At 35.4% G+C, this 57,671-nt stretch carries 42 protein-coding genes, 1 riboswitch and 1 other annotated feature (2 of these 44 running past the window's edge); of the genes, 5 read left to right on the forward strand and 37 right to left on the reverse strand.

Features of this window, described 5'->3' with window-relative positions:
* From H8S00_RS10385 to H8S00_RS10415, 7 genes are all read right to left on the reverse strand, one after another.
* A protein-coding gene (locus tag H8S00_RS10385) for a DUF5696 domain-containing protein (RefSeq protein WP_118590002.1) crosses the window boundary here: on the reverse strand, nucleotides 1-1,460 show its 5' portion. It extends 1,057 nt beyond the left edge of the window; the window shows 1,460 of its 2,517 coding nt (coding positions 1-1,460); the start codon lies at nucleotides 1,458-1,460; its stop codon lies beyond the left edge, outside the window.
* Nucleotides 1,444-3,510 (reverse strand): YIP1 family protein, encoded by a 2,067-nt coding sequence (locus H8S00_RS10390; protein WP_118590000.1) that lies wholly within the window; start codon nucleotides 3,508-3,510, stop codon nucleotides 1,444-1,446. The genes H8S00_RS10385 and H8S00_RS10390 overlap by 17 nt, the downstream gene beginning before the upstream one ends.
* Nucleotides 3,511-3,522: 12 nt before the next feature.
* Nucleotides 3,523-4,392, reverse strand: a complete 870-nt coding sequence (locus H8S00_RS10395; protein ID WP_021952096.1) for a carbohydrate ABC transporter permease — start codon at nucleotides 4,390-4,392, stop codon at nucleotides 3,523-3,525.
* A gap of 16 nt (nucleotides 4,393-4,408) precedes the next feature.
* Nucleotides 4,409-5,356 carry a carbohydrate ABC transporter permease gene (locus tag H8S00_RS10400; protein WP_118589998.1) on the reverse strand — a complete coding sequence of 316 codons (948 nt, stop codon included), beginning with the start codon at nucleotides 5,354-5,356 and terminating at the stop codon, nucleotides 4,409-4,411.
* Nucleotides 5,349-8,474 (reverse strand): extracellular solute-binding protein, encoded by a 3,126-nt coding sequence (locus H8S00_RS10405; protein WP_118589996.1) that lies wholly within the window; start codon nucleotides 8,472-8,474, stop codon nucleotides 5,349-5,351. Before H8S00_RS10405 ends, H8S00_RS10400 begins: the two co-directional genes overlap by 8 nt.
* An 80-nt stretch (nucleotides 8,475-8,554) precedes the next feature.
* Nucleotides 8,555-10,231 (reverse strand): type 2 periplasmic-binding domain-containing protein, encoded by a 1,677-nt coding sequence (locus H8S00_RS10410; RefSeq protein ID WP_118589994.1) that lies wholly within the window; start codon nucleotides 10,229-10,231, stop codon nucleotides 8,555-8,557.
* 388 nt (nucleotides 10,232-10,619) lie between these two features.
* On the reverse strand, nucleotides 10,620-11,381 hold the full coding sequence (locus H8S00_RS10415) for a hypothetical protein (RefSeq protein ID WP_118589992.1): 762 nt from the start codon (nucleotides 11,379-11,381) through the stop codon (nucleotides 10,620-10,622).
* A gap of 302 nt (nucleotides 11,382-11,683) precedes the next feature.
* Between H8S00_RS10415 and H8S00_RS10420 the strand changes: the two genes are divergently transcribed.
* On the forward strand, nucleotides 11,684-12,400 hold the full coding sequence (locus H8S00_RS10420) for a lysophospholipid acyltransferase family protein (RefSeq protein ID WP_021952092.1): 717 nt from the start codon (nucleotides 11,684-11,686) through the stop codon (nucleotides 12,398-12,400).
* 166 nt (nucleotides 12,401-12,566) lie between these two features.
* Nucleotides 12,567-13,040, forward strand: coding sequence for a hypothetical protein (locus H8S00_RS10425; protein ID WP_021952091.1), 474 nt, complete (start codon nucleotides 12,567-12,569; stop codon nucleotides 13,038-13,040).
* Between the two features lie 58 nt (nucleotides 13,041-13,098).
* Here H8S00_RS10425 and H8S00_RS10430 read toward each other — a convergent pair whose 3' ends face one another.
* The 3 genes from H8S00_RS10430 to murI all read right to left on the reverse strand — a co-directional run bounded on the left by H8S00_RS10430 (nucleotide 13,099) and on the right by murI (nucleotide 14,859).
* Nucleotides 13,099-13,365, reverse strand: coding sequence for a hypothetical protein (locus H8S00_RS10430; RefSeq protein WP_118594996.1), 267 nt, complete (start codon nucleotides 13,363-13,365; stop codon nucleotides 13,099-13,101).
* A gap of 251 nt (nucleotides 13,366-13,616) precedes the next feature.
* Nucleotides 13,617-14,039 carry a YwiB family protein gene (locus H8S00_RS10435; RefSeq protein ID WP_118589988.1) on the reverse strand — a complete coding sequence of 141 codons (423 nt, stop codon included), beginning with the start codon at nucleotides 14,037-14,039 and terminating at the stop codon, nucleotides 13,617-13,619.
* A 1-nt stretch (nucleotide 14,040) separates the two neighbouring features.
* Nucleotides 14,041-14,859 carry a glutamate racemase gene (murI, locus tag H8S00_RS10440; RefSeq protein ID WP_021951818.1) on the reverse strand — a complete coding sequence of 273 codons (819 nt, stop codon included), beginning with the start codon at nucleotides 14,857-14,859 and terminating at the stop codon, nucleotides 14,041-14,043.
* 220 nt (nucleotides 14,860-15,079) lie between these two features.
* Here murI and spoIIR point away from each other — a divergent pair, with 220 nt between their 5' ends.
* A complete protein-coding gene (spoIIR, locus tag H8S00_RS10445; RefSeq protein WP_186840517.1) occupies nucleotides 15,080-15,688 on the forward strand; it encodes a stage II sporulation protein R in 609 nt (202 codons plus the stop codon).
* Here the strand turns inward: spoIIR and ispE are convergent.
* The 7 genes from ispE to pdxR form a co-directional block, all read right to left on the reverse strand.
* A complete protein-coding gene (gene ispE / locus H8S00_RS10450; protein ID WP_021951816.1) occupies nucleotides 15,681-16,550 on the reverse strand; it encodes a 4-(cytidine 5'-diphospho)-2-C-methyl-D-erythritol kinase in 870 nt (289 codons plus the stop codon). The genes spoIIR and ispE overlap by 8 nt on opposite strands.
* Before the next feature lie 51 nt (nucleotides 16,551-16,601).
* The gene (locus tag H8S00_RS10455; protein ID WP_118589983.1) at nucleotides 16,602-18,155 is read right to left on the reverse strand and encodes a DUF3794 and LysM peptidoglycan-binding domain-containing protein; all 1,554 of its coding nucleotides are present in this window, start codon (nucleotides 18,153-18,155) and stop codon (nucleotides 16,602-16,604) included.
* Between the two features lie 75 nt (nucleotides 18,156-18,230).
* Nucleotides 18,231-18,647, reverse strand: a complete 417-nt coding sequence (locus tag H8S00_RS10460) for a protease complex subunit PrcB family protein (protein ID WP_118589981.1) — start codon at nucleotides 18,645-18,647, stop codon at nucleotides 18,231-18,233.
* Nucleotides 18,648-18,719: 72 nt separating this feature from the next.
* Entirely contained in the window at nucleotides 18,720-20,453 is a 1,734-nt protein-coding gene (locus H8S00_RS10465) for a phospho-sugar mutase (protein ID WP_118589979.1), read from the reverse strand.
* A gap of 76 nt (nucleotides 20,454-20,529) precedes the next feature.
* Nucleotides 20,530-21,513: a protein kinase family protein gene (locus tag H8S00_RS10470; RefSeq protein ID WP_118589977.1), complete on the reverse strand. Its 984-nt coding sequence runs from the start codon at nucleotides 21,511-21,513 to the stop codon at nucleotides 20,530-20,532.
* Nucleotides 21,514-21,595: 82 nt separating this feature from the next.
* Nucleotides 21,596-22,966 (reverse strand): CCA tRNA nucleotidyltransferase, encoded by a 1,371-nt coding sequence (locus H8S00_RS10475; RefSeq protein ID WP_118589975.1) that lies wholly within the window; start codon nucleotides 22,964-22,966, stop codon nucleotides 21,596-21,598.
* Between the two features lie 56 nt (nucleotides 22,967-23,022).
* Nucleotides 23,023-24,411: a MocR-like pyridoxine biosynthesis transcription factor PdxR gene (gene pdxR, locus H8S00_RS10480; RefSeq protein ID WP_118589973.1), complete on the reverse strand. Its 1,389-nt coding sequence runs from the start codon at nucleotides 24,409-24,411 to the stop codon at nucleotides 23,023-23,025.
* Nucleotides 24,412-24,632: 221 nt separating this feature from the next.
* Here pdxR and H8S00_RS10485 point away from each other — a divergent pair, with 221 nt between their 5' ends.
* Complete coding sequence (locus tag H8S00_RS10485) at nucleotides 24,633-25,469, forward strand: pyridoxamine kinase (RefSeq protein ID WP_118589971.1); 837 nt, start codon at nucleotides 24,633-24,635, stop codon at nucleotides 25,467-25,469.
* A gap of 126 nt (nucleotides 25,470-25,595) precedes the next feature.
* Here the strand turns inward: H8S00_RS10485 and H8S00_RS10490 are convergent, their stop codons facing one another.
* From H8S00_RS10490 to H8S00_RS10555, 14 genes are all read right to left on the reverse strand, one after another.
* Nucleotides 25,596-26,390, reverse strand: a complete 795-nt coding sequence (locus H8S00_RS10490; RefSeq protein WP_118589969.1) for a beta-barrel domain-containing protein — start codon at nucleotides 26,388-26,390, stop codon at nucleotides 25,596-25,598.
* Complete coding sequence (locus tag H8S00_RS10495) at nucleotides 26,383-28,509, reverse strand: peptidase domain-containing ABC transporter (RefSeq protein WP_279220125.1); 2,127 nt, start codon at nucleotides 28,507-28,509, stop codon at nucleotides 26,383-26,385. Before H8S00_RS10495 ends, H8S00_RS10490 begins: the two co-directional genes overlap by 8 nt.
* 39 nt (nucleotides 28,510-28,548) lie before the next feature.
* Nucleotides 28,549-37,335, reverse strand: a complete 8,787-nt coding sequence (locus H8S00_RS10500; protein WP_186840518.1) for a calcium-binding protein — start codon at nucleotides 37,333-37,335, stop codon at nucleotides 28,549-28,551.
* A 97-nt stretch (nucleotides 37,336-37,432) separates the two neighbouring features.
* Entirely contained in the window at nucleotides 37,433-37,849 is a 417-nt protein-coding gene (locus tag H8S00_RS10505) for a hypothetical protein (protein WP_147365673.1), read from the reverse strand.
* Nucleotides 37,850-38,293: 444 nt separating this feature from the next.
* Nucleotides 38,294-38,707 (reverse strand): hypothetical protein, encoded by a 414-nt coding sequence (locus H8S00_RS10510; RefSeq protein ID WP_118589911.1) that lies wholly within the window; start codon nucleotides 38,705-38,707, stop codon nucleotides 38,294-38,296.
* Between the two features lie 68 nt (nucleotides 38,708-38,775).
* Entirely contained in the window at nucleotides 38,776-39,189 is a 414-nt protein-coding gene (locus H8S00_RS10515; RefSeq protein ID WP_118589913.1) for a hypothetical protein, read from the reverse strand.
* A gap of 67 nt (nucleotides 39,190-39,256) precedes the next feature.
* Nucleotides 39,257-39,670 carry a hypothetical protein gene (locus tag H8S00_RS10520; protein ID WP_118595002.1) on the reverse strand — a complete coding sequence of 138 codons (414 nt, stop codon included), beginning with the start codon at nucleotides 39,668-39,670 and terminating at the stop codon, nucleotides 39,257-39,259.
* 640 nt (nucleotides 39,671-40,310) lie between these two features.
* Nucleotides 40,311-41,498, reverse strand: coding sequence for a methionine adenosyltransferase (metK, locus tag H8S00_RS10525; protein WP_021951808.1), 1,188 nt, complete (start codon nucleotides 41,496-41,498; stop codon nucleotides 40,311-40,313).
* Between the two features lie 151 nt (nucleotides 41,499-41,649).
* Nucleotides 41,650-41,755, reverse strand: a riboswitch (SAM riboswitch).
* 70 nt (nucleotides 41,756-41,825) lie between these two features.
* Nucleotides 41,826-43,817 carry a 2-isopropylmalate synthase gene (locus tag H8S00_RS10530; RefSeq protein ID WP_118589919.1) on the reverse strand — a complete coding sequence of 664 codons (1,992 nt, stop codon included), beginning with the start codon at nucleotides 43,815-43,817 and terminating at the stop codon, nucleotides 41,826-41,828.
* Between the two features lie 97 nt (nucleotides 43,818-43,914).
* Nucleotides 43,915-44,150 (reverse strand) — a binding site (T-box leader).
* 84 nt (nucleotides 44,151-44,234) lie between these two features.
* On the reverse strand, nucleotides 44,235-45,527 hold the full coding sequence (gene murA / locus H8S00_RS10535) for a UDP-N-acetylglucosamine 1-carboxyvinyltransferase (RefSeq protein ID WP_021951806.1): 1,293 nt from the start codon (nucleotides 45,525-45,527) through the stop codon (nucleotides 44,235-44,237).
* Nucleotides 45,528-45,723: 196 nt separating this feature from the next.
* Nucleotides 45,724-46,278: a M23 family metallopeptidase gene (locus H8S00_RS10540; RefSeq protein WP_118589921.1), complete on the reverse strand. Its 555-nt coding sequence runs from the start codon at nucleotides 46,276-46,278 to the stop codon at nucleotides 45,724-45,726.
* A gap of 64 nt (nucleotides 46,279-46,342) precedes the next feature.
* Entirely contained in the window at nucleotides 46,343-46,861 is a 519-nt protein-coding gene (locus H8S00_RS10545; protein ID WP_118589923.1) for a shikimate kinase, read from the reverse strand.
* 20 nt (nucleotides 46,862-46,881) lie between these two features.
* Nucleotides 46,882-47,457, reverse strand: a complete 576-nt coding sequence (locus H8S00_RS10550; protein WP_118589925.1) for a flavin reductase family protein — start codon at nucleotides 47,455-47,457, stop codon at nucleotides 46,882-46,884.
* 13 nt (nucleotides 47,458-47,470) lie between these two features.
* Nucleotides 47,471-48,607, reverse strand: a complete 1,137-nt coding sequence (locus tag H8S00_RS10555) for a hypothetical protein (protein ID WP_021951802.1) — start codon at nucleotides 48,605-48,607, stop codon at nucleotides 47,471-47,473.
* Between the two features lie 151 nt (nucleotides 48,608-48,758).
* Between H8S00_RS10555 and H8S00_RS10560 the strand changes: the two genes are divergently transcribed.
* Nucleotides 48,759-49,664: a sigma-70 domain-containing protein gene (locus tag H8S00_RS10560; RefSeq protein WP_158577291.1), complete on the forward strand. Its 906-nt coding sequence runs from the start codon at nucleotides 48,759-48,761 to the stop codon at nucleotides 49,662-49,664.
* 148 nt (nucleotides 49,665-49,812) lie between these two features.
* Here H8S00_RS10560 and H8S00_RS10565 read toward each other — a convergent pair whose 3' ends face one another.
* From H8S00_RS10565 to H8S00_RS10590, 6 genes are all read right to left on the reverse strand, one after another.
* Nucleotides 49,813-51,552, reverse strand: a complete 1,740-nt coding sequence (locus H8S00_RS10565; RefSeq protein ID WP_021951800.1) for an ammonium transporter — start codon at nucleotides 51,550-51,552, stop codon at nucleotides 49,813-49,815.
* A 344-nt stretch (nucleotides 51,553-51,896) separates the two neighbouring features.
* Nucleotides 51,897-52,838 (reverse strand): transketolase family protein, encoded by a 942-nt coding sequence (locus H8S00_RS10570; protein WP_021951799.1) that lies wholly within the window; start codon nucleotides 52,836-52,838, stop codon nucleotides 51,897-51,899.
* Nucleotides 52,826-53,662 (reverse strand): transketolase, encoded by an 837-nt coding sequence (locus H8S00_RS10575; RefSeq protein WP_118589931.1) that lies wholly within the window; start codon nucleotides 53,660-53,662, stop codon nucleotides 52,826-52,828. The genes H8S00_RS10570 and H8S00_RS10575 overlap by 13 nt, the downstream gene beginning before the upstream one ends.
* Before the next feature lie 14 nt (nucleotides 53,663-53,676).
* On the reverse strand, nucleotides 53,677-56,664 hold the full coding sequence (locus H8S00_RS10580) for a hypothetical protein (RefSeq protein WP_118589933.1): 2,988 nt from the start codon (nucleotides 56,662-56,664) through the stop codon (nucleotides 53,677-53,679).
* A 42-nt stretch (nucleotides 56,665-56,706) separates the two neighbouring features.
* Nucleotides 56,707-57,303 (reverse strand): recombination mediator RecR, encoded by a 597-nt coding sequence (gene recR / locus H8S00_RS10585; RefSeq protein WP_021951796.1) that lies wholly within the window; start codon nucleotides 57,301-57,303, stop codon nucleotides 56,707-56,709.
* 30 nt (nucleotides 57,304-57,333) lie between these two features.
* On the reverse strand, nucleotides 57,334-57,671 hold the 3' portion of the coding sequence (locus H8S00_RS10590) for a YbaB/EbfC family nucleoid-associated protein (RefSeq protein WP_021951795.1). The gene runs 1 nt beyond the window's last position; only the last 338 of its 339 coding nucleotides appear in the window; the start codon is cut by the window's right edge — 2 of its three bases fall inside, at nucleotides 57,670-57,671; it ends in the stop codon at nucleotides 57,334-57,336.

The raw sequence follows: 57,671 nt of genomic DNA on the forward strand, positions 1-57,671 counted from the left end.
ACATCATCAACTGTTGTAACATCAACTTCCTGTGTTGAGAATACACCCTTCTTAGAATCTGACATAAGGAAGTCAATTCTAATTGGAATATTTCCATCTGCTGTTTTTTCAGTTAATGTTCCATTGTCAATTAAATGCTGTCTGTATGCCTTAGCCATTCCTGTATAGTCTGCTGCCGGCTTTCCGTCGCTGCCGTCACCACTTAAAAACTGATATGTCATTGATATATCAAACTTGTTTGGCTCATCCTGAGTCTTTCTGTATGACTCACCTGCCTGATTTATAACCTGATAAAATTCAGAGTTGAATTTGAAGCTAGGGTATGCATATGTATATCTTACTTCACCTTCTCCTGATGATGAAGGTGTTGCATTAATTGACATATATTCATCACCACTGTCCGCATAAGCTACAAATGCTGCCTGGGTTCCGTCACCATGGGAAATACCAAATACCGGCATTGTAGGATTCTTTACAGGAACTGTATCTCCTAATGAATCATAATATGTAAGCTGTGTTGCAGGGTCTTCCCCATAAACCTTACCTTTATAATCACTGAATTTTGTCTTGTTGTCTTCAAATCTTACCAATGCACCGCTTCCATCAGGAATTAATGCATAACCCGGTGTAATTTCTTTTCCCTTAAGAGTTACCCAGTCCTGCTCATCTTTGTCATATGCTAATGTTGCGCCACCACTTGTTCCTAAGAACGGTGTAATAACAATGTTGCATATTTTATCAATGGCTTTTCCTGTAATTTCTTTATAAGGAATGTTGTATGTTATGTTTCCGTCATCTCCAAAAGTAATATATACATTAATGCCTAAATCTTCTTTCTCAATTTTAAATAAGCATTTTAATACATATTCACCTTTTTCCTTGTCTACTGCTTCAAGTCCTGAATTGCCTTCATCTTCATCATATGATGCTGATGAAACTCTTGAAGTCTTCATAGCCTTACCTGAGCCTGTGTAGTACTCAACAGTAAGAAGCGAGTTTGCATATGCACCATAACGGTCATTAGTAAAGGATGAATCCTTTGGTGTATTGGCAATTGTCTTTACGTCTGCCACACTAATTCCCAAATCATCTGCATAATCTTTAATTTCTGACGGGTCATTATCTTCCTTGGCACTGTTTACCACATCAAAAGCTTCTTCTATCTCTGATGGAAGTGCTATGTCAACACCTGTTTTCCAGATATAACCTGTGTTCTTGTTTTCAATTAAGATAATATCCCTGTCATCTCTGAAATAATATCTGTAATCTCCTTTTTCACAAAGAAGTTCATAAGCATTTGTTTTTTCAAGTCCCGATTCAACCTTTTCAGGAGCCGGTCTTGTATCTCTGTTTGTGTTAAGGAACGCAGCTGCTACCGCAACTCCAAGAGAAAGGACACATAAGAGACATACAACAAGTGCTGTTATTTTTAACTTTTTATATTTAGCGGCCTGTAACATTTCTTATAATCTCCTTTCCTACTGTTAATAAGAAGTCATACAACTGTTCCCACATGATAATAACTACCAGAACTACTATAGCTGCAATTAACATAAACACTGCTGTTATCAGTAAACTTACCACTGTATTTTTGAAATCATAATCATGTACAGTTGAAAGTCCCTCAAATATAACTGCTATGCTCCATACAAGTCCGATAATCATTATTACTGTAAGAATAAATGACTCATTATATGTCAATACATATGACATTCCGATAGTTGCCAACATGCATATCATAACCGGCATTAATCCGTAAGCCGGAATCATGTATACCTGTTTTAAGGTTCCGTCACCATCTGTAATTGATGTTACAAGATAGTTACATACAATAAAGAGAATCAATATTGCAAAGAAACCAACTACCACTGCTCCCATATCCATATCTTCAACCTTTGTATACTGGTAAATAAATCCTTTTGATGTCTGATACAGCATATATACACCGAAAAATACAATGTAAATAATTGTTGCTGCTATCATTGAGCCGTTTTTATGTACCCTTATATCATAGTATCTGTCAATAGGATGCTTTGCACATTTGAAAGCGTATCCGATTTCACCAATAACCGGTGTATTCTTTAATACCTTTCCTAATGCACGTTTCTTTTTCTTAATAATTTTATTCTTATCAATAAATCCAATAATAACCTTAAGTGCAATTAATATAATAAGAATAACAAGAACTGTGCCAAGCCATTTCTGAATTGACTTATTTCTTACTTCCCAGAATGCATCTGAATATCCGTCTCTGTTTCCGGCTATTTCAAAATGTTCCATTGCCTTATCATATTTTTCTGCATTGAAGTATGCCTTTGCTACACCATTGTGTGCTAAAACCGACATCTGGTTAAGCTGTAATACATAATTCCAATCTTTAAGTGCATCATCGTAATCACCGTTTTCGTATTCGTCTAATGCCTTAAATATTGTTGTTGCATATTCTGTAGGTGTGAAGGACTGTAAGAATCCTTTCTTTCCGTCAGCTGTCCAGATATTTCCGTCCCTATCTACTGCTATTGTAGTAAGGGATGAGAACAAACCTGAAATATCAGTATCCTCTGCCTGTTCACCTAATGAGAATATTACTTCTCCTGAGCTTGTGTATACCCAGATAAATCCTTTAGAATCACTTGCGTAAATAATTCCATTATCATCAGCAGTTACATCGGTAAAAGCATCTGAAGATATTATTGCACCATTAAACATATTTTTTCCGTTTGTACTATGTTTCTTTAAAAGGTCACCACCCTTTCCCATACAAACTGAGTAAGCTGTTCCCTTCTTATCAACATATACATTAGAGAATGTTGATGGCAAAGTGTTTAACGCTGCGGATTTTTTCTGCTGTTCTTTTGTATAAATAATTTTTAAGAACACCTGCTGTGGTGTTAATGTAGCTTTGTTTGAGGTAAAGTAACCTAAGAATTCCCCTGTATTAGCCAACTGAATAATTCCGGCATATACACCTTCTGATACGATGTATAAGTTATTTCCGCTATCTACTGTCACTTTACTAGGTTCGTAGTTTGTATCTGCAAAAATCGGTGCCGTTGGTCTGTCATATCTTCTTACATATTCAAAGTCTTTTGTGAATCTGAATACTGTTTTGGCTCCGGTATCTGCAACATATATTTCTCCTTCGTTTGTTCTAAAAATTCCCTTTGGAGTATCAAATCCCGTAAAATCTTTAGATTCAACTGTCTGTTTATTTATGACCTTTACAACTTTTTCTGTGTTTAAGTCAAAAATTACAATTCTTCTGTTTCCGGTGTCAACGATGTATGCCTGATTGTTATCATCAATAATCATGTCCTCCGGATCTGAAAGACCTAAGTCTGTTATGGTTCTGTCCGGCAGGTAAGCATCCTGTGTTCTTACCATCTCACTTTGGTCATCCATTGTATATGTATAACTGGTTGCCTGAGAAGCTGCCACAGGTAAAACTGCCATAACCGTAAATATCAATGCCAGAAACAGAGCCGATGATTTTTTCCATAATTTTCTCATTTATCTGCCTCCTTACTTGATACCTGAACTTGCCATTGTGTTCATAACCTTTGACTGCATGCATATGAAAATTATAAGGTTTGGTAAGAACAGGAATAAACTTGATGCTGCTACCATACCTGCTGCCGCCACCGCATTATTTACACCAATGGAGTTACAATAATATGTTAATGTTCTTAACGCTTCGTTTGTAATGTAGTTGTTTGATGTTTCAACGTTATTCCATACCTGCTGGAATGTAAGCACTACTGATGTTGCAAGAGCCGGCTTTGTAAGTGGAACAATTACCTTTCTTAAAATGGTAACATCTCCTGCACCGTCTACTACAGCTGCCTCAATAAGTGCATTCGGAATACCGTCAACAAACTGTTTTACAAGGAACAAACTTACAGGCATTGCAATAAGTGGAAGAACATGTGCAAACCATGTGTTGTATGCTCCGATTCTTACTATAATTAAGTATCTTGGAATAGCAACCGCTGTGGCTACAAACATAAGTGCCATCTGGTTGACTTCCCATAAAGCTCCCTTTAATTTGAACTTCTTTTTAGAGAAAACATACGCAGCCATAATTGTAATGATTATTCCAAGTACAACTGTTAAAAATGCTACTATAAATGAGTTCAAAAAATATCTTGACATTGGAATACCTGTTGCACCTGATAAGCTAAACAGGTTTTTAAAGTTATCCAATGTAGGATTTTGTACAAAAAGTGTAGGTGGGAATCTAAACAATTCTCCTAAAGGTTTAAATGCATTATTTATCATAAATATTACCGGAAGGATCATAAATATTGATAATGGTAATGCAACTACATGGAACTTAATCTGTCCACGGGAAAATCTTGTAGGATTAATTCTGTTACCTTGAAAATTTGCCATTTATGTATCCTCCTTTCTAATATTCTTCTTTTTCAGTAAATAATGTATTGGCTACCTTACTACATACCCATACGAGACATAACAGTGCAACAGATACTGCCGCCGCATAACCCATCTCGTATCTTACAAATGCGTAATCATCAATGTGGTTGGCTATCAGCTGTCCGGAATATCCCGGTGTCGGGTTTGCTCCTGCTAACTGTACACCAATCCAACCCATGTTAAATGCATTTACAATAGACATAACCGCACCGAATAACATCTGTGGTTTCATTGAAGGTATCGTAATGTATATAATTTCCTGGGCTCTGTTTTTGATACCGTCCACATAAGCCGCCTCGTATAGTTCCTGATCTATGTTCATAATACCTGATATCATAGATAAGAATCCGATACCCATTGAAGACCACAGGGATATAAATATCATAATTCCCATAAAGTAATCTGACGAAATCAACCACTGTATAGGCTGATTAATAAATCCAAGTTTCTGCAGCCATGCATTAGCAAGACCGTTTTGGTCACCTGAGAAGATTGTCTTCCAGATGTACTGAATCATAATCTGACCTGCCATGGAAGGTGTGTACATTGCCAGGGCATATAATGTTCTTGCCCTTGGTGTAACCTGTGCTAATATCCATGCCATTATAAATGACATAACGTATCCGCCTACACCTACTACTATGGCATATAACACTGTATTTGGAAGAACGTATTTCATAAATACTTCATCACCTGTGAGAAGTGTTACATAGTTAGTCATTCCTGCAAACTTTGGTGTATTAATAACGTCAAAGTAAGTGAATGATAAGCCTATGGCAATTATGATTGGTAATAAAATAAATGTAAAAAACAATAATCCGTACGGAAGTAAAAGTAAAAACGAATGAAAGCCTTCTGTCTGGTAAAACTTTTTACTGCTTCTTACTTTTACCTTTTTTGTAGCTACGGCTGTATTACTCATTCGAACTTACCTCCTCTCCCGGATCTGCTTTTGCCTTATCCTGATTTTCTTTTATCCAGTCATATCCCTGGAGTTTGAATTTCTTAACCATTTTTCCGTTTTCATCGTAATAGCCAAGTTCCTTCATTTTACGAACAATTTCTTTATTAACATCATTCTTTGCTTCATCTACTGCGACCTGACCTGCAGTACCGTCAAATACCATTGTTGTCCAAATATTAGAAATAGTTCTTTCCAGTAAATACTGTCCCGGTGTTCTTGTAACGTCTGTTACATAATTAATCTGTTCTGTAATAATCTTCTTGTCAGCTTCATCCATAGGGTTATTTTCCAATGCTGCCCTGTTAGCTGATAACCAGAAGAATGTCTTTCCATATGATGAGCGAAGTGTGTATGTATATTCTGTCTGAACGCTCTTACTTGTCCACCACTTAAGGAATTCCCATGCTTCCTGCTTCTTATCAGATGTGTTAAAGATTGCTCCACCTGTACCGTTTGCAACAAAAGTTCTGTTGACTGTTCCATCTTCCTGTTTTGTACCAAGATACTGTGAAATAGCCCATTTACCGTCTAATTCTTTTGCTCCGTTTTTAATAAGTGTGTAATCTTCCATTCCTACGATACCAATAGGTAATACTGAATATCTGAATGAGTTAAAGAATGTCTGCACTGATGTATCAAGAGAATACTTAGTAAACAAATCACCAAGTAACTGTAATCCCTTAACTGATTTCTTAGAATCAATACCTGTTGTAATCAGTCCGTTATCATCCTGAGTGTATAACTCTCCACCATTCTGTAATATCATTGGCGCTGTCTGATAGAACCACTTATAACCTGTTGTTCCTAAAGAAATGTTGTGATAGAAGTTCATTCCATATCTCTGTAATGTAGGAAGAATTTCAATTAAATCATCCCATGTATTAGGAACCTTTAACCCAAGGTTTTTAAATATATCCGTTCTGTAAACGATTGCATTAAAGTCTGTTGTTTCAGGTATAGCATACATTCCTTCATTATATACATATGATACAAATGAACCTGTAGGGAATCTTCTTGCTACAGTCCAGAAATCATCAAACTTAGTCAAGTCATATAAAGCACCACGGCTTGATAAATCAAATGGTACATATGACATAAGTCCCAATGCCACATCAGGTGTCTGGTCAGCTGCAATAGCCAGTGTCAGTTTGCTGACATCAGGCATTGTTGAAACCTTAACCTTAATATCTTTTCCGGTCTGTTCCTTATAATATGGAACAAACTCTGTATCTACCATCTTCTGAAGTAAGTCAACGTGAGTAATTGCTCTGTTTACCCAGATAGTAAGAGTTTTGCTGTCCTCTTTTGCTCCTGTTGCATATTTATCAGAAGTAAAAGTATTTACCAGTGATCTTACACCTGTCCACATTGAACTTGCCAATGATGGATTTGCACTTTTAATCTGATTCTTTTCTCCATAGATATAGATTCTGTCTAATGTAAATTCATTAGATGTTACCTCTGTTGTAAAGTTACTAAGTGAAACTAATATAGAGTTTTCAGCACCTGTTAAATCTTTAGTATGAAGTGCAATTTCATCAGGATATTTTTTCATTGTCTTAATAAATTGCTGTGCTTCATCAAGATATGCCAATATGGCACTTGAATTTCCATTTGGTGAATAATCCTGAAGCAAATATCTTATATGTTTAATAATTGTTTCGTAAGCATTAAGGTAATCAGAGATTTCCGGAATGTACTTTGTCATTTTCCAGTTTCTCTCTGTATCAACATCACTACCCGTAATTTTTGTAATTTCCAGCTGGAAATCTGTAAGATGCTGCTGTAAAAGAAGAGCATATCTGTATGCTTCCATTACTGGCTCATTTTCCTGCTTAATTGCGATAGTGTGTTTGCCTTCTGTTAAATAGAAATTGTAATTGTTTCCATCTTTGTCTGCCAATGTCACATTTTCATAGCCTGATGATACAGGTTCAAATGCGTAATTGTACATTTCCTCAAATGGAACTTCCCCATCTATTTTTATTGTTTCAAATGACTGGAATTCTTTCTTTCCATTGTCATAGTGGAATGCAATATTGTAATTTCCTGTTTTCTTTACATTAAATGTATATACAATTTCGTTACCTGCTGAATTCCACTGTAATGTATTTAACTTTTCGTGATCTATGTTGAATCTTGTAAGTGATGTATTTGTATCGGTTCCATACACAGCGTCTGTTGAATTTTTCTGTGTATAATAAACTGCATCAATTTCTAGCTGATCATCTTCCGCTGTTACTAACTCTGCATCCTGATGCTGTGCCGCATAGTCTTTATATGATGCAACATTTGTTTTTGCTTCCTGCGCCATTAACTTGCCAAGAGCTAATCCACCTGATGAAACATTTTCGATATTGATTTCATTTTCTCCCTTTTCTAAATAGAAACATAATGGTGTGCTTGATACATATGTATTGTTGTATAAGTATGTATTGGTCCATTTCTGTATTCTGTTCTGACTAGGTGCCATTTCATCACCATAGCTGTCTAAAGGAAAATCTTTCTTTTCGTCGCTTCCTACATATTTGTCAGTATCTACGTCTGTCCATAAAATAGGAAGTGCAATGGTATTCATTTCTGAATACTGCTGTTTTCCATTAATGGTAGCACTGACGGTGTAATCTGATAAGGACTCACCTACTGACATATAATCTATGTTTAAATAATATAATCCGGATTTTTCTACGGATACTTTATATTTGGCAACATCTGTATAGTCTAATTCCACCATGTCTGAATCATATTCTTTAACAGCTTCAGGCGTGGTGTCATCTGTGTTTTTCTTTTTCTCAGCGTAATATACCTTAGCATCTTTGCCGTTTTCTAAAACCGCCTGATGATTTCCCTCACCGATTTCTTTATTTGTCTTAATAAAGTCTGTATAGTAAACCTCTGTTTTTTCACCATCATCAAGGTACGCATTAGCCAATAAGTCATAAGCCTTTTGGACTTTATGATTATCTGCATCCTTTATGTAAGTTACTTTTGTACTAAATACAAACTGATTAAGGCATACAGCTGCAACAATGACACACACTATACCAATTATAATAGCAATAACTTTTCTTTTCATTGTTGTCCTTTCCTTTTTATAAAAGCGGAACTACGTTTTTGTAGTTCCGCAATTACTTATGTATTAATTATTAGTTACGATTATTTTAAGTCTGCGTCCTCAAATCCGTAATATTCTTTTAATGCATCTTTTAACTGTTTCTGTGCTGTCTGAATACGCTTGTTGCATGAATCATTCCAATCTGATAATCTTGACTTAACATTATCTGCCCAATCCTTATCAGTAAACCATGCTCCGGCAACATTTTCCTGTCCGCAGTTAATCCATTCGTAAAGTGTCTTTGTTGTGTCACCGTTTTCTGAAATTGTGCTAGTCCAGCATTTGTCAATGTAATCCCATGTCTTTCCTTCTTTCCAGATTTCAAGAACTTTCTGGAATCCTTCTTTATCAGCATATGCTTTATGAGCGTCAAGCTTGTTCCAGATTTCCATCTGTGCATCGTAATCATCACCTGAAACTACAGGGAATGTATCACCTGCTGCTGACTTAAGCTGACCATTGTCTGACCACTTCTGATCAAATATTGCCTGTCTTGCTGCTGTACTTGCTGTCCAGAATGAAGCAAATGTATATGTAACATCAAGTTTCTGTTTTTCTTCATCACTCCATTCAGATTTCTTGTCATCTAATGAATAGTTGTGAAGACAAATAGGATCCATAATTACCTTAATTGTATTTTCACAGTAGTCTGTTGATGGGTATGGGTAAATGTCCCAGTCAGCTGACTTAATATAAGCGTCGCTATCCTTTGCTGATTCATCAGCACCTGCTGTAAGGAACCAAGGATCTTCAAAGTTTACAAGAGATCTGTTGTTTGTGAAGTAGTACCAGCTATATGCTGAACATTCTTTTACAATATCCTTTGTAATCTTTCCAGCACCTGCTGCAACGTCAATAGACTTTTCAGCCCATTTAGGGAAATACTTAAGAAGTGATTTTACTTCATCACTATTTAAGTCAATTTTGTTTTCTTCCTTAATCATCTTATTAATAGTTGTTGTTCCAAGGTTTACAATATCAACAGGTGTTCCCTTTGAACCCCAGAATGTTTTTCCATCCGCCTTTGAAACAAAACGTGTATATTCATCAATGCTCCAGTCAGGCTTTGGAACGTTAATATTGTTATCTTCTGCTAATGCCTTGTTAACCCAGATTCCACCAGGAATTGTGTATGATGGAAGTCCTGCCTGGAATCCATAATAGTTAAGATTGCTCATAAGTGTTTCGTTATACTTCTTATATGTTGCGTCATCCTTGTATGCTGACAAATCAGCAACTAAACCTTTTTTAATGTCGTTTATTACGTTTGTTGATCCCCAAATATCAGGATACTTTTTGTACTTCGCCTGGAAGTTTTCCATTTCCTGTTCCCATGATGCTGTGTTGTACTGATCAGGGTCACCAACTTTTGACCATAAATTAATCTTAATGTTAGGGTATACAGTGTGGAACTTCTGAGCCACTGCGTATACCTGTGCTACGTTCTGAGCCACAATCTTGCTAGGATCTGATAATTTCTTTCCTGCTGCGCTATCAGGATTTCCGATATCCTCATAGTATTCTCCATCACCGGACCATACCATAATAGATACTTCTCCCTTAGTGTCCTTTGCCAAACCTGTTGTAATGCCGAGATTGTCGCTGCCATCTCCGCCCTTCTTGCTCTCCTTAGAGCTTCCACAACCTGTTAATGCCATTGAAGCACCAAGTGTCAATGTTAATGTTAAAGCTAATGCTTTACGGCCTAATTTTTTCATTTTAATATCCTCCTTCATTTTGAAAAAATTTAATCACCTACATTAGAAACCACATAGTGATTTTCTTTAAAACGATTTTATCACAAGAATATGTACAAATCAACAGTAAAAAACGATTTTACAATATTTTTTATTGTAATATTTTAACAACGGATTGAAAACGCTTTTCATAATTTTTTACTATATTTTCCAATATAATTTTGTATACTTATCAATAATCCCAATATTTAGTGAAACGTTTTCACTAAAACGCCCTATTTGGTGGCTAAAGATTTATTTTTTTTATGAAGTGTCTTATTCATTAATTTCTATTTTTCCGACAAATAAAAAAAGCAGCCACCAACTAAAAGTCAATGACCGCTCTTTTCAGATAAATATTTTATTTTAATTAAGCTTCTTTTCTTTTTCTTGAAAAGACAACGATAACTGCTGCTGCTGCGATAGCTGCTACTGCACAAGCGTAAGGTCCGAAATCTCCGGTTGCTACTGTTGTTGTATTTGTAGCAGGCTGTGTTGTATTGCCACCATTGTTGTTCTGCTGATTGTCACTTGCTGCTGCAGGTGCTGCTAATGAATAATCTGTACATGTGATTACTGTAGCCTTTGCAGCCATATCTCCATCACCGTCTGAAATAGCTGACTTTCCGCCTTCAGCCCATGTGTACAAATCTTTTTCATCATCTCTGTCACCAAAATCTCCACCTAATCCAAAGTAAATTGAATTAGCATCACATTTAGCTGTAAATGTTTCATCAACTGTTACTGCCTGATTTTTTGGTAACTTAACCCATTTAGCAAATGCAATATTTTCCTTAGTTGCAATCTTAATTACAACCCATTTGTCCATCTTAGTTGATTTCAATGTACACTTTAATGTATACTGCTCACCTTTTTTAATATCAACTTTTCCTTTGCCTTCCTGGAATACCTGGTATCCCCAAACACCACCCCAACCGATAGTGTCCATGTTAGCTGTCCAGCCTGTAGCTGAATTTTCCTTAAATGAACCTTCTGATGCTTCGTACCATACATTACCTTCTGAGAAACCTATGTAATGTCCCCAGGTACCTGCTGCGAAACAACTTGCGCTCATGCCTGCAGTTAATGCAACTGTAGCTACTACTGCCGCAATTCTTTTTAATACTTTCATTTTATTTCCTCCTTTATTCAGATAAATATACCCGATATATTGTGAGTATAGCACGAAGAATACCGTAGTTCAATAAATAAAATCATTTTTATTATCCTTTCTAACAATTTTTACAATCTTTTATGTCTTATTCTGTACATTGTCAACAAAGTTGTTGTTTCTGCAATTTTAAACTTTTTTCCTTTGCATATTCATTTTTACCTATAAATATGTTACTATGTTTAAGGCTGTTTTTTAATAGTTTTATCATAATATGAAATCAGTTATTTTTATCTGATTTACATTAAATATAGGAGGTTATTATGATTCGTCTTATAGGAGTTTTTTTATTCCTTGTAGTTTACTTTATTATATCATTACCAATACAGTTAGCTGAACTTATTATTCAAAAATTTAATATGGATATAAGAAATAAAAGCAGTCTTTCTTTTGTACAATGGGGATTGAAATGTGTAATGTTTATTTCAGGAGTAAAACTTGAAGTTACGGGATATGAGAATATTCCTAAGGATACTCCTGTTTTGTTTGTAGGAAATCACAACAGTTTTTACGATATTATTGTTACTTATCCGTTGATGGAACGACCAACAGGATTTGTTGCAAAAAAGGAAATAAAAAAAGTACCATTTCTTAGCTGGTGGATGTATTTTGTAAATTGCATCTTTTTAGACAGAAGTGATCCAAGAGCCGGGCTTAAATCTGTTTTAGATGCGGCAGGTCTTATTAAAAAGGGCATTTCTGTATTTTTGTTTCCTGAGGGAACCCGTTCAAAAGACGGAAATATGCTGGAATTTAAGGACGGTGGTTTTAAAATTGCTACTAAATCAAAGTGTCCCATTGTTCCTGTAGGAATAACAGGTTCTGCAGATGTTTTTGAGAATCATTTTCCTCTTATTAAATCAACTAAAGTAACTGTAACCTTTGCCGAGCCTATTTATACCGCTGATTTATCCAGGGAAGAAACCAAAGGACTTTCCGCAAGGGTTAAAGGAGAAATTCAAAATATTATTTCTAAATAATAACTTTTTGTTTTTTGATGTTTAAAAAATTTTATGCCAATGGGGGTAAGCCATGGGTTTTGACCAATGAAAATTTTACTTTTAACCCTCTCATCTTAATATTTTATTGTAAATTTTTCTGTTAAATGATAGAATAACACAAGAGACAAAAAAGTGGAGGTACATAATGAATATTTTAAACAATATTTCACCAATTATGGCACTTAGCGGACTGACAATCGGACTTATTGTGGTGGTTGCAGTTTTGTTAGTAGCTGTTATTGTTCTTTATTTTATAGGTCGTAAAGCCGAAAAGAAACAGGCAGAGCAGGAAAAGACCATGAAAGAAAATGCTCAGACAGTCAGCCTGTTTGTTATTGATAAGAAGAAGTTAAAACTTAAGGATTCAGGACTTCCGAGTATCGTTCTTGAGCAGACACCTAAGTATGCCAGACGTGCAAAGGTTCCTATTGTAAAAGTTAAGGCAGGTCCAAGAGTTATGAATCTGATTGCAGATGCAAAGATTTACGATCAGATTTTACCAAAGCAGGAAATTAAAGCTACTGTCAGTGGTATTTATATCACTTCATTTAAAAGAATACGTGGTCCTATCTACGAACCGCCAAAAAAGAAGAAACATTTTTGGCAAAAAAGTAAATAAGACAGCACATAAAAAAAGTCCCGATACACCGGGACTTTTTTTATGCATTTTTTAGTTTCTAAGCTGTCTGCCTCTCGGCAAGCTGCCTCTTTAATTCCTCTATTTCTTTTTCATATCTTCTACGTTCTTTTTCTATTTGACTTTGCTTTTCGTCCAGCTTCTCCTGCATCCTTTTGCGTTCAGCTTCTCCTCTTGCTTCTCCTAATGCTTCCCCACTCATTCTTGCATCCCTCATCATGTCATCAATTGCCTTACACATATCCTGCTTTTCCTCCTTCTCTTCAATCTTTATGTTAATGTTTGCACATTCCCTGATTACCACCATGGCACCCCCTTCTTTTAATATTTCGAGATATATACTATTAGTTCTTTTAATTTCTTTATAGTATACACCGGATATAAAAAAAATACAATAGTGAGGATTAGAATCCACTTGCAATCCTCACATCACAGTATCTTTATTACATCTTATATTTATTATAGTATATATTATTTGTTGTGTTGTCAAGTCGTTTTTTAAATTATACATATTTTTTGTGTTTTCTTTGAATAGTTACCGGAAAATGTAAATTTCACCTACACCCGGCTTAAATCAATTTCAATTTCACTGTCCGATATTTTACTGTTGTTGGCATATAATTCATATGCAATTTTCAAATTAATTTTGTCTTTTTCTTCAACCACATTAATATCCTTAGTCAAAACCTCCATAAGTAAGTCACCATATGGCGTGCTGTGCAATGCCTGATTGTTCTTCCCTTTTTCAAAAATCATTTTTCCACTCATGAATCCTGACCTTTTAACCTCTGCAAAGGAATCGTTAAACTTAATTATATTCTTTGTTTTCACTCCGGTTTCATCATCAATGTCCTCATAAGTTACATAATGCTTGCTATTTCTTGTATAATATTTTCCCGGAGTTACGGTTTCAACGCTGTCTCCTGTTTCTTCCACTATCTGAAGTCCCTTTACTTTTACTATTACCTTGCTATTTACCATCCTAGTATTCCTCTATATTTATCTGATTTGCCTCGTCCACATCAAAAGGCATAATTGAATCTGCAAAACTTTCAAACCTGTCAGCAGCATCGCTTACATAAAAGTCACATGTAGGGTTAGCATTAATATCTGCTCTTATTCCATGCTGGGTTAAAAGCTCCCCTAAGCTAATGGCTGTCTCATAGGCAGGATTTACCAAATTAACATCCGGGCCCATTATTTTTCCTATGGTACTTCTTAAAAGAGGATAATGGGTACAGCCTAAAATAAGACTGTCTATGTTTTGTTCCTTAAGTTCGTCTAAATATCTTCTTGCAATCTCATCCGTCACTTCGTCATGAAGCATTCCCTCTTCTACCAAAGGGCAAAACAAAGGACACGCCTTTCCTATAACAATTATTTCAGGGTCAATGCTTCTTATATATTCAGTATATAATTTACTTTTAATGGTTCCTTCCGTTCCAATAATACCAATACGCTTGTTTTTGGTAGTTTCTATGGCAGCAATTGCTCCCGGTTTTACCACACCTATAACAGGTATATCTAATTCCTTCTCTATGGTATCAAGGGCAAATGCACTTGCAGTATTACATGCAACAACAATTGCCTTTACATCCTTTGTTCTCAGAAAATGTACTATCTGCCTTGAATATCTGATAATTGTATTTTTGGATTTACTTCCATAAGGAACTCTGGCGGTATCTCCAAAATATACAATGCTTTCATTAGGAAGCTGTCTTGTAATTTCCCTTGCTACCGTAAGTCCGCCCACACCTGAATCAAAAACTCCTATAGGTGCGTTATTATTTATTAATTCCATAATACATTTCCTCCTATACTTTGATATATTTTACCTTTTATCCCCCGTTATTTCAATAGAATTAAAAGCATTTGTATAAAAAGATTATAAGAGGCAATACTCTAAATACAACCACTAAAGTAAGAGACAAAAATTAACTATGTTTATTAAAAAAACGTTTCCGACACTTAGCCCTCCACCAAAGGGTGGGGCAATACATATTCTATAAGGAGATTGAACAATGAGAAATAAAAGAATATTTTTAAGTTTTATAATTTTTATTGCAGGTATTGTAATGTTTAACTTTTACAAAAGTTCTGAAACTACTGCTACGGTAAAAGCCCTGTCTGAAAGTGCCATACGCTTCCATGTCCGTGCCAACAGTGATTCCCAAGATGACCAGGCCCTAAAAATGGAGGTAAAAGAAAAAGTAGTTGACTACATATATAAAAATACAAAAACCTTAAATACCCTTTCCGAAACAAAGGATTTTATACTAAAAAACGATAATAAAATAAAAAAGCTGGCAACTGAGACTATCCGAAATTCAGGATATGATTACTCAGTATCTTCCAGCTTTGGAATGCAGGATTTTCCTGTTAAAACCTATGGTGATGTTACCTTTCCTAAAGGCCGCTACACATCATATACCATTTATATAGGAGAAGGCATAGGGCATAACTGGTGGTGCGTGTTGTATCCCCCATTATGCTTCGTAGATGCCTCCACCGGGGTAGTTCCTAACTCATCTAAAGAAATGCTTAAGGAATCCCTTACGGAAAAAGAGTATGACACCGTAGTTCAGTATCGTTTTAAATATCTTACCTTTTTAAACAACTTTATCAATTAATAAATTCCGTTAAGTAAAGCTGTTCCGTAAGATTGTTCTGCGTTAAATTTTCCATAACCTTTTCTGCCTTTTCAATATTATCAAAAAGTCCAAATACTGTAGGACCGCTTCCACTCATTATGGAATTTAAGGCACCTCCATTAATCATTATATCTTTTATTTGAGATATAACAGGATATTCAGGCACTGTCACGTCCTCCATTACATTATATAAAAGCTTTGACAGTGCGTACAAATCCTTGTTTCTAATGGCATCTGCCATTTTTTCAATATCCGGGCGTTTCTCAATTGAATCCGGCTTTATGTGTCCATAAACATATGCTGTAGATACGGAAACCGGAGGTTTTGCTATTATAACATGACACTTCGGTGGTGCCGGCAGTGGTGTTAATATTTCTCCAATACCTCTGGCAATAGCCGTTCCACCCATTATGCAGTAAGGGACATCTGCCCCGAGCTTTACTCCTCTTTCCATTAGTGCCTTTTCATCTAAATTGAGCTTAAACATCTCATTAATTCCCTTAAGGGTAGCTGCACAGTCTGCGCTCCCTCCTGCCATTCCTCCGGCAATAGGAATTCTTTTGTTAATTCTGATTTCAATTCCATCATTGATTCCAAATTCGTCAAATAACATCCTTGCTGCCATATAAGCCAGATTTCCCTTTTCATTTGACAAAACTTCTTTATCTGTAGTTACCTTTATTTCACCATTTTTTTCTGTTTTAGTTATAATAATATCGTCGTAAACATTTACCGTCTGCATAATCATGTCAAGGTCATGATATCCGTCAGGTCTTTTTCTTATAACATCTAATCCTAAATTAATCTTTCCATAGGCTTTTAATTCTATCTTATCTGACAACTTCCGTTCCTCCAAAAACTATATTCTCTTAAAGTATACTTTTTTTAACTGTTATTGACAAGATTTAATCAACAGCAGTCTGTCACCCTTTTTGATATGGTCAGTCTTTAATTCATTTACCTCCATAATTTTATCAATGGTAGTGAAATTCTCCTTTGCCAGCTTCCACAATGTATCCCCTGACTGAACCACATACCCTCTCATAAGTGGTGCTGCATTTACCTTTTCCAAATCTATGGATTCTTCTTTTATTTCAGTTATAAGAGCTTTTCGCTCCTCCCTAAAGGCCATTACCTCCATAGCCACTGTGAGCTTTATTTCCACCTCATCTGTGCCTGTCATGTTGCCACTTATCTGCTCCGTCCACCAGTTTACATAATATTTATCACCATTAGTTATTCCCTCTGCATCTATTCTGTGTTCAAAATCCATTTCTGCTGACTTGCAGCATATTGGATTACTGTCTTCAGAGGATATATACATAACCCATGCCTTTATTTTCCCAATAGCCTTTAAGCCATTGTCACTAACTACAATATTTTCAATTTTAATGTCTGCACTATTTCCACATATTTGTAAAATATGTCCCTTGTCGCTGTCTACCTTTATTTTCACTACATTTTTCGTTCTTGAAGCATTTTTTACAAGAAGTCTTTCACATACCTGTTCTGTTTTTATTGGAACGAGATTAATTTCCGGTGCGTACACATCCTCTAACACATCTACCGGCTTTTCCTCATAAATCTTAATGTTCATTTTCAGCAATGCATTAATGTTAATTTCCCGCATTTCATTATCCTGATTCATTTCTGCATCTACCGTAATATTATGAAGCTTTGATGTTATGTAGGAAATTAAATCTTCTCCCGCTTCATTTATTTCCAAAGTTCCACCAAAGTTAACGGTGGTATCTATCCACTGGATTGGAGCACTTTCTTCCTCCGGACTATATAGCAAAAATACCCCCAGTTCTCCGGTAACAAGTACGGCACTATCCGTCATTTTTTCATTAATGTTTTTTATCCTTACATCCTTCCACAGTATTCTTTCAATAGGTGGTTTAGATGAAGGAACCGACAGCTGTTCGTGGATTCTTAAATTATCTGATTTGTCTGCCACAATGGATATTCCGTCAATATGACCGTATTTAGTCATCATGTTTTCCCTGTCTGCTCCTGTCACTGCCTCCACATCTTCTAATTTTTCCACTGTAACATATGCCATTATCTGTATTTTATATATGTAACTTCTATTATCAATCATTTTGACAGAAGATGACATAACCATTAGTTTTACATTTGCATTTCCATCTTCATCTATATCCTGGGCTTTTACAATTTCCTCAAAAGGAATTTCCCCTTCTAACCCATTTACCCTGCCATCATCAGCTCCATAGTAAAGCATCTGATAATTTATTGTTCCATTAATAACAATCTGATTATTTCTCACGGAAACATTATCAACTGTGGCTGTCTCACTTTGATTAATAATGGTTCCTACTTCCGGATATGCCTCTGTAACCCTCTCTTCGTGGTTTACATAAAAAGTTTTTACCTCGTTTTTTAATATTTTACTCATATGAATATTGCTTTTTATTAATTCCATAACTGCCCCCTGACTTTACTATATTCTGTATACCTTCTATAACATATGAACAACCTGATATATTTATTCTACTTTTTAATTGTCGGTAAATATCACGTTTTTGTCATTGTATTTTATTTTAATTACAATAACCGGGTATGTTTTTGTTTCGTTATTGGTGTATTTCTTTGGTCCCAAAAACTCCGTTCTAACAAAAATTGCATTTGAGCTTTCAAATAGTTTCTTTACGGTAATGCTGTACCCTTCATACTTTTGTTTTCCATAACCAATTATAATGTAAGTGTACTTATCATCTGAATATGTTACCTTAAACTCCTTTTCCTTACGTTCCTCTATTATTTGTTTTACCTCCTGTGGCACCTCTGCTTCCGTCACTACAGTAAAATCTATATCCTTTATTTTTTTTCTGTTTATTTTCTGAATACCGCATGAAGACGTTACTACTATGCATATAATAAGAATTAAAATCAGTCCTGTTTTATTTTTCAGCATAATAAATACACCACAATATATCTTTATTAAAATATATTATGGTGTATTTTATTTATGCCCTGTTTTTAAATATTAAAGCATTGAATTTACTAAATTAATCATATATTCGCCAAGTTCCTTATCCTTAGCTTCTGCATCTGCAAAATCCTTACCCTTAACTCCATAGTAGAATTTAAGTTTTGGTTCAGTACCTGATGGTCTTACACAAACCCATGCACTGTCACTTAAATCATAGTAAAGAACATTTGACTTTGGAAGTCCTGTACCTGTAACTTCTCCTGTTTCCATGTTTTTAACTGTGTCAAGTTTGTAGTCTCTTGCTGAAAGAACTTTATAGCCGGCAATTTCTGTAGGAACATTCTCACGAAGCTTCTCAATTGTATTCTTAATCTTTTCAATTCCTTCCTTGCCCTTTAATGTAATAGACTGAACACCGTCACTCCAGTATCCGTATCTCTCATACATTTCAATCATCTTATCCCAAAGAGACATTCCCTTTGTCTTGTAGTAAGCTACAGCCTCGCAAAGTGCCATAGTAGCTACTACTGCATCCTTATCTCTTGCATGTGTTCCAATAAGACATCCGTAGCTTTCCTCAAAACCGAAAGCATAATGACCTTTCTTAGTGGTTTCAAAGTTAAGAATCTGCTCTCCAATATATTTAAATCCTGTAAGAACCTCAATAAGTCTTACGTTGTAATATTTTGCAATATCATTTGCAAGATTTGTTGTAACTATAGTTTTAATTAATGCTGCATCATCAGGAAGCTGTCCTGCTTCTTTCATCTGACTGATTTCATATTCTGCCAATAAGCATCCTGACATGTTACCTGTAAGTACATGATATTCTCCTGTCTTATCATCTCTTACATATACACCAAGTCTGTCAGCATCAGGGTCTGTGGCCAACAAAATATCTGCATTAATTTCATTTCCCATTTTAACTGCTAACTCAAAGGCTTCTTTTGATTCAGGATTTGGATAACTTACTGTAGGGAAATCTCCGTCAGGAAGTTCCTGCTCCTTAACAACATATACATTTTCAAATCCTAATTCCTTAAGAACTCTTCTTACCGGAATATTTCCTGTTCCGTGAAGTGGAGTGTAAACAATCTTAATGTCCTTCTGCATTGCATCAATGGCATCCTGATGTTTAACCTGTGACTTAAGAGCTGCTATGTACTTGTCATCTACTTCTTTTCCAATCTGAACATAGAGGCCTTCCTTAACTGCTTCATCCTTATCCATTGTCTTTACAAGGCTGTAATCACTAATGGCTGAAACAGCATACATAATACCTGTGTCGTGAGGTGGTGTAATCTGTGCTCCATCCTCCCAGTAAACTTTATATCCATTGTATTCTGCCGGGTTATGGCTGGCAGTAACATTAATACCTGCTATACATCCTAATTCCCTAACTGCAAATGAAAGCTCCGGTGTAGGTCTTAATGAATCAAATACATAAGCCTTTATTCCGTTTGCATTAAGGCAAAGTGCAGCTTCATCTGCAAATTCCGGTGACATATGTCTTGAATCAAAAGCAATTGCAACACCTTTGTCCTGACCATTCATCTTTATAATATAATTTGCAAGCCCCTGTGTAGCCTTTCTTACAGTGTAAATATTCATTCTGTTAGTTCCAGCGCCTATAACTCCTCTAAGTCCTGCTGTACCAAATTCAAGTTCAGTGTAAAATCTGTCTTCGATTTCCTTTTCATCACCTTCAATTGCCTTTAATTCAGCTTTTGTTCCCTCGTCAAAGTATGGACTTTCCAGCCAGTTATTATATAACTCTCTGTAACTCATAGTAAACCTCCATTAAATTTATGCTATAAGTATTTTAATACAAACTAACCCCAAATAAAAGACCAAATATATTTTTTTACATATTTTCTATAAATTTGTGTCTTAGGTTTTCCTGTTTTAGAAATTGTGTCAGTTTTTCCTCGTTTTTCTCCGAATACCACGCCTTGTTAGAGTTGTAATAGTAATTAATTATTTTCCAAAACTTTTCCGGATAACTTAGCATGATTTTAAGGATGGTATATTCTTCACTATTTAATGGATTAATTTTGTTATATTCTTCTATGATTTTGTTTCCAAGAGAGATGTTCCAGTTGTTCTTTTCCATTACCTTTCTAAGCCAGTCGTATAAATCCTGAAGCTGAGGTGCGTAATTAATTTTTGACATGTTCACCATAATTATTCCTTCCCCATCAAATAAAATATTGTGGTGGTTGTAGCACCCGTGATTTATTGTCTTCATTAAAACTGCCTCTTCAAACCTTGAGGCATAGGTGGATTTTAATAAGTTATCCGTAGCAATAACAGCCTGTTTTTTGTACTCATCCATTATATCCTGTAGGGACATTTCAAAGAAATTCTTATTTTTCCTCTTCTTTATGTAATTTTTTATGGTAGTAATTTCCCTGTTGTGCCTTTCAAAAACCTTTTCCATGTTTTTTCCCGGATGAAATGCCCTGACATCCTTTAATAGTTCCCTGTTATCCCTTAATATGTTATGAAAGGCTGCCAGTTTTTTTGTTCCTGCTAATATGCTACCTTCATTATTTACATTACATTCCTCTGCATTAAACCATTTTTTTAATATATATGTATAGCCGTCCTCGCTAATGGTAACATAATTTCCCTCATTATTTTCTATTACACAATCACATATAAAACCCTTGTCTTCCATATAGTTGTACAAAATTTTCATTGCCGCCATTTTTTCATTGCTGTTATTGTACTCCTGAAGAATATATTTTTCCTTTTCCACATTACACCCGTAATTTCCCTTTATTCTGTAGGTACTATTTATTTTAAGGTTGTATTGGTCAAATACCGTCAATGCTTTTTCATTCATAAAAAACCTCCTCTTTAAATGGGTAACGTCCCTCCCTATGGTGGAGAACCGGTCATTTAAAGATATGAGGTTTTCTTACTTATTAGAACATTTTTGACGCAATATTAAGGAGTGTTTCTCTTTCATTTAACTGAGGATTGTCTAACACCTTTGCCAAAAGTTCATCTAACACTGTTCCTATTATTTCTCCCTTAGGACAGCCTATTTCAATCAGGTCTTTTCCTGACACTGCCATCTCTGCCTTACATGTACATATGTTATTGTCCATAATGTATTTAAACTGCTGACAGGTATAAAGATATTTATCAAATCCCTTTTTTCTTCCGTAATCGCTTTTTCCCTGAAAATCTGCATATGCCAGTTGGAGATACTGTTCATAAATATCCTTCCCGATTTTATGAACGCTCCATCTTACGGAAGCAGGACTCATTTCCCCGGAAGCAGTTCTGTCATCGTGACATTCAACTAAACGGATAACAAGCTTTATGGTTTTATTATCCATTTTCAGCCTTTTCATAATTTCAGGTACCATAAGGCTTCCCACCTTGGCATGACCATAAAAATGAACCAGGTTATTATCCTTTTTGTCCATTGTCATGGAATCAGGTTTTCCCACATCATGTAAAAGTGCCGCCCATCTCATAACCTTTGTGTCAGGGACATTTTCCATTACCTTAATGGTATGTTCCCCTACGTTGTACATATGATATGGTGTGTTTTGAGGGCATTCCATCATTCTGTCAAATTCTGGCAAAACCACTTTGGTAATTCCTGCTTTATAGGCTGTAATCAGCTTATCAGGGTGATTAGAAGTAATTAGTTTTTCTAATTCTACCCGGATTCTTTCTGCACTGATATTTTTTAAAGTATCTGACAAATCCTTAGCTGCTGCTAAAGTCTTATCTTCTATATCAAATCCCAGCTGAGCTGAAAATCTTACGGCACGTAAAATTCTAAGGGCATCTTCACCAAATCTCTCTTCTGCCACCCCTACACACTTTATAATCTTTTTTTCTATGTCTCCTATTCCGTCAAAGGCATCCACCAGCCCTACTGTGGGATTATATGCCATGGCATTAATTGTGAAATCTCTTCTTTTTAAATCCTCTATCAGATTAGAGGTAAATTCCACAGTGTCAGGATGTCTGCTGTCATTGTATTCGCCATCAATACGGTATGTGGTTACCTCATACCCCACTCTGCTCATCATTACCGTAACTGTTCCATGCTGTATTCCCGTATCAAGGGTTTTGTTAAATAACGCTTTTACCTGCTGAGGCAGAGCCGACGTTGTAATGTCCCAGTCCTGAGGCTGTCTGCCTAAAATGGTATCCCTTATACAACCGCCAACTGCAAATGCCTCATAACCGTTTTTTTCCAAAATAGTTATTATCATTTTTACACTTTTGGGAATCTCTATATTAAAATCTTTCCTTACTTTATAATCATTCATTAATTTCTGTCCTTCTTTTATATGATGTAAGTTTTAAAAGTATTAATTAAGTCTGTTTACAATGCCTTGTTCATTATATCGAGGGCTTTCTTTAACTTTTCCTCTGACACGGCAGAGTAGTTTATTATGAATTTATGATTAAACTCCTCTAATTTATTGTAACAGTAATCTGACACACCGGATATGTTTATATTATTTTCCCTTAAAACTGCCTTAAAGCTTTCGTCATCTATGTCCTTTTTGATTCCCAAAATAAAATGAAGTCCTGCATTTTCTTCTTCTATGGTAACCTTTTCATAAATATCCGACTGCTTTATGGCACCAATTATTTTGTTTCTGTATTCCCTATAATAATTTCTCATTCTGTTAATGTGCCTCTCGTAGTAACCCTTGGAAATAAAATTTGCCAGTGTGTACTGCTCAAATCCCGACACCGTTCCGGAATAAAATCCCAATTTTTTATGATACAAATCCATTAATTCATCCGGCAGTACCATATAGGCAATTCTAATGGAAGGAGCCAGAGTTTTTGAAAAAGTATTCATATATATAACTCTTGTACTGTCCATTCCCACCATGGTTGGTATTGGCTTTCCCGAAAATCTGAATTCACTGTCATAATCATCTTCAATAATCAAGCCATTATTTTCCTTTGCCCATTTTAAAAGCATTTGTCTTCTTTGTACCGGCATAACCCTTCCTGTTGGGAAGTGATGGGAAGGCGAAATATGGACTGCTCCTGCACCGCTTCCTGTTAAATTCTCAGGATTTATTCCCATATTATCAATTTTTAAATGGAGACATTTAACTCCGTTACTTTCATAAACCTTTCCGATTTTTTTATATCCCGGATCCTCTAAGGCAATAACCGTGTTGCGACCTAAAAGCTGAACAATAATGCTGTAAAGGTATTCCGTTCCCGCACCTACAATAACATTGTCAGGGTTAATTTCCATTCCTCTAAAATGTGCCAAATGGTCTGCAATGGCATTTCTAAGTTCTGCCACCCCATTAGGAACAGGACTTGTAAGGAAGGAATTTTCCTGGTCTAAAAGGGTCTGCCTCATTATTCTTGACCATGTTGCAAAGGGAAAGTTATCGTACATTATATGATTAGAGTTAAAATTAACCAGCCACTGTTTTTTATGTTCTACGCTTCTTGCCATATTTTTCTTTTTAATATTTTCACCCAGATAATCACCACTTATTCTGCTGGCATAATATCCACGTTTTTCCTTTGTGAAAATATATCCCTCCACAATAAGCTGGGCATAGGCATTTTCCACAGTTATAACACTTATGTTGTGATTTTTTGCCATTTCTCTTTTAGAGGGAAGTTTCTCCCCTGCCTTAATTTTTCCTGACAAAATATCATCCTTTATGCATTTATACAAATATTCGTACAGAGACATTTTCCCTCTGTTTTCAAAATCATAGGTAAGCATTGTTTCCCCCTGTTTTATAATGAAATTTGAGTTATTCTAATTTTTCATCATATTAATAATTACATTTTTAACATTCTGGTATTAAAAAAAAATCATAATATGATATTAACAACAAGACCATTACTGGATTATACTTGAAAAACATGTAATTGTAAATACACGGATTCTTAATTGCCGCTGACCGCAGGGAGTGGACAATTAAAAATACAAGGAGATTTTTTATGAAACGAGTAATGAGTATTCAGGACATTTCCTGCCTTGGGAAATGTTCTCTTACTGTAGCACTGCCTATAATATCTGCCATGGGTATTGAAACCGCCATTGTACCTATTGCGGTGTTATCTACCCACACTAATTTTGATAATTTTACCTTTAGGGATTTAACTGATGATTTAATTCCAATTAAAATTCACTGGTTAAAAGAAGGTTTTAAATTTGATGCAATTTACACAGGTTATCTTGGTTCAAAGGAACAGGTGGATATTGTATCGGAATATTTTGATGCCTTTAAAACTAAAGACAACTATATAATTGTTGACCCTGCCATGGCTGACAATGGTGAAATGTATTCAGGCTTTACTCCTGATTTTGCTCTTAAAATGACTGCACTTTGCAGCAAGGCTGATATTATTCTCCCAAACATTACTGAAGCAAGCCTTATGCTTGGAGCCAAATATCCGGGAGAAGACGCCGATGTGGATACCATTAAGTCAATGCTTCTACAATTATCCAAGCTGGGTTCAAAAAATGTTGTTATTACGGGAGTTAAAACTAATCCCGGACAGTTAGGTTTTGTGGGTTATAATTCTAATGAAGACAGCTTCTTTTGCTACTCTACAAAGGAAGTTCCAATTAAATCCCACGGAACAGGAGATGTTTTTGCCAGCACCTTCACCGGTGCATTAATGAACGGCTACTCTATATTTGGAGCTTTAAAAATTGCTGCGGATTTCACTTACAAGTGTATACAAAATAACTATAACGACAAGGATTCCGTGGATTACGGAGTGAATTTTGAGGCAGAAATTCCTTCGCTACTTAGAATGATCGGAAAATAATGTGTAATATTAATTAAAATGAATTTCCTTATGTAACCCATATCGCTTTTAACCCGGCATATCATTCATTATGCCGGGTTAAATCAACAAAATGGATATAACAAATATATTTACCCAAACTGCCTTTTATTTTTCCTTTACACTTTTTTCCAAAGCTTCAACTACAGGTTCTAATATGTACTCTATTATTCTCCTTTGACCAATGTTTACATCTACAGTACATGTCATTCCATTCATAAGATTTATTTTTTTATTATCATATTTATTAATCTTTATTTCCGAGGCAAAGCAATAATCTTCCTGTGCATTCAGTTCTGCAACTCTATTAATTTGGATTACTTCCCCTTCTACCATTCCATAATCACCATAAGAGTATGCATCAAGCTTAATATTTACTTTGTCCCCCAATTCAATATCTGCAATATCCTTGTTAGAAATATTAATCTTAACCTTATAATCGCTGTTATTAGGTATTACTTTTAATAATTCCTGATTCATTTGTACTGCAGAACCAACGGATAGATCCGACATATTCGTAACTATTCCTTCTTTTTCTGAATTGATTTCTATTACTTTTCCACTTTCGTCAACTAAATCAAGTATTTTATCTCCCCTTTTTATTGTATCATCATCTTTTACATATACTTTATCAATTCTCCCAGTATAATAGCTAACAACAGATGTTAATCCTTTTGAAGAAGCTACAACACCTCTGCATTCATTCACAACGTCTACTTTACTAAAATATGACCAAATCAATACCGATATAATCATCAAAAAACTTGTCCATATAACGACCATTGCACCCTTATTTGTCGGTTTTTCTATAATTTCAATCAATCCTGGCATAAAATCATACTCTAACTTTTTCCTATTCTTTTTTGACTGTTTTACTAAATACTCAAGTCTGTCATTATCCATTAATATCACCTCGCAGTTGCATATTATATAATTTACAATATATACCTTTTTCCTCCATTAAATTTTCATGCGTATCAAACTCAACCACCCTCCCTCTATCAATAGTCATAATTCTATCTGTGTTTTTCAAGGTAGATATTCTATGAGCAATGATGATTACTGTACGACCTCTACATATGTCTTCTATATTATTCTGAATAATACTTTCCGATTCATAATCAAGTGCAGATGTAGCTTCATCAAATATCAGTATTCTAGGATTATTTACTATAGCTCTAGCAATAGCTATTCGTTGCTTTTGACCTCCAGACAATCCAACGCCTTTCTCTCCAATTATAGTATCATATCCATTTTGCATCTCCGATATAAATTCATGAGCACCGGCAATTTTACTTGCCTTTATTATTTGTTCCATTGAAGCTTCAGGACAATGAATTGATATATTGTATGCAATAGAGCCTGTAAACACAAAATTTTCCTGTAAAACAATTCCAATCTGTCCTCGTAACCACGCTGTGTCTACCATTGAAATATCATACCCATCAATAAGTACTTTCCCTTTTTCAGGAATATACATTCTCTGAAGCAATTTAGATACGGTACTTTTTCCAGAACCGCTCTTGCCTACAATTCCTATAACCTCACCTTCATTAATTCGAAATGACATATCATCAATAACTAACGGTGTATCAATTCTATATCTAAATCCTACATGGTCAAATACAATTTTCCCTTCAATATTGGGCATGGAAACTGTATTTTTAACAAAATTTTCCCGTTTAGCATTAAATATATCTCCAATTCGCTTTACTGAAAGAGACGCCTGTTGATACTCCTGCCATAACTGCACAAAACGTAGTATCGGCTCACTTACTCTACTTGCCAGCATCCTAAAAGCAACTAACTGTCCAACTGTGAAATTACCATCCATTACTTCCAGTGCTCCTAAAAATAGTATTAATAAATCAAAATTTTTTTGTATAAATCTGCTTAAATTATTGGCAACATTGGCAATCATAGAAGTCTTATAACTTGCTTTTACATATTCAGCCTGCAAATTACCCCATTTTTCTTCCAGTTTTGGTTCTAAGGCAAAAGATTTTACAGTTTGAACAGCGGATACACTCTCTACTAAAAATGCCTGTGCATCAGCCCCACTATTGTATTTTTCATCCAGACTTTTCTTAAACATTGGTGTAATGACTAAAGAAAGTATTGCAAAAATAGGTAAAGAAAATAAAACAACCAATGATAATTTTGTACTATAAATGAACAATACAACAATGTAAATAATTACGAAAAATAAATCTATTAGTGATGACAATGGCGTACCTGTTAAAAAACTTCTTATATTTTCCAATTCTCTCACCCTGGCAATTGTATCACCTACTCTCCGACTCTCAAAATATTTTAAAGGGAGAGCAAACAAATGCTTAAATAATCTGTCACTTAGTACAACATCTATTCTATTTGTTGTATGAGTAAACACATAATTTTTCGTTAAATTTAGTACAAGTTCAAATATATAACTTATTGCTAATCCCACGGTTAAAACATATAAAGTCGACTTACTAAAATGAACAAGAACCTTGTCAACCACAATTTGCGTCATCATTGGTGATAACAATCCTAATAATTGTATAATTAATGCCGCTACAAGTACACTTATAAGTTGCCCTTTAAATTTATATATTGTAGGCAAGAACCACTTGAAACCAAATTTAATTTTTCTATTTTCTTTTCCCTTTTTCGAAATTATTATTGCTATACCGCCCCAATTTTCATAAAACTCTTTTAGCTCAATTAATTTTGTTTCCTTAGTTTCAGTATTTGAAATCATAATATGATTCTTGTTCTTCGTTATGATAACAAAATTATTATCCTTCATCTTAGCAATAATAGGAATATTTAATTTATCTATATTATTTAACTTTTTACTCTTAATTAGTTTGCATTTAAGATTTAAATATTTTCCCATACCAAGAATTTTTTCCTCATCAAAGTTCTTATTTGCTGTATTAGTCAAATGCTGAATTGTCTCATTATTCATCTTTATTCCCCAATACTGAACTATTGTTATAAAGCAAGTTAATCCACTGTTATTCATTTTTTCCTCCAAAACTAACCCACAACAATAATGTTGTGGGTCTTATAAAACTTAAGCTTTTTTTATCCAAAAATTATCTGTGAAAATTTTTATATCATCGTTATTTGCACCATTCTTCAATTGTGCTATTCCAGCTTCATCAGACAATGTAGACCAATTATCAACTAATAACTGCGCCATATTACTATTGAGAGAATTATAAATAACATCTCCCGCATCCGATATTTTGGATTCGTCAATCATCGCACCCTCCATTTTATATCGATTATTTTTCTCGCCATATGGTTCAACTAATGATGAGAACGGTGCTATCTTATCTCTATCCTTAATAATATTTCGGAATTCATCTGCGTTCAAAACAGTTCCGTCTGCAAATTCTGCAGAAAACTGTCTGGCATATGAATTCTTGTTATAATTCTTACAGATAATAATTTTATTTGTATTAGCATTTTTTATAATAAGGTTATCCAATAAGCTTTCAAAAGTGACGTCATTTAAATTTATATTACTTTCAAATTTTAACGTATTATACCCCTTTTCATCAGCAATAACTGTTATTCCATCTGATTTGTCTATTACATAAATGTCATTTCCGTTTCCACCTTCTACATAATTACTTCCGGCATTTGGATAAATTATATCATCACCATTCTCACCGTATATTTCATCATTTCCGGTTCCACCATAAATAGTGTCATTGTCATTTCCACCATATATTAAGTCATCTCCATTTCCTCCATTTATGTAATCATCTCCATTTCCTCCATAAATACAATCATTTCCTTCATCACCTTTGATTGTGTCATTACCATCTCTTCCATATAACAGATCATCTCCGGCTCCACCTGATAATGTATCATCTCCAGCTCCAGCATCTATCTTGTCATAACCATTACCTGCATATAACGTATCTGCAAGGCTACTTCCATAAATAACGTCATCACCCGATTTTGCATCAATACTTCCTCCCGGAACAGCAACATATAGCGTTTCTGCTTCATTTGTTCCTTCAAGGTTTCTGGCTATTCCATTTTGATCCAAAATATCAATTACCTCATCATTTGAAAATTTCAATTTGAATTTTCTATGTCTTTCCTGATAAACAAAATTACTTAAAACTACTCTTGTATTGCTATCCTTAATATTAATTATAAAATCTGCAGACGCTGACTCACATTGTAATTCATCCATAGAAATATCATCAATAAATTCAAGCGTATTAATACCATTAATATCCGAAATGTACACCGTATCATAATTTCTTCCTACTATGTATACATCATCTCCATCATTTCCATTCAATGTATCTGTTCCAGCTCCGGCGTCAAGAACATCATTTCCATTTCCCCCATTTATACAATCATCTCCACTATCTCCAAATAGGTAATCATCTCCATCACCACCGTGTATGATATCATTTCCATCATCACCATGAACTATATCATTACCTGCATCTCCATATAATTTATCATTATCATTTCCTCCGTATATTTCATCATCACCACCATTTCCACTAATACAATCTTCTCCTGAATCTCCATATAATACATCCATAAACGCCGAACCATTTACCCTATCATCGCCTCCATTACCATGTATCGTACTTCCATCAAAAATAGCTGTCATAGTATCTTTTTCTTCGGTTCCGAAAAGAGCCTTAAGATAACCTTCTTCCCCGTTTAAATTAATCTTTGTCCCATCATTAAGCATTAATGTATACATCCTATATGTCTCATCGTAGCAATAGTTAGAAATAATCACCTTAGAATTATTTTTGTTACACTTAATAACCAAATCATTTAATACACGTTCAAATATCAGATCATTTATTGATATTTTATCCAAATATTTTATAAAGTTACTGCCTTTATTATCTGAAATTGTTGTAATTTGACTGCCCATTATTTCATATATATCATCTCCGGATGCACCATTAAGTCTGTTTGTTCCTGAGGCTCCATTTAGAATGTCATTTCCTTCTTCTCCAAATAATATATCATCTCCTGAACCACCATAGAGTTTGTCATCCCCTGCACCTCCATAAAGCGTATCCTTTCCAACATTTCCGTATAATGTATCATCATCCGCCCCCCCGAATAATATGTCATTTCCCAGTTCTCCGTATAGTATATCATCTCCTGAATTTCCATCTAACGTGTCATTTCCCAATCCTCCATAAAGTATATCGCTACCATTTGTTCCATACACCCTATCGTCTCCGTCTCCTGCATTTACTATTGAATTGTTAAAGATTGAATGCATCACATCTGAATCATTTGTTCCCACCAAATTTCTAAGAATGCCATTCTCATCATTTAATGAAATTTTTTCACCATTGTCAAAAAACAATGTATAGTTTCTATAGTCTTGAGAATTTACAAATCGTTCAATAGTTATAGTATTTTTTCCCTTTACATTAATTATCAAATCGGAATTTGTGGTTTCATATTGTAAATCCTCCTTTCTTACACTCTTAGGCAATTTTATTATATTTTCACCTGAATAATCCGTTATTTTATTAACACTATTCTCGTCTAAAATAATATATGTATCATCCCCCTTATCTCCAGACAAATTATTTTTACCACTATCAGCTGTCAATATATCATTTCCATATCCGCCTGAAATAGTGTCATTCCCACTTCCACTATATAAAATATCATCGCCTGCTTCACCATACAACTTATCATTACCTGCTCCACCATACATAACATCATTATCTTCCCCACCGTATATAACGTCATTATCTGCTTCACCATAAATTGTATCATTTCCATATCCACCTGAAATAATGTCATTTCCGTTTCCACCAAAGATACGGTCATCGCCTTTACCCGAATTAAGTTTATCATTACCTTCTCCTCCAAAAATAACATCTTCATTAACACTGCCAACTACTGTGTCATTTCCAAGGTTCCCCTTTACAACTGTGTTTTTGTTTTCAATAGTGATAATATCATCTTTGGTTGTACCATCCATAATCACTTCATCTCCATTAATAGTTGTTGTGACCCCATCTCCATTAATAGTTAAAACGTAACTCTCTAATGTTCCCATTAATATATCTTCCAAACGGATATTAACATCATTGTCAAATTTTAATACGTAATTAGCATTTTTTTCCGAACCAATACAGTCATTAATTCTCATATCTATATCCGTGCTTTTTGCACTTATATACAAATGGTTTTTATCTTTTGTAAAGGTTAAATCTTCCAGTGTTATTCCATCTACAAACTGTATTATATTTTCCCCAACACTGTCTGACACATATACTTTATTTGACGCTTTTCCAATTACATAAGTATCATCTCCAGCTTCTCCTTTCAATGAATTATTACCGCCCTGATCATATAGAACGTCATTACCGTTACCTCCATGCAATGTATCTGTTCCCAAACCACTATAAAGTATGTCGTCTCCATCATCTCCGTATAGTTGATCATCTCCAAGTCCACCGTATATATTATCATTTCCATTCTTTCCATTTAGCGTGTCATTTCCACTGTCACCATATAGAACATCATTGTGATTATTACCTTTCAGAACGTCATCGCCCATTCCACCATATAAAGTGCTTTCAACTTCAGCTGCATACAAGTAATCATCCTCATCAGATCCTCTTAAAACTCTTACAGGAGCATCTTTTTCGTTTAGATTAAGACTTGTTCCGTCAGCAAACTGTAATGTAAATTGCTCTAACATACACCCTTCTTTAGAGCTGATAATGTCATTTATTGTTATGGTTTCACCTGTTTCTTTGATTGTTATTATAAAATTTCTGTTGGTATCGCTAAACATCAAGTCTCCGACTGTTATTCCTTCAGAAAATTTCAAGACACTATTTCCTGCTGCATCATTGATGACCTTATCGCCATTTCCTTTTGTAATGATATATACATCATTTCCGGCTTCTCCATTTAATATATCATTACCGGTTTCTCCGTCTAATATATCATTTCCTTTTCCACCATTTAATGTGTCATCTCCTGAACCTCCATAAAGAATGTCTTCTCCATCATCCCCATTCAATTTATCATTTTGTGCACCGCCATAAAGAGTATCATTCTCAGTTCCTCCGGACAGGTAATCATTTCCATCGTTTCCATAAAGGATGTCTGAACCGGCGTTTCCTCTCAGTTCATCACTCCCTTCACCTCCATAAAGGATGTCTTCGCCTTTATTTCCATATAAATAGTCATCTCCGGCATTACCATAGAGTTTTGTATCCATTTCACTTGCATAAATACTTTGACCCTTATCACTACCCTCTAATCTTCTAATAGGACCATTTTCAGAATCCAGCTTAATCTCTGTTCCGTCAGCAAACTGTAACATAAATTGCTCTAACATACACCCTTCTTTAGAGCCGACAATGTCATTTATTGTTATGGTTTCACCTGTCTCTTTGATTGTTATTATAAAATTTCTGTTGGTATCGCTAAACATCAGGTCTCCGACTGTTATTCCTTCAGAAAATTTTAAGACACTATTTCCTGCTGTATCATTGATGACCTTATTGCCATTTCCTCTTGTAATGATATATATATCATTTCCGGCTTCTCCATTTAATATATCATTACCGGTTCCTCCGTCTAATATGTCATTGCCTTTTCCACCATTTAATGTATCATCTCCTGAACCTCCATAAAGGATGTCATCTCCATCATCTCCATTCAATTTATCATTTTGTGCACCGCCATAAAGAGTATCATTCTCAGTTCCTCCGGACAGGTAATCATTTCCATCGTTTCCATAAAGGATGTCTGAACCGGCGTTTCCTCTCAGTTCATCACTCCCTTCACCTCCATAAAGGATGTCTTCGCCTTTATTTCCATATAAATAGTCATCTCCGGCATTACCATAGAGTTTTGTATCCATTTCACTTGCATAAATACTTTGTCCCTTATCACTACCCTCTAATCTTCTGATAGGGCCATTTTCAGAATCCAGCTTAATCTCTGTTCCGTCAGCAAACTGTAACATAAATTGCTCTAACATACACCCTTCTTTAGAGCCGATAATGTCATTTATTGTTGTGATTTCACCTGTTTCTTTGATTGTTATTATAAAATTTCTGTTGGTATCGCTAAACATCAGGTCTCCGACTGTTATTCCTTCAGAAAATTTTAAGACACTATTTCCTGCTGTATCATTGATGACCTTATTGCCATTTCCTCTTGTAATGATATATATATCATTTCCGGCTTCTCCATTTAATATATCATTACCGGTTCCTCCGTCTAATATGTCATTGCCTTTTCCACCATTTAATGTATCATCTCCTGAACCTCCATAAAGAAAGTCATCTCCATCATCTCCATATAATGTATCAATTCCTTCCCCTCCATATATAGTATCATTTCCGGCATTACCACTTAATGTATCTCTACCACCTTCACCATAAAGTATATCGTCATCCTCATTTCCTCTAATATCGTCATTAGAATCCCCACCATAGATTATATCATTGCCTTCATTTCCAATAAGTGTATCACTACCTTCTCCGCCATAAATCACGTCGTCTCCGGCATCCCCTCTTATATAATCCTTGCCATTCTCACCAAAGAGTTTATCGTTTCCCTGTGCTCCATAAATACTATCTCTTCCCTCTCCGCCATGAATGACGTCTGCCTCTTTTGATCCATTTATTATGTCATCGCCTGAACCTGCGTTTATTTCCTCTCCATTTGCAGAAACAGTAATTTTATCATCATATTCCGTTCCTTTTGTCCTATCCTTAACTAAATCTGTATCCATTGGGTTTATTTTTGAGCCATCTGAAAATTGGAAATTTATTTTTCTATAAGATGAGCCTGAAACAAAATTTTTAACTATAACTTTATCCTCACATTCTTCTACACTAATTTCCAGATCTGTCCCGTTGATGGAACAATTAAGATTCGAAAAACCAATTTTCTCCCCAAAAAGAATTGTTTCCTGACCTTCCCAATCATCTTCAATAATTGTTTTATCTCCCGAATATAAATTATATACATATGTATCATCACCTTCCCCACCATACAATGTGTCGTTGCCAGATCCACCATCTAATATATCATTCCCATGATTACCATAAAGCACATCATCATTTTCGTCTCCATATAACTTGTCATCCCCAAATCCACCAGATAATGTATCTTCTCCTGAACCTCCATATAATATATCATCTCCATCATACCCATAGACCAGATCATCACCACCGTAGCCGTAAAGGATATCGTCCCTATCAGTTCCCTTTATTAAATCATTTGATGCACATTTTACAATGGTTTCGTAATCTTTCCCTATTCCTGACACTTTTTTAATAAAGCTGTCCATATTTTCTTTGGAAATCATTCCTGAACCATATAATGTATCCATAAAATCAGAAAGCTTTTTCTTTGCCAACTCCGGATTCTTCTCATTAATTTCTTCTACAATATCTCCAATACCCGCATAATCAAATACAAGTTCCTCGTTTTCTTCATCATAATCAAACGTCACACCAACAAATAAATCTTTATAATCACACTGCAACTTTAACTGATAATAATATATATCAACTAATTGACTATATGCTTTTTCCAATTTTTCAGCTGCTGCTTCAACCGGATTTCTACCACCTACCTGATGTGTAAATTCCTGACCTAAAAATTCCTCAATTGCTTCGAGTCTTCTTGCATCTTTCATTTTGCTTCCCCTACTATATGGGTCAACATCATAAACTCCTGACCATCTCATAACCAATTCAGATACAATCTGTCTTCTTGTTATTTCATCTGTTTCATTTGCAAATCGTTTCACGAGATTTTGTAACTTTCCCGTTTTTTCCCTAAGCATTGCCTGATGCAATGTATTTACTTTACCTGTTCCTTTTAATTCAGGTAATGCAAAAACATCTTTTGTCTCTTCTAATATTACATAATCATCATTGTGTATTACTGTGTCAACACTATCCATTTCAAACCATACATCATGTATATCAAACTCTTTTCCGTTAAAATCTGTATATGTACTAACCTGATTATGTTCATTTCCCATATCATCCACAGCGTATTGTTCTGAATAATTTAAATTTATAGATTTGATTCCTGCCTGTTTTAATGATAATAACTCTCCGTCTTCTGTTTTACCATTGCTGTTTACATCCCTCCATACCTGTATCTTTGAATACATAGCATCTTTTTCATCCATCACTCCATCTGCATTGTTATCATAATTTGCAAGAGCTAAGAATCCATTTGCTGCAATTTCATCTTCTGATATGCTTGACGCATTACCAAATAACTCATTTCCTCCATCAATTTTGCCATTACCATTTTCATCAAATACAAGAAGACCATCATCACTGCCTACCCAGCCCATAGCCTCTGCACTTTTATCTCCATCAAAATCAAAATGGACGTTGTTCTTTAATGATATTGTTTCTATACCATCACCATCCAAATCAACAATTAATGGATCAACACGCTGAGCAAGTGCCTCCTTGAACCAATCAAAAATACTGTACGCCATGTCATTCACACATTCTCCAAGTTTAGATCCCACCCAAAATTCAAATAATTCTAATGTAACAAATGCGACAACACCTGCAGCCGGACAGATTGCTGTTCCTGCTACCATTGCCAAATATAGGTTTGCCGGTTCCATCAATCCTGTAATTACAGAACCACCTGCTATTTCTGCAAAAAAGCCTGTTATTTCTTTACACGCTTCCTCCTTTTGACCATTCTGATATTTTTCTGCTGCACTGATTATCGTAGATGCTCCCCATGCAACAAAAAATACTGTGCCCGCATATTTTACCGCTTTACTCACTTTAGAAATTCCGGATAATGTCTTCTCTATCTCTGCTATTTTAGTTGCATATTGTTTGCAAGCTCTCGGACTACCTAACTCTTTATATTTTTGTAATGCATCTTTCAGAATGCTCTTTTGAGATTCAGTAAATACTTTTCCCTTATATCGTTCATTGTATATTTTCTCCAGTTCGCCAAGTTCCCGTTTTATATCAATGTCTGTTATTGCATCACTGATATCCATGTTTTTTGTATTTCGGGAGAAATCCATATTATCCTTTTCTGTTACATATGAAGTTCCACCACCTACTTTAGAACTATCCACCTTATACACTACAATATTTCCATTATTATCATATCCAATTGTGATATCAATGTCTTTCATAAATTGACCTGTTTTATGTGCAAACCATTCTTGATAAAACATTTTTGCTTCCATTTCATCCTTAAATCCATAACGTTTTGAATTATGAACGATTTCCTTTATTGTTTCTGTACTCTCTCCCCATATAGATTTTACTTTCGGATTATTCAATAAAGCATCAAATTCCGTTCTTAAAAAAACCTTATTAGGATTTAATTCCCACATTAAAGGTTTCACATCCCCTGCTGCCACTTCAAGCATCAGTCTTTTTGATGTATAATCACTTAGATTTAAAACACCACTGCCCTCTTTAATTTCTAACAAGCCATCCTTTCCTCCATAAAGAACAAGTTTTGCATTTTCTATGCCAATCTTATTCCCTAATGCTATACCTAATGGTTTATCATTAATTAAATTTCCCAATTCCGTGCTACTAATATATTGATATTTTTTTTCTTTACTCAATGCTTCGGCTACTTTATAAAGTGGAAGCCACGCCTCTCCCACCTTGGCGCCTCCACAGTAAGGAAGTACTTCTCCTGTCACTCCGTTAAAACTTTCCCTATTCAAAAATTTTTCCAATGCTCTGGTAAATTCCACCAAACTAGATTCCGTAATTTCTCCTTCATTATCGTGCTTTAAACCATCATATCCTTCAATAAACTCTATTGTTCTTTCTGCTAACTGACTCATTTTGCCCTCTTTTCATTTAATATTCTAACGTTTTTTCATATAACATAAGCTTCCTCAAACTAAACTTCTAAATTAATTATCTCGCTCTAGATTTTTATTAATTTACAATCTCAATTTTTCGATTTTCAAAAGCTTTGTCCAAAAATATTTCTAATGCATTTCTCATTGCTTCAATAACATACTCTTCCTCTTTCTTTAGCACTTCATCTACCCTAAATTCTTTATATTCTACGTAAAGTACAAATTTGTCTTCATAATAGTCATATTTTATAGTATTAACTATATTTTTATATATAAAATTTGCCACTTGGGGACCATCTACTCCCTCCAGCACCAACCCTAACGGAGCGTCATTATCCACAAAATACATCCCCTTTTCCTTATCATAAACCCAATACACCACATCTACCATTCCACCATGATACACCCTATTAATATGAAAAGATTCAATAAATTTTCTGTCTTCCTCTGTTATCTTTTCATAAACAAAATTAAATTTTTTTGTTTCCATCATTTTCTCTCCTTAACTTTCTTATTTATTTTATACAAAAATTTTGTGCAATAATTTACCAAAATACAAACACTGATAATCCATGAAAACTGTTAATAGATATGTTATTTCTGACAAAGAATATTTCGTTTTTCTACAAGAAAGATATCCTCAATAAATCGTTATCCTTTTTATAAGAATACATCTGAATTCCATTCCTCTCCTGTGCTTTCCGACCTCTCATACATAATAATAACCTTTCCTCTGCAAGATATTTAACCTCTTTCATTCGCTCTCAACAGCAAAGAGTACTTCTTTCGCTATTATTTATGCTGTATTTTTTATAAAAACATTATTATGATACCATATATGTATACCAAAGTAAATATATTGTTTTATATTTATCAAAATTATATCGTATTTAAATCCACATATTATTTTACATTTTTCAAGCTCAAATTTTATTTATTAATTTGCAATCTCAATTTTTCGATTTTTAAAAATTTTACCTAAAAATATTTCTAATGCGTTTTTCATTGCTTCAATAACATACTCTTCCTCATCCTTTAACCTTTCATCTACCATAAATCCTTTATATTCTATAGAAAGCACAAATCTATCAGAATGATAAACATACTTTATAGTATTAACTATATTTTTATATATAAAGTTTGCCACTTTAGGTCCATTCACTCCATCTAGCACTAATCCTAACGGAGAATCATTAATAACTAAATACATTTCTTTTTCTTTATCAAAAGCCCAATATACAACCTGTACCATTCCGCCATGATACACCCTACGAATATGGAAGGATTCTATAAATTTTCTATCTTCCTCTGCTATCTTTTCACATACAAAATTAAATTTTTTTGATTCCATCATTTCCTCCTAAACTTTATTATTTATTTTGCATTGTGCTTATGTAATTCCCTTGCACAAAGTTTTTATCAATTTAAAACCTTCATTTTTCGATCATCAAAAAAATTCCCCCAAAACACTTCTAATGCTTTTCTCATTGCTTCAACAACATACTCTTCCTCATCTTTTAGCCTTTTATCTACCCTAAATTCTTTATATTCTATAGAAAGTACAAATCTGTCAGAATGATAGTCATATTTTATGGTATTAATTATATTTTTATATATAAAGTTTGCCACTTTAGGTCCATCCACTCCCTCCAACACTAATCCTAATGGAGAATCATTAAGAATGAAATACATCCCCTTTTCCTTATCACAAGACCAATTTGACACATCTACATTTCCACCATGATACACCCTATAAATCTGAAAAGCTTCAATAAATTTTCTGTCTTCCTCTGCTATCTTTTCACATACAAAATTAAATTTTTTTGATTCCATCATTTCCTCCTAAACTTTATTATTTATTTTACATTGTGCTTATGTAATTCCCTTGTGCTAAGTTTTATCAATTTAAGGCCTTCATTTTTCGATCATTAAAAAAACTCCCCCAAAATACTTCTAATGCTTTTCTCATTGCTTCAACAACATACTCTTCCTCATCTTTTAGCTTTTTATCTACCCTAAATTCTTTATATTCTATAGAATGTACAAATCTATCAGAATGATAGTTATATTTTATAGTATTCACTATATTTTTATATATAAAGTTTGCCACTCTAGGTCCATTCACTCCCTCCAACACTAATCCTAATGAAGCATCATTAAGAATGAAATACATCCCCTTTTCCTTATCACAAGCCCAATACATCACATCTACCATTCCACTATGATACTCCTTCTCAATCTGAAATGATTCAATAAATTTTCTGTCTTCCTCTGTTGTCTTTTCATAAACAAAATTAAATTTTTTTGATTCCATCATTTTCTCCTAAACTTTCTTATTTATTTTGTACAAAAATTTTGCACAATAATTTACCAAAATACAAACACTGATAATCCATGAAAACTGTTAAAGATATGTTATTTCTTACAAAGAATATTTCGTTTTTCTACAGGAAAGGTATCCTCAATAAATCGTTATCATTTTTATAAAAAAATAAATCTAAATTTTATTCCTCACCTGTGCTTTCCGGTCCCTCATGCATAATAACAAACCTTCCTCCTCCATTTCCTTCATATGACACTTTTGTTGATGAATCTATACATAATGCCGGTCTTATCCCGCCTTTTCATATGCATTTTATATCGATATCTTGTCATCCCAGGTAAAAACACAAACTGCAGAACTATAATAAGTTTCCGGTGTTCTTAACATCCAGGTAACACGCTCTCCATTTAATGAACATTTTTTATTACGATTCTTTTTTAAATAATCAATGTTTTCCCCTCTTTCGCTATAATATACATACCACTTTCCATGTCCTCTATAAGAAAAGCGGCACTATCGCTTTATTCAACGCCATAGCACCGCTTTTATGTCAATATGAATGTATCACTGCCACTCACCATTGTCTACGGATTACTTTCTTGTTACGTAATTTCCGAAAACTCACATCACATTAAACTAACTTTGCCAGTTCCTCTGCTTTATCAGTCTTTTCCCAAGGTAAGTCTAAATCATTTCTTCCAAAATGACCATATGCAGCTGTCTGCTTGTAAATAGGTCTGCGAAGGTCTAACATCTTTATAATACCTGCAGGTCTTAAATCAAACTTATCACGAATGATTTCCACTAATTTTTCATCTGAAACCTTTCCTGTTCCAAATGTATCTACCATTACTGATGTAGGATGTGCAACACCAATGGCGTATGATAACTGAATTTCACATTTATCTGCTAATCCTGCTGCCACAATATTTTTTGCAACATATCTTGCTGCATAAGCAGCTGAACGGTCAACCTTTGTACAATCCTTTCCAGAGAAAGCACCACCACCGTGTCTTGCGTATCCACCATAAGTATCAACAATTATTTTACGTCCTGTAAGTCCGCTATCGCCATTTGGTCCGCCTATAACAAAACGTCCTGTTGGATTTATAAAGAATTTTGTATTTTCGTCTACCATATCCTGTGGAAGAATTTCATCAAATACATATTTCTTAATATCTTCATGTATCTGCTCCTGGGTAACTTCCGGATCATGCTGAGTCGATAAAACTACCGCATCTAATCTAAATGGCTTTCCATTTTCATCATATTCTACTGTAACCTGTGTTTTTCCATCAGGTCTTAAGTATGGAAGTGTTCCGTTTTTTCTGACCTCCGTCAGTTTTCTTGCTAACTTATGAGCCAATGAAATAGGATATGGCATTAACTCCTCTGTTTCGTTAGTAGCATATCCAAACATCATTCCCTGGTCACCGGCACCAATTGCATCAATGTCCTCATCCGACATTTTGTTTTCCTTAGCTTCAAGAGCCTTATCAACTCCTAATGCAATATCTGCTGACTGTTCATCTAATGCTGTTATAACTCCGCATGTGTCACAGTCAAATCCGTATTTAGCCCTGTCATAACCGATTTCCCTGATAGTATTTCTTACTATTTTTTGTATATCAACATATCCCTTTGTAGTTATTTCACCCATAACCAACACAAGACCTGTTGTAATACTTGTTTCACAGGCTACACGGCTCATAGGGTCCTGACGCATTAATTCATCTAATATGGCATCAGATATCTGGTCACACATTTTGTCAGGATGACCTTCAGTTACTGATTCAGATGTAAACAATCTTTTTTCCATTTACTTCTCCTTTTCTTTGTTTTAAATGCTTTAACTATAGTATCTTACAAATATTTATTTTCTACTTGTGAGAATTTATTTTTCTTTAAACCTTATTTTTATAAAAGAAAAAGTCCACTAAACAGTGGACTTGAATTCAAGGTATCAAATCCTCTTATTGATCAAACTTGTGTCTGCTCAGGTTGGCACCTTCCTGACAAATGTCGGGGTTGCCGTGGCTTCTTCGGTCCTTGTACCTCCACCACTCTGAATAAGAGAAAATATTTATTTGCAATGGTTATATTACTATTATAGCATACATATGTCAAGGAATAAATCCCAAAAACATTAATCTCTGCTGTTTCTAAACTGTACCGGTGTCATTCCGTACTTTTTCTTAAAAAGGCGGTTAAAATGTTCAACATTCTGGTATCCTACCTTTTCTGCAATAGATTCAACAGTCATGTTTCCCCCCTTTAAAAGAGTTCTTGCCTTTTTCATTCTGACATTTTTAACTAACTCTCCAAAGGTCTTTCCTGACTTATCCTTAATGTACTTTGATAAATAAGGTTTTGAAAGATGGAACTGATCTGCTAATTCATCTAAAGAAACCGTTAAATAATTTGTATTAATATAATTAATTATTTCAGTCAGTCTCTCGTCCTGGCAGTCTTTTTCACCTAATTCCTTAATAACCTGATTTACGGCTACTGTTAATGCATGGATTGATGATTTAATAATATCCTCGTCTAATCCTACGCCCCAATGCATAGCTCCGTTATAGCTTATTCCCACATAAGAAACAGCCTTTGAAGAAGAACCTCTTGATAATGAATGTTCCTCGTATACTGAAAGTTCGTAGCTAATATTAAAATACTGCTTAAATGCATTACTTACAGCATCTAATCTACCGTTACCTGTACTCTTAACAATTCTTACCCCGTCATTTTGTGCAATGGTAACTTCTGCCATAATGCCGTTTTTCTGCTGGAAATGTACTTCCGGAACAGAGAATGCTCCCACATCATTTATGTATTTATCTTCAAATATCTGATATACCCAGTCAGGTGATAATTCCTTATGCTCCTTATCTGAAACATGCTTAACTGTATATCCCACTTCTTCCTTCATCTTATCCGGCAAATCCAGTCCGAAGTTCTGCTTCAAAATGTAACTTACGCCACCTTTTCCTGACTGGCTGTTAATTCTAATAACATCAGAATCATATGTTCTTCCAATATCTACAGGATCAATAGGAATATATGGAACAGTCCACTCATCAGTTTTGCCTGCTGCCCTACATGCCATACCCTTGGCAATGGCATCCTGATGTGAACCTGAAAAAGCAGTAAATACTAAATCTCCTGCGTATGGCTGACGTGGACCTACCTTCATTCTTGTAAGTCTCTCGTAAACCTTGCTTATTTCATTTAAATTGCTAAAGTCAAGCTTTGGATCAACACCATGAGATAACATATTCATGGCAAGAGTAACTATATCAACATTACCTGTTCTCTCACCGTTTCCAAACAATGTACCTTCAATTCTATCTGCTCCTGCTAATACACTAAGTTCAGCTGTTGCCACACCGCAACCTCTGTCGTTATGTGGATGAACTGATATTGTTACTGCATCACGATATTTTAAATTCTTATGCATATATTCAATCTGGGTTGCAAATACATGCGGCATTGCATTTTCCACTGTAGACGGAAGATTAATAATAACCTTGTTATCCTTTGTTGGTTTCCACACATCTAATACTGCATTACATACGTCTAATGCATAATCCATTTCTGTTCCTGAGAAACTTTCAGGGCTATATTCAAATGAGAAGTTGCCGTCTACTTCCTTTGCTAATTCATCAAGAAGCTTTGCACCATCTACGGCGATTTTCATTATTTCTTCCTTGCTCTTTTTGAAAACCTGTTCACGCTGTGCCACTGATGTGGAATTGTACAAATGAATAACTGCGTGCTTTGCACCCTTTACAGCTTCAAAAGTTTTCTTAATAATATGCTCTCTTGCCTGAGTTAAAACCTGAACTGTAACATCATCCGGTATCATGTTTCTTTCAATCAGGGCACGCATGAAATTGTACTCTGTTTCTGAAGCAGCCGGGAATCCCACTTCTATTTCCTTAAATCCGATATCCACAAGCATCTGGAAGAACTCCAGTTTTTCTTCGAGACTCATAGGCTCAATTAAAGCCTGATTTCCATCTCTAAGGTCAACACTACACCATATAGGTGCCTTTTCAATGTACTCCTTCTTTACCCAGTCTGTAGTTACTACAGGTGGCATAAAATACTGTCTCTTATACTTCTTGTAGTTCATCATGATAATTATCTCCTTTAATCTTGTTTTAAAAAATATCTATATAAAAGTTTCCAACTTTTAATGCAAAAAAATATCCCTGTGCTCCATCTGTAGGAAGCACAGAGACGTAAGCTTTACTTGCGCGGTACCACTCTGTTTCATGTAATAAATACACACTCTCATAGGATGCATTCACATCCCTTCCTTTTAACGGTGGATTTCCGTCCTGACCTACTTGATGTTTTCAGCCGGAAGCTCCGGGGCGAGTTCATTAACCTGCATCTGATGTCTCGCACCTTCCGACATCTCTCTTGGTACAGCTCATTAATTACTATTCCTCTTCATAGCCTTTGCAATATTTTTAGGATGAACATATATTAACATATGCCTTTTCCTTTGTGTAGTGACAATATTAATCAGTTTTATTGATTTTTTTTATCATCCTACTTTTAATTTAAACTTCTGTTCTTCCCTTTCAGAATCTACTTTTGCGATAGTTGCTCCAAGTCCTGACAACTTTTCATCGAATCTTTCGTATCCTCTCTTAATGTATACAATATCATCTACCGTAGTAAATCCCTCAGCTGCAAGACCCGCAATAACCAATGCTGCTCCTGCCCTAAGATCAGTTGCCTTTACTTTAGCACCCTGAATACTTCCAACTCCGGTAATAATGGCTGTTCTGCCTTCTACCTTAGTTATGGCACCCATTCTGTTTAATTCTGCTACATACTTAAATCTGTTTTCAAAGATACTTTCCGTAACGGTACTTACCCCATTAGCCATAGTAAGCACTGCTGCCATCTGTGGCTGCATATCTGTAGGGAATCCGGGATAAGGAAGTGTCTTTATGTTCGCACATCTGATAAAATCACCGGCTTTAACCTTAACTGAATCATCATATTCTATAATTGTGCATCCCATTTCCATTAATTTAGATGAAATACACTCTAAATGCTTAGGAATAACATTCTTAATTAAAATCTCTCCACCTGTTGCAGCTGCCGCACACATAAATGTGCCTGCTTCAATCTGGTCCGGAATGGTAGAATACACTGTTCCGTGCAATTTCTCAACTCCGTTAATTCTAATCTTGTCAGTTCCTGCACCTCTAATGTCGGCACCCATGCTGTTTAACATATTAGCCACGTCAACAATATGCGGTTCCTTTGCCGCATTTTCTATAATAGTCTTACCTTCTGCCATAACAGCTGCCAAAATTATGTTAATGGTAGCTCCAACTGAAGAAACATCAAAGAAAATATTGTTTCCTCTTAATACATCTGCATGTGCATTAAGCATTCCGTGATCCTGGATAACTGTAGCTCCTAATGCCCTGAATCCCTTAAGATGCTGGTCAATAGGTCTCTCTCCTATAACACAGCCTCCCGGAAGAGCCACCTCTGCCTTTCCAAACTTTCCAAGAAGGGCACCAAGAAGATAATAAGAAGCTCTTATTTTTCTCATCTGTTCTTCTTCCACAATACAGGAATTAATGGTTCCACCATTTATAATTACACAATGTCTGTCAACTCTGTTTATCTTTGCCCCAATTGTTTCTATTGCATCTATTAACTGATTGATGTCACTGACATCAGGAATATTTTCTAAAGTTACATCTTCATCGGTCATAATTGCTGCTGCAATCAAAGCCAATGCTGCATTTTTCGCCCCGCTTATATCAACTTCACCATAAAGTGGTGTTCCACCTTTAATAATATATTTTTCCATTATTCACCTCGGGTTTTATGTAAACTCCAAAAATTTACTCAAATAAATAACAGTGTGCCTTAATTCTTGTCAAAATCTGCTTTTTTCACCTATTGATATTTTTATGCACACTTTCATATATTATAACACAATCTCCTACTTTGTAAACAGCTAAAGGCTTTTTATAATTTTAGAATATGCACTAAGCGGGTAAAAGTTACCCACCGTTTCCGGACTTTACATAATTAACGGGATTAACTTTTTTTCCATTAATTATTACTTCAAAATGAAGATGAGGACCGGTACTGTCTCCTGTATTTCCACTTAATCCTATTACCTGTCCCCTTGAAACCTTCTGCCCCTTTTCCACATTTAATTCCGACATATGAGCATATCTGGTTTCCACAAAATTTCCGTGATTAATTAAAACGTTGTAACCATAGCTTTCACTATAATACGCTAAGGTTACCCTTCCTTCCTTTGCCGCTTTTACCTTTGTTCCCACACATACTCCCCAGTCATGTCCTAAATGCCTTGAGCTTCTTGATATTGTATCCCCAAACTTTGAGGTGGTAATTCCTCCATTTACAGGCATAATAAAAGAAGCCTCAGAACTTTTTGCCTTTTTCTTAATGGTTTTCTTTTTAGTTACAACTTTTTTTGCCATTTCAGCCTTATCTTTAGCTTCTTTTATTTTTATATTTTGCCCGGCAATGAAACTATAAGCATGTATTTCCATTGCCATCTGGGAAAAAATAATAACTATCATCATTTGTAAGGCAAGAGCTGATACAGCCCAAAACCATCTCTTCTGATTAAATAGATTATTAATAATTTTAATTTTTCATTTCCTCCAATTTTTCAACAATTTTGTTCACAGTTTTCTGTATTGTACTGTGGTGCTCATTTACTATTATATCCGCATATTTTTCATATAACGGTGTTCTTTCATTATATAAATCCTTAAGAGTCTGTCCTTCCTTTAAAACCACCCCACGTTTTTTAAGACTTCCCAGTCTCTTTGACAACTCATTAAGTTCTAATTCCAGATACACAATGGTTCCAATTTTTGCAAAATGCTCCATTGCCTCCTGACCGTAAACTGCACTTCCTCCGGTAGCTATTATCGCCTTTGTTGTGTTAAGGGATTTATTTACGTCATTTTCAATCTCCTTAAATTTCTCTGTACCTTCTTCAGCAATAATATCCTTAAGGAGGCGTCCTGTTTTCTCCTGAATAACTAAATCAGAATCAATAAAGCTATAGCCTAATACCTTTGCCAGCACTACTCCTACAGTGCTTTTTCCAACTCCCGGCATACCTATCAATATAATGTTATCGCTGCTTTTGCTCATAATTTTCAGCCTCCTGATTCTTATTTTCTCTTTTTGTTTTTTCTCACTGAGAATCCAAATCTTCCCAGTTTTTTTCCTACTCCGTAATACTGTCCGTGGGAATAAACCAGCGGTGCTGCCATTGCCAAATCAAACTTTCCTTTAGAATCCATATATTTTTCATCAGCATGAACGCATAAAACCTTTGCCAAAAACATGTCGTGAGTTCCCAGATGTGTAATTTCAAGAACCTCACATTCAATGTTTACCGGACTTTCCTTTATAAGAGGTGCCGCAACATATTTTGCCTCCTCCTTTGTAAGATTCATTGCCTTAAACTTGTCCTCGTCTCTCCCTGACTTTACGCCACAGTAATCTGTAGCCTTGGCAAGTTCCTCTGTAGTAAGATTTATAACAAACTGACCTGTGTGTTTTATCATATCATAAGAATGCCTTGAAGGTCTTACTGAAATGTACACCATAGCAGGATCCGAACTTACCGTGCCTGTCCATGCTACTGTAAATACATTATCATTTCCTTCTCCGTCTGTAGCAGTAACTAAAACAGCCGGCAGGGGATACAACATATTTCCCGGTTTCCAAATATCTTTTGCCATGTAATTATCTCCTTTATTCCTTCTTAGTATTTTTGTTTAATAACTTTATATCCGTAAGTGAAATATCATCACCCTTTAAGGTATAGTTTAAAGTCATTTCACTTTTACATTTTCCGGATAGGGTATACACATAACTATTATACAATGTGGTCTTTGTAGATGCCATATAATTATAGCTATAAGTATATTTTAAAGTATAAACCTTTGTTTTGTCATTATACGTTATGGTATTCTTTAAATTATTTATATTAAAGTCAGATACCTTATAGTCTTCTATATTTTTAGTATCCGGCGGATATATTATATCCTGTGTCTTAGTAACAAGGTCCTTGACCTTACTTTTCAGCTTTTTATTATTAGGAAAGCATTTTATAAGGTTTGGATAGGATGGTTTTTTATCCCTTGCCGCCTTATAAAATAACTTAATGACTTTATCTCCTGACTGTTTTATTTTCCCGGAATATTCTTCACTGGCAGTGTAAGATTTTTTTGTCATATCAAGCGTTGTATCAGGTTTCTTTAAATCCACCTGACTGTTTACTGCATAATATTTGTTTGTAGCCACTACCTTGTAATCTCCCAAAAGAATACCCTTAAATTTATAAGTCAATTTACCATCCTTTTCTTCTACGGAAGCATTATCCTTTGTAATGGTTTTCCCGTTAATTTTTAATTGATTTCCACTGTTAATAACTACAGTAAAATTTTTTACAATCATGCTGTCGCAATTAACAGAGTATTCCGGTATAATATTCATTCCCTTTCTTATTTCATCAACATATATTTCAAAATATCTGTTTTCTTTTTTTGAGTCATCTATACATTTTACCCTGACTAACTTTTGTCCGTTCTTTTTCTCCGGGTCTAATATTTCGTAAGAATCAATTGTATACTGTAAGCGCATTTGCTTCATGGCTTCGATATATGTTTCTTTATTTATGTAAACCTCTTTTTCCTTTGTAAGGTAATCATACATTTTATTAAAATCACTGCTTACAAACGCTCTGAAATATCCTGCGGCAACATCTGTGGGATCTGACTCATGGTTTATATATGCCATTCCTGCTCCAATTCCCATGCAAACTGCTATAAATATTAATATGAAAAAAAGAGATACTACTCTTTCCCTTATTATCGATTTCTTCTTCATAAGTCTACTCCTGCATTAATGTCTGTTTTATATATACGTGTACTTAAATGTTACCCATTATCCTTGATTTTTGCAAGGCTTTTATGTATCATTAACATAACATATGAAAGGATTCAGTCGGATAAAAAGTTTTTCCGACTATTATATTGTTATGGATAAAAAAGCACAATTTAACGAGGCTCTTACTTCTCTTGTGGATTACGCAGCTACAAAAGGTAACGAAATCACTCAGGAAGATGTTAAGGTCTTTTTCAAGGATTTAATTGATGACGAAAGTCAGTACGGTTTTATTAACGACTATTTAAGCCTTAATAAAATAAAGGTTTTAGGATTTACACCAACGTCTTTTTTTGACACATTAAATGAAGATACCACAGAAAGCATAGCGGAGGATTCCCCTAATGAAGGCATTCCTGAAAAAGTTTCAAATTTTAAGGAGTCCCAAGAGGAAATCGCTTTCGTCAATATGTATATGTCAGATATGGAAAACATTGAACCTTTGTCTGACACAGAAAAGGTTGAATTAATAAATCAGTTACTTTCAGGTAATGCCGAAGCTTCAAAACGTTTAGTTGAAGGTAGTCTTTCATTAGTAGCAGAACTTGCCGGTAATTTTCGTGGCAAAGGGGTCTCCTTTGGCGACCTTATTCAGGAAGGAAATATTGGCATGATGCTGGCGGTATCTGATTATAACAGTAATTGCGGTGACTTTAATGAATTTATTACAAACCGTGTTACTGATGCCATAAAAAATACCATTAACGAACAGATTAATTCTGACCGCATAAGCCAGCATTTGGCTGACCAGCTTAATTTACTGGATAAAGTTACAAAGCAGTTAAGTGAAAAGCTTGGTCGTGTTCCTGAATTAGCTGAATTATCTGAAGCTATGGGTATTGACGAAGATGAGGTATCTCTTTTATTAAAAACATCCATTAACACTTTGTCAGTTAATCAGGATACCAAAATTGCAGAGGATACTTCCCAAACCGGAAATACTTCAGATTTAAACGACAATGATAATAATCAACCTCTTACATGGAGACATAGTAAGTAGTTTTTTTAGCTTAATAAGGCATAAAAGAGGCTGCGGCTTTGACTTATCAGGTCAAGACCACAGCCCTTTTTAATGAGATTAAGTAAAATATATATTTAAGAACAGAGTTCCAAAATATCTAACTGATATACAACTCTTTTCCTGTTTTTTATTTATCCTTGTAAGCTAATGCTTCCACACCAACTTCACCTGTACGAACTCTCATAACATCTTCTACATTTGTTACGAAAATCTTACCGTCGCCATAGTGTTCAGTATTAAGTGCCTTTCTTGCTGCTGCCACAACAAGTCCCGGATCAACTGTTGAAACTACTATGTCAACCTGTACTTTCTTATAAAGGTTCATTGTGGTTGGTACACCTCTGTATCTACCTGTCTTACCTTTCTCAGCTCCACATCCCATTACCTGAGATACCGTCATTCCCATTACTCCAATAGCATTCATTGTGTCACGAAGTACACCAAATCTTTCTTCCGGACATATAATGGAAATCTTTGTATATCTGCCTTCTTCTCTTTCGCCAAGAGCAAGAGCAACCGGTTTAACATCTGAAAGGTCAACTGAACCTTCGCTTTCTCCTGCATATGATGGTGCTGCTGGGAGGAAATCTGCGTAAGCTGATGCAAGGCCATGTTCTGAAATATCCATACCAATGATTTCTTCTTCTGGTTTAACTCTAAGTCCAATTGTATGTTTAATAATCTGGAATACAATTGTCATCATTATTGCTGCGTAAACATCAATTGCTACAATACCTAAAATCTGGATTCCTAAAAGTTTTGCTCCACCACCATAGAATAAACCTGCGTAGTAAGAACCATCTGCAAATGCATTAACTGTTTCTCCCCTACCTGTTGCAAATAAACCTACGGCAATTGTTCCCCAAACACCGTTTGCCCAGTGAACACCAACGGCACCAACCGGGTCATCAATGTGGAACTTCTTATCTAAAACTTCTACTACTACATCCACTAATATACCTGAAACTGCACCAATGATTAATGCTCCTACAGTATCAACTGAAGCACATCCTGCTGTAATTGCTACCAAACCTGCAAGGGATGCGTTAAGACACATACCAACATCAGGCTTTCCGTCTTTAATCCATGTAAATATCATACAAACTACTGTTGCTGTTGCCGGTGCAATTGTTGTATTCATAAAGATTGATGCTAAGCTGTCATTGTTTGTAGCTGCTGCACCGTTAAATCCATACCATCCAAACCAAAGAATGAAGCATCCTAATGCACCAAGAGTTATTGAGTGACCTGCAATGGCGTTTGATCTGATTTTACCATTAGATCTCTTTGTGTACTTGCCAATACGAGGTCCCACAATAATGGCTCCAACTAATGCCGCCATACCACCTACAGAGTGAATAACTGCTGAACCTGCGAAATCTACGAAATGTAACTGCTGTAACCATCCGTTGCCACCATAGTTCCAAACCCAGCCTGCTTCAATAGGATATACTATTAAGCTGATTGCTGCTGAATAAATACAGTAAGCACTGAACTTTGTTCTTTCAGCCATAGCACCTGAAACAATTGTAGCTGCTGTTGCACAGAATACTAACTGAAATACGAACTGTGACCAGTTAAATGTGTCATAATGGATAAAGATATCAAGATTTGGAATACCAATAATTCCCATTACATAATCCTCTGACATCATAAGCCCGAAACCTAATACTATGTACATTATAGTACCGATACAAAAGTCCATTAAGTTTTTCATAATAATGTTGCCGGCATTCTTTGCTCTTGTGAATCCTGTTTCAACCATTGCGAAGCCTGCCTGCATAAAGAATACCAGGCTGGCACCAATAAGGAACCAAATAGCAAAACTGCTGTCTGTTGCTGCTTTAATAATCTCTTCTGCTCCCATAACTAATTCCTCCATTCTTTTTTAGTCCTAAATAATATTTTTACCTGGAAAACATTTAAAGGGGATGTTTTCCCAGACGACACAATTACTGAATTTGCCATTGTGCTTTTCAATAATTATGTGCTCTCAGAAACGAAAAAGGGAGCTAGACCTTTACGTCTGCTCCCTTGCATTTCGTTCAACATGCATTAGTATAACATCATATTTTTTTATTTCAATGGATAAATCACTTTTGCTAATAAAAAAAAGTCCAAATTTAATTTTCTTAAATTCAGACTTTAATTTATTAATGTTAGGTTTTATTTCGTAAACTTTTTTCCGTTTTTTATAAACTTTATTAAAGATTACTGTATATTCTCCTTAATTTTATTATATATGCCTTCTCCATCCAGTCCAAACTCTTTTATAAGCTCTAAAGCCGGTCCTGAATGTCCAAACACGTCATTTACACCTATCTTAGTTACCTTTGTAGGGCATTTTGCACTTAATGCATCACATACTGCACTTCCTAAACCACCAATTACGGAATGTTCTTCCACTGTAAACACATTCTTAGTCTTTTCAGCGGATTTTACAATTATATCTTCATCTAAAGGCTTAATTGTATGAATATTAATAACCTCGGCACTAATTCCCTCTGCTGCAAGTTTTTCTGCTGCTTCAAGGGCATAAGACACCATAAGACCGGTAGCAACAATTGTAATGTCACTTCCCTGACGCATTAATATGCCTTTTCCAATTTCAAATTTATAATTGTTTTCATCATTAATAACCGGTGCTGCAAGACGTCCAAATCTCATATATACAGGGCCTTCCATTTCATATGCTGCCTTTACTGCTGCACGGGCTTCCACATCATCACATGGATTTATAACTGTCATTCCCGGTATAACTCTCATAAGCGCAATATCTTCATTACACTGATGTGTGGCACCGTCTTCTCCTACAGAAATTCCTGCATGAGTTGCCCCGATTTTTACATTAAGGTGTGGATATCCTATAGTGTTTCTCACCTGCTCAAAAGCTCTTCCTGCTGCAAACATTGCAAATGTGCTGGCAAAAGGTACCTTTCCACAGGTAGATAATCCTGCTGCTATTCCCATCATATTAGCTTCTGCAATACCGCAGTCAATATGTCTATCAGGAAACTCTTTCTTAAAAATGGCAGTTTTTGTAGCTGCTGCAAGATCCGCATCAAGTACCACAATATCGTCATGTTCCTTTGCAAGCTCTACAAGTGCTTTACCATAGCTTTCTCTTGTTGCTATCTTCTTTACTTCTGACATAATGCTTCACCTGCTTTCTCTAATTCTTCCATTGCCACGGCAAACTGTTCATCATTAGGTGCTGCGCCATGCCAATTTACCTGATTTTCCATAAACGAAACCCCTTTTCCCTTTACGGTATTCATAATAATGGCTGTAGGCTGTCCCTTTGTATTTTTTGCCTCATTAAGGGCATTTCTTATTTCATCAAAATCATGTCCGTTAATTACAATAACATGAAAATTAAATGCTTCAAACTTCTTATCAATAGGGTATGGTGAACATACTTCTTCCACTGTTCCGTCAATCTGAAGATTATTGTTATCTACTATTACCACAAGATTGTCTAACTTTCTGTGTCCGGCAAACATTGCTGCCTCCCAAACCTGTCCTTCTTCTATTTCACCATCACCTAATAATGTGTATACTCTGTAATCCTTATGATCCATTTTGCCTGCCAATGCCATACCTACTGCTGTAGATACTCCCTGACCTAATGAACCTGATGACATATCAACTCCCGGAGTATGCTTCATATCAGGATGTCCCTGCAAATATGAATCCGGCTTACGAAGTGTCACAATATCTTCTTTTGGAATAAATCCTTTTTCAGCAAGTACTCCATATAAAACAGGTGCTGCATGTCCCTTTGATAAAACAAATCTGTCTCTGTTAGGATTTTTTGGATTTTTGGCATCAACATTCATTTCCTCATAATACAGGAAAGTTACCATATCAGCAGCTGATAAAGAGCCGCCCGGATGTCCTGATTTTGCACTGTGAAGACCTGTAACAATGTTTTTCCTTACTTCGTTAGCAATCTTTTTTAACTGTAAATTTTCCATTGTTTCTTCCTTTCTTATACATTAAAATCTGATTCTACCAATATGTTATTACCTTCCTCATCTTTTTTAGATGCGAAGATACCCTTTAGCTTTCTTCCTATTCTTCTTGATTTAGAAATAGCCTCATCTACAATGCTTTCAACATCACTTCTGCCAATTCCCTTATTTACACCAAAGAAGTCATCTATAGCCTTATAAAATGCAAGGTTTGCAACCTCGTCAAAAACATATCCCTTGTCTTTTGCATAGCGTTTACCATATTCTACCCATTCCTTAATGTCGTATTCTCTTATGGTAACTACATGATTAAATACCCTTGCAGCCCTCTGGGATTCATTTAATATCTTTGTCATTCCATCAGTTTCGCCTTCTAAGATAATAATCATGTCATCTGTAAACATACCTGATACATCTGTTATTTCACTTAATGTCATAGGTCCTAACCTGTCAGCATTTTCAATAATCAAATCACTTCCAAGAAGCTTTGATAACACTGTTCTAAAACCTTTTCTGTTAAGTGCCACAGCATCTATTTTTGCCAGTTTTCTGTTTCTTCTGCCACGCTTTTTATTTACAAGCTTAATAATTTCTATGGCAAGTGTGGTTTTACCCGTCTTTTCACTTCCCATAATAACTATATTGCCCTCTGCTGAATTTCCATTAGGCTTGTAATTAATAATTAAATCCTTTAAAACATCCCTTATATTGGTGTCAAATCCTTCCACATTAAGATAGTTTTTAAAAGCTGACAGTTCTTCCTCTGTTAAAACTATTTCAGGCTCTACGTCCTCTGCAGAATCTCCATTAGTCTTATCGGTAGGCAGAATCTCCTCATTATATATCGGCTTTGCCTTTTTCCTTACTATAGCCTTGTCAGTATTTCCTTCTTTTCCTTCTTCCTTTGTATCATCCGGTTTTGCCTGTTTATCTTCCGGTTCTTCCGTTACCTCCGGTGTCACTTCTTCTTCCTCTTCCTTCGGCTCTTCTAATACTTCAGGTGATTGGCTTAAATTTTCATCCGGCTTTTCCTCTTCTACCATGTCAGGTACCTTGATTTCTAATTTTCCTTCTTCTACAATACCTGCTCCTGAAAGAATTTCTATACTTGCTGATGTAGCATTTTTAACCTTTAAATTCATGCCCGGCTTTTCAGCCTTTGGTGCCTCTGACTTTTGATTTTCAGTTTCTCTGACAGCAGATTTTAATTCATCTTCTGTTGGAAGTTCCTGGGTAACAAATCCTGAGTTGTCTATCTTAAGGTCTGCTACCATATCATCTTCTATTTCTTCCGGTTCTAAATTATTCTGTGCTTCCCTTTGGGCTTTAGGCTCTACATCCGTTTCCGGCTCAATTTCCGGTTCAGATTGTGCTTTCTGTTCAGCTTTAGCCTCAGGCTCAATTTCTGCTTTCTGTTCAGCTTCAATCTCTACCTCAGGCTCGGTTTCTACTTCCGGCTGTGGTTTTACCTCTGCCTCAGGTTCATTTTCCGGCTCAATAACCTCCTCTTCAACCTGTCCATCCTTCTGCAAATTATCTTCGCTGTTAAAATGAAGTAATTCATCCTTTTCCTTTAGAGATTCCTCTAACTCCTCTCTTGCAGAAGTTGCCTCATCTATAATATTTACAGCCTGCTTAACAGTATCCGCCTTTAATATGCCTCTTTCCTGAAGTTTCCTTAATATATCCGCAACTCCATTCATGTCACTAATGGTATTTTCGGCTTCATTCTGTTCCTGTACCGGCCCTGTTTCTTCTTTCAAATCCTCCGAATGGGATTTTTCCTGTATTTCCGATGTTTCATCTTTTTCTGCTTCCGGTTCTTTCTTATCCTCCGTAACTTCTGACTGCAAAGATGATTCATCAGCCTCCCTGCTTTGGGCTTTTGCCTTTTCACCTTCTAAGTCCGTTACTATTTCTTCCATTACCGGCTCTTTTTCAGTTTCATCCTCTTCTTCAAGTTCTGAAACCTCTTCCTCGATTTTTTCTTCATCTACCGGCTGTTCAGCTATTTCTGCCTCTTCCATTAACTCCTCAATGGTTTTATTGTTTAAGTCATCCTCTTCGGATTTTAATATAATTTCTTCCATATCGCCATTCATTTTAGGAAAAATCTTTGTTTCTCCTAAATTACCTGAAGCTGTATTGTCAAAAATTCTTGTTTTCGAAAGTTCGTCCTCTGTCTCCTTATTCTGTGCCATCTTAGACTGTTCTTTCTTCTCGTCTGCAAGAATCTCTTTCACGCTGTCTGCCACTGCTGCCTGAATATCCTCCTCCGCAGTTTGTGGTTCCACCTTAATTTCAGGAATATCATGAACAATATCCATTTTAACATCTAACGGCTTTAATTCCTCCGCATGCTTTTTAGCTGCTTCGGCTTCCATTGCTATTTTTTTCTTGTTTTCATCATATTTTTCCTGCTGTGCAGGGGTTAGCGGGCTATACATTTTCTTAAGATCCATTGCCTTAAATACATATTTTCCCTCAGCAAACCAAAGGCATATTTCATCACATATATCAATACATTTCTGCTTGTCACCGATTATGTGATACAGTTTGGCTAACTCATATGCCCATCTTTCCTCCATATCAATATTAACATACTCCTCCAGTATGCCAATTAACTCTTCAATAGGCTTTTCCTGTGCCTTTGCCATTTTGTATTTAAGCACAAATCTTGATGTATCCCTAGGTGCCATTTCCACGAAATCTTCGTAATAATCCTTAGCTGCGGTAAAATCTTTTGTCTTTATTGACAAAAGACATAGCTTATACGCTATATGACGACCGGTATTTGTGTTTTCATAGGCTGTAAGAAGCACTTCTTTTGCCTTCTCATAATTATGGTTTAATTCATATGCATTTGCCACGATGTTAAGTAAATTGTTATCTTTAATTTTCTTTATATCCAAAGCATCTGCTATTTTACCTGCCTCTTCGTAATCCCTGTCATGCAGTGCTCTTTTTATTTCCTCTAATTTCAGCTTCTGCTCGTTTTTGTCCATTTGAATTCCTCTTATTTTAATATTTATCCATGCTTACATTTTCTAAACCGTAACTCGTCCCTGTAATGCCCTGAGCAATGTTACATTATCAATACATTCTAAATCTCCTCCTACAGGAACACCGCTGGCAATTCTTGTAACCTTTATTCCCAAAGGCTTAACAACCTTGCTGATATACATGGCTGTTGCCTCACCTTCCACACTGGAATTAGTAGCAATAATCACCTCATTTACGTCGTCCTTCAGACGTTCAAACAGCTCTTTTAAGCGGATATCATTTTGTCCTATACCTGCCATGGGATTTATTGCTCCGTGAAGTACATGATAAACTCCCTTATACTCTCCGACCTTTTCGTATGCCGCCATGTCTTTGGTAGACTCAACTACCATAATAGTCTTATGGTCTCTTTCCTTACTACTGCAAATAGGGCATTCGTCCTGGTCAGTAAGGGTACAACATGTCTTACAGTATTTAACATTTTCCTTGGCGTTTATCATGGCATTTGCAATATCCTCTACCTGCTCTTTGGGCATGTCCAAAATATGAAATGCCAGTCTTCCTGCGGTTTTTGCACCCACTCCCGGAAGAGTCGATAATTCTTCAATTAGTTTTGTTATATATCCACTGTAGTAATCCAATGTCCTTACCTCTTTCTTTAAGTCAAACTATTAGAACAGTCCGCCTAATCCTCCGGTAATTTTGGACATTTTCTGTGTTGACATTTCTTCCATTTTTCTTATAGCCTCATTTACTGCTGCCATAACTAAATCCTCTAACATTTCAATGTCATCAGGGTCTACAACTTCCGGATCAAGTTTAATTTTTGTAATTTCCTTTGAACCTGAAATTGTAACTTCAACGGCTCCACCACCTGCTGTTGCAGTATATTCGGAAGCTTCAAGTTCTGCCTGGGCTTCCTCCATCTGCTTCTGCATCTTCTGTGCCTGCTTCATTATATTATTCATATTCCCCGGCATTCCTCCCGGAAATCCACCTCTTTTTGCCA

The sequence above is a fragment of the Eubacterium segne genome, assembly GCF_014287775.1.
Classification (GTDB): Bacteria; Bacillota; Clostridia; order Lachnospirales; family Lachnospiraceae; genus Eubacterium_G; species Eubacterium_G segne.

What these genes read in the sequence shown, in the direction of transcription:
- murA (WP_021951806.1), bottom strand. Translation starts at nt 45,527, where the DNA reads ATGGAAAAATATATTATTAAAGGTGGAACACCACTTTATGGTGAAGTT.
- H8S00_RS10465 (WP_118589979.1), bottom strand. Translation starts at nt 20,453, where the DNA reads ATGAGTTACAGAGAGTTATATAATAACTGGCTGGAAAGTCCATACTTT.
- H8S00_RS10420 (WP_021952092.1), top strand. Translation starts at nt 11,684, where the DNA reads ATGATTCGTCTTATAGGAGTTTTTTTATTCCTTGTAGTTTACTTTATT.
- H8S00_RS10530 (WP_118589919.1), bottom strand. Translation starts at nt 43,817, where the DNA reads ATGATGAACTACAAGAAGTATAAGAGACAGTATTTTATGCCACCTGTA.
- H8S00_RS10430 (WP_118594996.1), bottom strand. Translation starts at nt 13,365, where the DNA reads ATGGTGGTAATCAGGGAATGTGCAAACATTAACATAAAGATTGAAGAG.
- H8S00_RS10570 (WP_021951799.1), bottom strand. Translation starts at nt 52,838, where the DNA reads ATGTCAGAAGTAAAGAAGATAGCAACAAGAGAAAGCTATGGTAAAGCA.
- H8S00_RS10490 (WP_118589969.1), bottom strand. Translation starts at nt 26,390, where the DNA reads ATGGATAATGACAGACTTGAGTATTTAGTAAAACAGTCAAAAAAGAAT.
- H8S00_RS10545 (WP_118589923.1), bottom strand. Translation starts at nt 46,861, where the DNA reads ATGAGCAAAAGCAGCGATAACATTATATTGATAGGTATGCCGGGAGTT.
- H8S00_RS10435 (WP_118589988.1), bottom strand. Translation starts at nt 14,039, where the DNA reads ATGGTAAATAGCAAGGTAATAGTAAAAGTAAAGGGACTTCAGATAGTG.
- H8S00_RS10520 (WP_118595002.1), bottom strand. Translation starts at nt 39,670, where the DNA reads ATGGAATCAAAAAAATTTAATTTTGTTTATGAAAAGACAACAGAGGAA.
- H8S00_RS10395 (WP_021952096.1), bottom strand. Translation starts at nt 4,392, where the DNA reads ATGGCAAATTTTCAAGGTAACAGAATTAATCCTACAAGATTTTCCCGT.
- H8S00_RS10515 (WP_118589913.1), bottom strand. Translation starts at nt 39,189, where the DNA reads ATGGAATCAAAAAAATTTAATTTTGTATGTGAAAAGATAGCAGAGGAA.
- H8S00_RS10560 (WP_158577291.1), top strand. Translation starts at nt 48,759, where the DNA reads ATGGATAAAAAAGCACAATTTAACGAGGCTCTTACTTCTCTTGTGGAT.
- H8S00_RS10550 (WP_118589925.1), bottom strand. Translation starts at nt 47,457, where the DNA reads ATGGCAAAAGATATTTGGAAACCGGGAAATATGTTGTATCCCCTGCCG.
- spoIIR (WP_186840517.1), top strand. Translation starts at nt 15,080, where the DNA reads ATGAGAAATAAAAGAATATTTTTAAGTTTTATAATTTTTATTGCAGGT.
- H8S00_RS10575 (WP_118589931.1), bottom strand. Translation starts at nt 53,662, where the DNA reads ATGGAAAATTTACAGTTAAAAAAGATTGCTAACGAAGTAAGGAAAAAC.
- H8S00_RS10475 (WP_118589975.1), bottom strand. Translation starts at nt 22,966, where the DNA reads ATGAATGATTATAAAGTAAGGAAAGATTTTAATATAGAGATTCCCAAA.
- H8S00_RS10410 (WP_118589994.1), bottom strand. Translation starts at nt 10,231, where the DNA reads ATGAAAAAATTAGGCCGTAAAGCATTAGCTTTAACATTAACATTGACA.
- H8S00_RS10540 (WP_118589921.1), bottom strand. Translation starts at nt 46,278, where the DNA reads ATGATGATAGTTATTATTTTTTCCCAGATGGCAATGGAAATACATGCT.
- H8S00_RS10460 (WP_118589981.1), bottom strand. Translation starts at nt 18,647, where the DNA reads ATGCTGAAAAATAAAACAGGACTGATTTTAATTCTTATTATATGCATA.
- H8S00_RS10415 (WP_118589992.1), bottom strand. Translation starts at nt 11,381, where the DNA reads ATGAAAGTATTAAAAAGAATTGCGGCAGTAGTAGCTACAGTTGCATTA.
- H8S00_RS10500 (WP_186840518.1), bottom strand. Translation starts at nt 37,335, where the DNA reads ATGAGTCAGTTAGCAGAAAGAACAATAGAGTTTATTGAAGGATATGAT.
- H8S00_RS10455 (WP_118589983.1), bottom strand. Translation starts at nt 18,155, where the DNA reads ATGGAATTAATAAAAAGCAATATTCATATGAGTAAAATATTAAAAAAC.
- H8S00_RS10425 (WP_021952091.1), top strand. Translation starts at nt 12,567, where the DNA reads ATGAATATTTTAAACAATATTTCACCAATTATGGCACTTAGCGGACTG.
- metK (WP_021951808.1), bottom strand. Translation starts at nt 41,498, where the DNA reads ATGGAAAAAAGATTGTTTACATCTGAATCAGTAACTGAAGGTCATCCT.
- H8S00_RS10555 (WP_021951802.1), bottom strand. Translation starts at nt 48,607, where the DNA reads ATGAAGAAGAAATCGATAATAAGGGAAAGAGTAGTATCTCTTTTTTTC.
- H8S00_RS10565 (WP_021951800.1), bottom strand. Translation starts at nt 51,552, where the DNA reads ATGGGAGCAGAAGAGATTATTAAAGCAGCAACAGACAGCAGTTTTGCT.
- H8S00_RS10580 (WP_118589933.1), bottom strand. Translation starts at nt 56,664, where the DNA reads ATGGACAAAAACGAGCAGAAGCTGAAATTAGAGGAAATAAAAAGAGCA.
- H8S00_RS10485 (WP_118589971.1), top strand. Translation starts at nt 24,633, where the DNA reads ATGAAACGAGTAATGAGTATTCAGGACATTTCCTGCCTTGGGAAATGT.
- H8S00_RS10505 (WP_147365673.1), bottom strand. Translation starts at nt 37,849, where the DNA reads ATGATGGAAACAAAAAAATTTAATTTTGTTTATGAAAAGATAACAGAG.
- H8S00_RS10470 (WP_118589977.1), bottom strand. Translation starts at nt 21,513, where the DNA reads ATGAATGAAAAAGCATTGACGGTATTTGACCAATACAACCTTAAAATA.
- pdxR (WP_118589973.1), bottom strand. Translation starts at nt 24,411, where the DNA reads ATGCTTACCTATGATTTTGAAAACAGAGGGAAAATGTCTCTGTACGAA.
- H8S00_RS10405 (WP_118589996.1), bottom strand. Translation starts at nt 8,474, where the DNA reads ATGAAAAGAAAAGTTATTGCTATTATAATTGGTATAGTGTGTGTCATT.
- H8S00_RS10390 (WP_118590000.1), bottom strand. Translation starts at nt 3,510, where the DNA reads ATGAGAAAATTATGGAAAAAATCATCGGCTCTGTTTCTGGCATTGATA.
- H8S00_RS10510 (WP_118589911.1), bottom strand. Translation starts at nt 38,707, where the DNA reads ATGGAATCAAAAAAATTTAATTTTGTATGTGAAAAGATAGCAGAGGAA.
- H8S00_RS10400 (WP_118589998.1), bottom strand. Translation starts at nt 5,356, where the DNA reads ATGAGTAATACAGCCGTAGCTACAAAAAAGGTAAAAGTAAGAAGCAGT.
- murI (WP_021951818.1), bottom strand. Translation starts at nt 14,859, where the DNA reads ATGGAATTAATAAATAATAACGCACCTATAGGAGTTTTTGATTCAGGT.